The sequence below is a fragment of the Streptococcus sp. SK643 genome (assembly GCF_000259505.1).
Taxonomy (GTDB): domain Bacteria; phylum Bacillota; class Bacilli; order Lactobacillales; family Streptococcaceae; genus Streptococcus.
On the sequence record NZ_AJMM01000006.1, the window covers coordinates 114,741 to 169,182 of the forward strand.

The window sequence follows — 54,442 nt, forward strand, 5'->3', positions numbered from 1 at the left end:
GGGAGGATAGCATGGGTAGATTTTTAGACTTTGTCTTTAATCGTTTCTTTTTAGGGATGATTGCGACAGCCTTCTTTTGGCTATTAACATTGGCAGGAGGGATTATCCTTGGTCTAGCGCCGGCTAGTGCCACCTTGATGAGCTTGTATGCAGAACATGGCTATAACTATCGTGAATATAGTTTGAAGGAGGCTTGGTCTCTTTACAAGCAAAGTTTTGTCTCAAGCAACCTGATTTTTTATAGTTTTCTAAGTCTGGCTATGGTCTTAGTTTATGGTTTGTATCTCTTAGTTCAATTGCCTCATCAGAGTATTATTCATCTTGCTGTTACCTTTTTGAATCTCCTTCTAGTAGCCCTGCTCTTTTTAGCGTATACGGTATCTTTAAAGCTTCAGGTTTTTTTTGATTTATCTTATCGGAATAGTCTCAAACTATCCTTGATTGGCATTTTTATGAGCCTACCAGCTGTAGCCAAGGCTCTACTTGGGACAGTCCTGCTGGTGGGAGTTGGTTACTATATGCCAGCCTTGTTCTTTTTTGTAGGAATTGGGATATGGCATTTCTTTATCAGTGATATGTTGGAGCCGGTCTATGAAAGTATCCATGAAAAATTGGCGACAAAATAGAATGAAGCAGTTTTGGCTCCATACGCTTTTGAGAACCTATAGTTTTGTAATGATCATTATTATTGCTAGTTTTGCAATTTTACTTTCATACGCGGACTTTGATTTACGTGAAAAGGAAGCTAAGAGAGTTGCCCAACGTGTTAGTACCCGAACAATCAGTGAGGTAGAATACTATTATCGAGAATCTGCAAAATTAGCAAAAGCATTAGTTGAAAATCAAGCTCGTATCGAAGGGATTTATAAGTATTTCAGTCTCAGCATACCAGATTATTTCTACTGGCAATTGGAGCGTAAAGCTTCTCCTTATATATCAGTCTCCATGTATGAAAATATCGATGATCTCTATGTTCGAAATGATTTTGTAACTGGCGTAGCAATAGTACTTCAAGATTATAAGGAAGTGTTTGTCTCTACGAGAGATAAACGCAGTGGAGAGAAAATCTTGGCTGAGCATTTCAAGCCAGTAGAAAATAGTTTTGCTATTCCAGTATCAGACCCTGTATCTGATAAATATTTGGGAGTTATCTATATATCTTTATCTGCGGATTTCTTACAGAGTGCAATTGATAATACTAGGGGCCATATTCCTATGGCTGTAATTGTAACCTCTCCTTTTGAGACAGAGATGTATCATATCGGGGAACAATTATCATCAGATAGCGAGGATTGGATAGTTGGTTTTACTTCTCATGCTTATAGAGTACAGGTAGCTGTTGCTAAGAATTATGTTCTTACTGGGACCTTGCCTAGCTCAGCCTTGATTATTGGTATAAGTCTCCTTTTTATTCTTATTTTATATATGACATTGAGACAGACATTTGCCAAGTATCAAAAGCAGGTAGTGGATTTAGTGGAATCCATTCAAGTCATTGCAAGAGGGGAAGAGGGGTTGCGGATTGATACGTTTGAAAAGGATCAAGAATTACTTCTCATAGCAGAGACGACTAATGATATGTTAGATCGCCTCGAGAAGAACATTCATGACATTTATCAGCTAGAGCTTAGTCAAAAAGATGCTAACATGCGAGCGTTACAGGCTCAAATCAATCCTCATTTTATGTATAACACCTTAGAATTTATCAGAATGTATGCGGTCATGGAAAGCCAAGACGAACTTGCAAATATTATTTATGAGTTCAGTAGTCTCTTGCGTAATAATATTTCAGATGAACGCGAGACCCTACTCCAACATGAATTGGAGTTTTGCCGTAAGTACAGTTATCTTTGTATGGTTCGTTATCCTAAATCGGTGGCTTATGGTTTCAAAGTTGCACCAGAGTTAGAAGATATGAAAATTCCTAAATTCACCTTGCAACCGCTTGTTGAAAATTATTTTGCCCATGGTATAGATCATAGACGGACAGATAATGTCATTAGCATTAAAGCTCTTAAACGAGATGGTTTTGTGGAGATTTTGGTAGTCGATAATGGGCGCGGGATGTCAGTAGAAAAATTAGCTAGTCTTCGGGAAAAATTGAGTCAAAGAAATTTTGAACATGAGCTTAGCTATAGTGAACAAAGACAGTCTATTGGGATTATCAACGTACATGAGAGATTTGTTCTATACTTCGGGGATCGCTACTCTATCAGTTTAGATTCAGCAGAACAAGAAGGTGTTTGTTATCGTATTACAATTCAAGATGAATAGAAAGGGAGAAAATGTATAAAGTATTATTAGTAGATGATGAGTACATGGTGACAGAAGGTCTAAAACGTTTGATTCCCTTTGATAAGTGGGATATGGAAGTTGTCGCGACAGCTAATCACGCAGATGATGCTATTGATTATGTCAAGGAACATCCTGTGGATATTGTTGTATCTGATGTCAATATGCCAGATAAAACAGGGCTTGAGATGATTACAGAAATGAAAGAGATTCTACCAGATACTGCCTATATTTTATTATCGGGTTATCAGGAATTTGAGTATGTCAAGAAAGCCATGAATCTCAATGTTGTTGATTACCTTGTCAAGCCTGTGGACAAAATAGAACTAGAAAATTTACTAGAGAAAATTGCTACTAAACTTGGTGAGAGAGCCTTACAAACAAAAACTCTTAGTCAAGATCTAGATGAGGCAGGCTTCATTAGTCATTTGCTTGGGAAAGAGCATTGGTGGATAGGACTCACTAAGGAGAAGAAGGGGAATTTCACTATTCCTTATTATGTCTTAGGGCAAGATTGGCAGATTTTTATCTCGGATCAGCCTTTAGATGGATTAGTGGTCACGCCATTTGAAACACCTTACCAAGAAAATTTTGAGCGCTGGAAATTGAACGCTGAAAAAGCCCTCTTTTATGGTTCTGTTAATTTTCAACAGTCAGAAAGCCTCTTTGCTTATTATGAGCCTATTTATCGCGTTATCATTCAAGGGAACATCAATCAAATTATTGAAGAGTTGAACCTCTTGGAAAAAGTGGTTCTTGAAAATACTCCTCGTGTCCCAATCACTAAACAACTCTTTATTCAGTTTGTCATGGACGTTTTCCATTTGTTTGAACATTTGAAGGCAGATGATATGACGGAGATTATCAAGACCATTCATGCCATTCCTTCATTTGATGGACTAGTTCCCTATATCAAGGAAACCCTGACTCGCTTCTTCGGGCAATATCGTATGAATGAAAATGTGGTTAGTGTTCTGGAAGTCATAGGTCGTGATTATCAAAAAGAGCTATCCCTTAAAGATATTAGTAAGGATCTCTTTATCAATCCTGTTTATTTAGGACAATTAATTAAACGTGAAACCAATTCTACCTTTGCTGAATTGCTCAACAAACAACGCATTAAGGCAGCCCAACAGCTATTGCTTTCAACTAGTGATAGTATAGAAGATATTTGTTATGCCGTTGGTTACAGCAATGTTGGATATTTCTATAAAGTATTCCGAAAATTGTGCGGGAAATCGCCAAAAGCCTACCGAAAACAGGTAGAAACTATATTGTAATCTTTGTATTCCCGTATAAATAATGCTATAATATCATTAATAATATTAGGAGGTTCTACTATGAAAAAGAAACCGATTTACCTTTGGGTCTTGCTGATTTTTTCAGCTCTCCTTTCAGCTAACTCCTTGGTTGGAATTTTTAGTCCCTTGCCTAGTAAAGATAATCTACGTGCTCGTCTAGCAAATAGTGGGAAGCTTACTGCTTCGCAATTGGAAGATATGGTCAACTACACTTATAAAGTGATAGAATCTTCTCACTCTATAATTAATATTACCTTGATTGTTTTATCAGCTATTTTAGTTCTAGTAGCTATTGTTCTCCTTGTTCGTAAGAATTTGCAATATGCAACCTTTACTTATATTGGCTATGTTTTGTTAGCCATTATTGGTTTGATTTATAGTTATGTGAATCTACAAGACGCTATGCAGGTGGTTCATGATGAGACGATGCGTTTGACAATGAGTGTTGGTTCAAAAGCTATCAACATTATCTATATCGTCATCAATGTTCTTTTCCTAGCTTTGGTCTTTTATAAGATGTGGCGGCAGCAAAAAGCTTTGTTGGAAGAAGAGGAAGAAGTCGTTTAAGAGTTGACAAAAAATAACTATCAAGTTACAATCTTGGTAGTTATTTTTCGATTATCAAATGAAATGATGGAGGTGAAGATGAAAACAATTTCTTTGGTTTATATTAGTCTAAGTGGGAACACTGAAAGTTTTGTGACACGTTTAAAAGACTATCTCTTGTCCCAGTATGAGGGGATTGAAGTTCAAAAAATTCATATCAAGGATTTGGTTAAGGAGGGGAAAGCCTTCTTTGAAATGGATCATTCCTATGTTGTATTTTTACCAACCTACTTAGAGGGAGGAAATGGTGTGGACAACGGAGATGTTGAGATTTTGACGACCCCAGTGGGTGATTTTATTGCCTATGGAGATAATGCGAGCAAGTGCTTTGGGGTAGTAGGTTCAGGGAACCGTAACTTTAATAACCAATATTGCCTGACAGCCAAGCAATATAGTGAGCGTTTTGGTTTTCCTGTATTGGCAGACTTTGAAATGCGAGGCATGCTGGGAGATATCAAACATGTCGCAGCTATCATTGCAAACTTATATGAATTAGAAAGTTAAGCTTAGGCTTAGCTTTTTTATTATCTTAGGCAGTTTTATCAGAACTCTTACTTTTTATGCTCCAAGAGTTGATTGATATGGTCTACTTTTTTTGATGCTCTTTTATAGGAAATAGTCCAAATGATGAGGTAGACAATCGCAAACTCGATAATGAGCTGGAGGTAGGAATTCCAGTGGAAGGGGAACCAACCTGCCAGAGTTGCTAGTGGGACAAAGCCAGTCAGCATGAGGAAGAAATGAGTCAGAGTCGCACGGAGCAAGCTCCAGTCACGGCTGAATAATCTCTTTCCAAAGTTGAAGAGAATACCGATAGCTGCCCAAATAAGTGTGCAGTAGAGCAAGACCAAGGCACCGTGAACCTGATGTTGAGTCATTACTTGACCGACGAGGGAATCAGGGCTCAGTGGAGCATAGGTATTGGGGGAATACATAAGTGAAAAGATGATAGAGAGGATGAGTCCGATGAGAACACCAACGGCTGCATCGTGAAATACTTGTTTTTTCATAGTTCTAATTTCTCCTTGATGGTTTTTAGGTAACGGCGTGAAGAGTAGGTGAAGCTTTCATTTTTTAGAAAGATTTCTACCATACCGTTGGGCGTGAGCTTGAGATGAGAGATGGAGTCGATATTGACGATTTCAGATTGGGAAATTTGGATAAAAGTTGTTGGCAGAATTTCAAGTAACTGATAGAGCCGCAAATCAATGCTGTAGGTCTGACTCGCCGTTTCTGCTAGAACCTTTCGATTCTCGATATAGAAGCGTTGTATCTTACCAATTTTAACTAGATAGACCTGATCATCAATCTTTCCTTTGATTGTTTCTTTTTGGTCAAGATTTTCTGCGAACTCGATGACTTTCTGGACTTTATCTGTCGGCTGAGGTGCTTGAACAATCAGCTTTTCCTCTTCGTAAGTTTCACTAATCTGTAGTTCTACTTTCATAAATTTCTCTCCTTGTTTTTCATACAAAATTGTGATCACTTCTTGTACACCTTTATTAAACACTATTTTTCAGCCCCTTGCAAGGGACTTTGTCTATGTGGAGGGATTTGTATCCTATGTGGTGCTTGCTTTTCTGTCCTATCTGAAATATGGTATAATAGCACTAATCAATTTCTAGGAAAACAGATACAGAAAGGGGCTGAAAGATGTCTCATATTATTGAATTGCCAGAGATTCTGGCAAACCAAATTGCGGCTGGAGAGGTTATCGAGCGTCCAGCTAGCGTTGTTAAGGAGCTGGTAGAAAATGCCATTGATGCTGGCTCTAGTCAGATTATCATCGAGATTGAAGAGTCTGGTCTCAAGAAGATTCAAATCACAGATAATGGTCACGGAATTGCCCACGATGAGGTAGAATTGGCCCTGCGTCGTCATGCGACCAGTAAGATAAAAAATCAAGCAGACCTCTTTCGAATTCGGACGCTTGGTTTTCGTGGTGAAGCTCTACCTTCTATAGCGTCTGTTAGTGTCTTAACTCTGTTGACTGCGGTGGATGGTGCAAGTCACGGGACCAAGCTAGTCGCGCGTGGGGGAGAAGTTGAAGAAGTCATTCCAGCTACTAGTCCTGTAGGAACCAAGGTTTGTGTGGAGGATCTCTTTTTCAACACGCCTGCCCGCCTCAAGTATATGAAGAGCCAGCAAGCAGAGTTGTCTCATATCATTGATATTGTCAACCGTCTGGGCTTGGCCCATCCTGAGATTTCCTTCAGCTTGATTAGTGATGGTAAGGAAATGACGCGGACAGCTGGGACTGGTCAACTACGCCAAGCTATCGCAGGGATTTACGGTTTAGCGAGTGCCAAGAAGATGATTGAAATTGAAAATTCTGACCTTGATTTCGAAATTTCTGGCTTTGTGTCCTTGCCTGAGTTAACTAGAGCCAACCGCAACTATATCAGTCTCTTCATCAATGGCCGTTATATCAAGAACTTTTTACTCAATCGTGCTATTTTAGATGGTTACGGAAGTAAGCTCATGGTGGGACGCTTTCCGTTGGCTGTCATTCATATCCATATTGACCCTTATCTAGCGGATGTCAATGTGCATCCAACCAAGCAAGAGGTGCGGATTTCTAAGGAAAAAGAACTGATGGCATTGGTCTCTGAAGCTATTGCAAATAGTCTCAAGGCACAAACCTTGATTCCAGATGCCTTGGAAAATCTTGCCAAATCTACCGTGCGTAATCGTCAAAAGGTAGAGCAAACCATTCTCCCCCTTAAAGAAAATACGCTTTACTATGAAAAAACAGAAGTAACTAGACCTAGTCAAGCTGAGGTGGCTGATTATCAGGTAGAATTGACTGATGCAGGACAAGACTTAACTTTGTTTGCTAAGGAAACCTTGGACCAATTGACCAAGCCAGCAAAACTGCATTTTGCAGAGAGAAAGCCAGCCAGCTATGACCAGCTAGACCATCCAGAGCTAGATTTAGCCAGTCTGGACAAGGCCTATGATAAGCTAGAGCGAGAAGAATCATCAAGCTTCCCAGAGTTGGAATTTTTCGGGCAAATGCATGGAACCTATCTCTTTGCCCAAGGGCGAGATGGACTCTACATCATAGACCAACACGCAGCTCAGGAACGGGTTAAGTACGAGGAGTACCGTGAAAGCATTGGCAATGTTGACCAGAGTCAGCAGCAACTCCTAGTGCCCTATATCTTTGAATTTCCAGCGGATGATGCTCTTCGTCTCAAGGAAAGAATGGCACTTTTGGAGGAAGTGGGCGTCTTTCTAGCAGAGTATGGAGAAAATCAATTCATCCTTCGGGAACATCCGATTTGGATGGCAGAGGAGGAAATCGAATCAGGCATCTATGAAATGTGCGACATGCTCCTCTTGACCAAGGAAGTTTCTATCAAGAAATACCGAGCAGAGCTGGCTATCATGATGTCCTGCAAGCGATCTATCAAGGCTAATCATCGTATCGATGACCATTCAGCCAGACAGCTCCTTTATCAGCTCTCTCAATGTGACAATCCCTATAACTGTCCCCACGGACGTCCTGTTTTGGTGCATTTTACCAAGTCGGATATGGAAAAGATGTTCCGACGTATTCAGGAAAATCACACCAGTCTCCGTGAGTTGGGGAAATATTAAACTAAAAGGAAAATTATGTACGAATATTTAAAAGGAATCATTACCAAAATCACTGCTAAATACATTGTTCTTGAAGTCAACGGTATCGGTTATATTTTGCATGTGGCCAATCCCTATGCCTACTCAGGACAGGTCAATCAAGAAGCTCAAATTTATGTGCATCAGGTTGTACGTGAGGACGCTCATTTGCTTTATGGATTTCGCTCAGAAGACGAGAAAAAGCTCTTTCTCAGTCTGATTTCGGTCTCTGGGATTGGTCCTGTATCAGCTCTGGCTATCATCGCTGCCGATGACAATGCTGGCTTGGTTCAAGCAATTGAAACTAAGAACATCACCTACTTGACCAAATTCCCTAAAATTGGCAAGAAAACAGCCCAGCAGATGGTGCTGGACTTGGAAGGCAAGGTAGTAGTTGCAGGAGATGACCTTCCTGCTAAGGTAGCAGTGCAAGCTAGCGCTGAAAACCAAGAATTGGAAGAAGCCATGGAAGCCATGTTGGCTCTGGGCTACAAGGCAACAGAGCTCAAGAAAATCAAGAAATTCTTTGAAGGAACGACAGATACAGCTGAGAACTATATCAAGTCTGCCCTCAAAATGTTGGTCAAATAGGAGCAGAGCATGACAAAACGTTGTTCGTGGGTCAAGATGACCAATCCGCTCTACATTGCCTATCATGATGAGGAATGGGGTCAGCCCCTCCATGATGACCAAGCATTGTTTGAGTTGTTGTGTATGGAAACCTATCAGGCAGGCCTGTCTTGGGAAACGGTGCTCAACAAACGACATGCTTTCCGAGAAGCCTTTCATGGCTATCAAATTCAAGCGGTCGCAGAGATGACTGATACCGAATTGGAAAACTTGCTGGAGAATCCAGCCATCATCCGAAATAGAGCCAAGATTTTTGCTACACGCGCTAACGCCCAAGCATTTTTACGACTACAGGAAGAATATGGCTCTTTTGATGCCTATCTTTGGTCCTTTGTTGAGGGGAAAACGATCGTTAACGATGTTCCCGATTACCGCCAAGCCCCAGCTAAAACACCTCTGTCTGAGAAGTTAGCCAAAGATCTCAAAAAACGAGGCTTCAAGTTCACAGGCCCAGTCGCCGTCTTGTCTTTTCTACAGGCTGCAGGGCTAGTTGATGACCATGAGAATGATTGTGAGTGGAAAAGCGGTCGTTAGTATGTACAGGTAACTAGCATATCTGAGAATATAGAAAAAAGCTGAGAAATTTTTCCCAGCTTTTTATATATACTATTAGATTTGTTAGAGTGAAGTCAAAAAAGTGATTCCACCTAAAATAACACCAGCTGAATTTGGAATGATTAGTATCCAATCCTTCTTAGGTTCCTTTGTCCATCCATAAATAACCCAGATTAAGCAAGATATAGCAGCTGATAAAGGTTGAAATGGTTGAGCTTTATTTCCCTGTAAATTAGCGATAATTTGAGGTATGTAGGCAATAAATACTATAATTCCAATAAAGGCACCAATAGAACCTACGATTCGATTAATTTTTTGTTTTGTCATATACACCTCCTTCAAAAGGATATCATAGAAATTAGCGAAATGCAATAAATTCAGATACAAATTGTAACGAAAACGAATACAAAAGCACAAAAATAGAGAAACTATTTATTTTTTGTTATAGTCAAAGCGAATGATTTGCTCCTTTGCATCTACATAGGCGTGAACTCCGAAGGGTACAATTGCTCTTGGAGTTGCGTGGCCGACATTTAGATTATAGATAATCGGGATATTGCTGTCAATAATATCCAATAGTGCCTCTTTATAGTCGTCATAGAAAGTTTCATCCATAGGTTTTCCGACCAAGAGTCCACTGATGACCTCGAATATACCAGTGTCTTTTAAAGTCCGCAACATATTTTTGAAGTCTTCCAGCTCAGGCTTTTCTTCGCTTGTTTCTAGCAAGAGGATTTTTCCTTCCCAGTCTGACAAGTCAGGGAAAAGTTTGTATTTTTGGCAGAGCTCCGTGCTATCTGCGTATCGAGAGTTGTCAAAGATATCGTAGAGGGATTCGAGGCAACCACCGAGGATTTTTCCCTCGAACTGGGCATTTCCCCGCAACAGCTCGAAACCAGTATTTGCATGACTGACACGAGGTGTCCCCAGAGCCTTGGGACTGAAGTCAGTCCTTTCATCATACCAAACGTCACTAGGGCGGATTTCTGAGATTCTTCCCGTCTCAATCAATTCTTTAAAGTAGTGGAGGCTATAGGTCAGCACTTCCTTGTCCAATTCACAAATGTCTGCTAGGAAGGATTGACCATAAAAAGTTTTGATTCCTAGTTTATGCAACATGAGATGGTTCATGGTTGTATCCGAGAAGCCAAGAAAAATTTTTTGTTTGATAACCTTTTGTAGTTGGTCATTTTCAAAAAGATAAGGTAGTAAGCGATAGGTATCGTCTCCACCGATGGCGCATAGGATCATGTCGATGCTATCATCAGAAAAGGCATGAATCAAATCCTCTGCACGAGCTTCAGGATGGTCCTTGATAAAGTCTAATCCTTTTAGCGAATGAGGCAAAAAGGTAGGATTGAGTCCCAGGTTCTTGAGACGTTGGACACCCAAGTCCACTTCGTGTTTGACAAAGTCCTCTCCGATAATGCCACTAGATAAACTAACAACACCAATAGTAGAAACCATATTTCTTCCTCCTAGAAATTGATTGAGCCTATTTTATCATAAAAGATGGGAGAAAACTATAGGGAAAAGGGTAGAGGGAAGCTTGTAGGCAAGCAAGTGAAAAAGCAACCGCTGGTGCAGTTGCTTTTCGTTTTCTAATCAGTAATCTCGCTAGATATGAGTTACTTGGTCAACTCTTGATTATAGGAGAGAGCCAAATCAATCCAGTAAGGCAATTCTTTTTGGCCTTCTATATCTAAGTCTATATACCCATGATAAAGGCGCCCCCTCATCAATGTAGTATGAGCTCCTGTTCGGGGTAGAACTTGCTTCTCCATTTCCTTGCCAATTCTGACCATAACCAGTTCATCCTTTCTGGAACTGACAGTAAGGACCATTTTACCACGAATCATAAAGGCCAGGCCACCAAACAGCTTCTTTTCTTCTAGCTCTTCTTCGAAAATTTGGGGAGGAAGTTTGAGCGCTAGAATTTTTCGAATCTGCTGAGCTAAAGATTGACTATATGCCATAGCTCTTTCCTTTTCTTAGTAACGTGTTGGTCCTGCACTTGCGCTACGGATATTCAAGCGTTTCTTGAGATAGAAGCGAAGGGCTAGGAGGGCTGCTCCGATAATAGCTAGTGGTAATGGAGCAAGTACTGGGTTAAGGCTAGCTGGTAGGAAGCTTGTTGCAAAGAAGACAAGCAGCCAAAGGAACATAGAAGCTAGGATAACCAGTACAGATTTCCAGAAAGGTGGACGTTGGCTGCGGTCCATATCTGGTCCATAGTATTGGTAAACAAAGTAGTACATCAAGTAGAAGGCAAATCCACCAACCAGTCCAACTAATAGGAGAGTGACAAATCCATAGCCGAAAGCTTGATCTGCCGCAAAGAAGGTTGTGAGGGCGCTGACAAGGGCAAAGAGGCTAGTGATGAAAAGAGCTGAGTCCATAATCATGAGTTTCGGATCATCATTTTCTTTTGGATGCTCTTTTTCATATTGCTCCTTAACAGTGAAGCTATGAGCCCAGTGAGTGGGTGCACCATAGAGGGAACGAGCAGTCGTACCCTTGGCTTGCTCTTCAAGGATTTGGGGAATAACTTCCTCAAAAATAGCCTTGATTTCAGCGTCTGTTTTCCCATCTTTGATGAATTGTTGGGTAGCGATGTGGACAAACTCTTGGTTTTTCTTGGTTAATTTTTGTAGATCAATCTGAGACATAGGAACTCCTCTTAGAACCATTTTTTATGGATGAGATAGAGAGTGAGCGAGACACTCATAGCAAAAGCGATAAAGACGATTAACCAGAAGGCATTCGGCTCGCCGTTTAGGGGGATTTCATTATCCTTAAAGTTCATCCCGTAGGCAGAAAAGACCATGGTTGGGATGGACATGACGATGGTCACAAGGGCCAAGGTTTTCATGATGTTGTTCTGGTTGTTGGAAATGATAGAGGCGAAGGTCTCTGTCATAGAATGCAAGACGTTTCCATAAATGTCTGCCATCTCGATGGCCTGTTGGGTTTCAATCAGGGTGTCTTCAAGCAGGTCTTCGTCTTCAAGGTATTTCTTGATATTGCTGGTTGAGCTGGTTAATTTCTTAATCACGCGCTCATTTGTTTTGAGGGAGGCCTTGAAATAGACGATGGTTTTTTCCAATTCCATGAGCTCAATCAATTCTTCATTACGAGTTGATTGATGCAGTTGACTTTCGATTTGTTCACTCTTACGGTCAATCGAACGAAGGGCTGTTAGGTAAAGTTCTGCATTGCGATAGAGAATCTGGAAGATAAAACGTGAGCGCATGAAGGTATAGAAATTACGCAAGCGACGGTTGATAAAGACATCGAGGACCGGTAATGGTTCCAAACAAGTAGTGATAATGGTTTCCTCAGTGATGATAATACCAAGCGGGATGGTGACGTAGTAGGTGCGGTTATTTCTTTCTTCTGTGACCGGCACGTCCACGATGATCAAAGTATACTCATCTTCGATGGTAATACGAGACATTTCTTCCGCATCGAGTGGTGCACGAAGGTCGGCAATATCAATATCGAAGGCGTTAGCGATTTCGAGTGATTCATTTTGAGTCGGATTGACGAGATTGATCCAAGTACCCGGTTCAAGCGTATCGATCTCTTTAAATTCAGTTGTTGTAGAGAGAAAAACTTGTTTCATATCCCTTATCCTTTCTCATTTTTCAGATTTTTTCACACCGTACTATTATACTATAAATTCAGCCTTTTGGGTAATAGAATCTCACTTTTTTTGGTATAATGGTAAGCAATAATGGACTAGAAAGAACAAAGATGCAAGATAAAATTGTCATTCATGGGGCGCGTGCCCATAATTTAAAAAATATTGACGTGGAAATTCCACGAGACAAGTTGGTTGTCGTGACCGGCTTGTCAGGTTCAGGGAAATCCAGTCTGGCCTTTGATACCCTCTATGCGGAGGGTCAACGTCGCTATGTGGAGAGTTTGTCAGCCTACGCTCGTCAATTCTTGGGGAATATGGAGAAGCCTGATGTAGATGCTATTGATGGTCTCAGCCCCGCTATTTCCATCGACCAGAAAACGACTAGTAAAAATCCTCGCTCGACGGTGGGAACAACGACTGAAATCAATGACTATCTGCGTCTCCTCTACGCACGTGTGGGGACGCCTTACTGTATTAACGGGCATGGAGCTATCAAGGCTTCTTCTGTGGAGCAAATCGTGGATAAGGTTTTAGAATTGCCTGAACGCCAGCGCTTGCAGATCTTGGCCCCTGTCATCCGCAAGAAAAAAGGCCAACATAAGAGTGTTATTGAGAAGGTTCAGAAAGATGGGTATGTTCGTGTCCGTGTGGATGGTGAAGTCTATGATGTAACCGAAGTGCCAGAGTTGTCTAAGAGTAAGCAACACAATATCGATGTCGTGGTTGACCGTATTGTCATCAAGGAGGGTATCCGTAGTCGTCTCTTTGATTCCATTGAGGCTGCCCTTCGTATTGCAGAAGGTTATGTCATTATCGACACTATGGACGACTCTGAGTTGTTGTTCTCTGAGCATTATGCCTGTCCAGTTTGTGGCTTTACTGTTCCAGAGTTAGAGCCGCGTCTCTTCTCCTTCAATGCTCCTTTTGGTTCTTGTAGTGAGTGTGATGGCTTGGGCATCAAGCTGGAGGTGGATACTGATTTGGTAGTACCAGATGCCAGCAAAACCTTACGTGAGGGAGCCTTGGCTCCTTGGAATCCTATCTCATCCAACTACTATCCAAATATGCTAGAGCAGGCTATGATAGCCTTTGGAGTGGATATGGATAAGTCTTTTGAGGACTTGTCAGAAGAAGATAAGAACTTGATTCTCTATGGCTCAGATGGTAAGGAATTCCATTTCCACTATGAGAATGAATTTGGTGGTGTGCGCGATATCGACATTCCTTTTGAGGGAGTTGTCAATAATATCAAGCGTCGCTATCACGAGACAAACAGCGATTATACACGCACTCAGATGCGCCTCTACATGAATGAGCTGACCTGCGGAACCTGTCACGGCTATCGCCTCAATGACCAGGCCTTGTCTGTCCGTGTTGGTGGCGAGCAAGGGCCACATATCGGAGAAATTTCAGACCTATCTATCGCTGACCACTTGGACTTGGTGAGCCAGTTAACCTTGTCTGAAAATGAAGCGATCATTGCTCGTCCCATTCTCAAGGAAATCAAGGACCGTTTGACCTTCCTTAATAACGTGGGCCTCAACTATCTGACTCTGTCACGTTCAGCAGGAACCCTTTCAGGTGGGGAAAGTCAGCGTATTCGCTTGGCAACCCAGATTGGTTCCAATCTATCAGGCGTCCTCTATATCCTAGATGAGCCGTCAATTGGTCTTCACCAGAGGGACAATGATCGTCTGATTGCTAGTCTCAAAAAGATGCGTGATTTGGGTAATACTCTCATAGTCGTGGAACACGATGAAGATACCATGCGTGAGGCTGATTATCTGATTGACGTTGGTCCTGGTGCGGGTGTTTTTGGTGGGGAGATTGTTGCTGCAGGTACGCCCAAACAGGTGGCTCGCAACAGTAAGTCTATCACAGGCCAGTACTTATCAGGCAAACGTGCCATTCCAGTACCAGACGAGCGCCGTGTAGGAAATGGTCGTTTTATCGAAGTGACAGGAGCGCGTGAGAACAACCTGCAAAATGTCACAGCTCGCTTCCCACTAGGAAAATTCATCGCGGTGACTGGTGTATCAGGTTCAGGGAAATCGACCCTCATTAACAGCATCCTCAAAAAAGCCATTGCCCAGAAGCTTAACCGCAATTCAGATAAGCCTGGGAAATTTAAAACCATTACAGGGATTGAGTATGTAGACCGTTTGATTGACATTGACCAGAGCCCAATCGGACGAACGCCGAGGTCTAACCCAGCTACCTATACAGGAGTTTTTGACGATATACGTGACCTTTTTGCTCAGACAAATGAAGCCAAGATTCGAGGCTACAAGAAGGGGCGTTTTAGTTTCAACGTTAAGGGAGGTCGTTGTGAAGCCTGCTCAGGTGACGGGATTATCAAGATTGAGATGCACTTCCTGCCAGACGTTTACGTAGCTTGTGAAGTCTGCCACGGAACTCGCTACAACAGTGAAACCCTAGAAGTTCACTACAAGGAAAAGAATATCTCACAAGTCTTGGATATGACTGTCAACGATGCGGTGGAATTCTTCCAACACATTCCGAAAATTCAACGTAAACTTCAGACTATCAAGGATGTGGGGCTGGGCTATGTAACGTTAGGGCAACCAGCTACGACCCTCTCTGGGGGAGAAGCCCAGCGTATGAAGTTGGCTAGCGAACTCCACAAACGCTCGACAGGAAAATCTTTCTACATTCTAGATGAGCCGACGACAGGGCTTCACACCGAGGATATCGCTCGCTTGCTTAAGGTATTGGCGCGCTTTGTTGACGATGGGAATACAGTCCTCGTCATTGAGCACAATCTGGATGTCATCAAGACAGCAGACCATATTATTGATTTGGGACCTGAGGGCGGTGTCGGTGGTGGAACCATCATCGCAACAGGCACTCCAGAAGAAGTAGCAACTAATGAAGCTAGCTACACAGGACACTATTTGAAAGGAAAATTAAAACATGAATAAACGTGTACAAGCATTTCTAGCTAAAATGCAAGAAAAAGAACTAGATGGAATTATTATCAACAACCTTAAAAACGTCTATTATTTGACTGGTTTTTGGGGTTCAAATGGAACAGTTTTTATCAGTCGTGACCGTCAGGTCTTGGTGACAGATTCTCGCTATATCATTGCAGCTAAGCAAGAAACTAGTGGGTTTGAGATTGTGGCTGACCGCGATGAATTGGCTGTCATTTCCGGAATTGTTAAGGACATGGGCTTGTCTCGAATCGGTTTTGAAGATGAGATTTCAGTATCTTATTACCACCGTATGCAGGCAGCTTTTGCAGGTTTGGACTTGCTTCCACAAACACAGTTTGTTGAAGACCTTCGCATGATTAAAGATGAGGCGGAGATTGCGGCGATTCGCAAGGCTTGTTCTATCTCAGACCAAGCTTTCCGTGATGCGCTTAACTTTATCAAACCAGGAAAAACTGAAATTGGAATTGCCAACTTTCTTGACTTTCGTATGCGTGAGTTGGGAGCTTCAGGTCTATCATTTGATACTATTTTAGCAAGTGGCATTAACTCTTCGAAACCTCATGCCCACCCTATGCATAAACCAGTAGAACTAGGAGAGGCTATCACCATGGACTTTGGATGCCTCTACGACCACTATGTTAGCGATATGACTCGTACCATCTATTTAGGCCATGTCAGCGATGAGCAGGCAGAGATTTACCATACGGTTCTCAAAGCAAATCAAGCTCTTATTGACCAAGCTAAGGCAGGTCTAGGCTTCCGTGATTTTGACAAGATTCCTCGTGATATCATTGTGGAGGCTGGCTATGGCGATTACTTCACCCATGGTATTGGTCATGGTATTGGTCTTGATATCCATGAAGAACCTTACTTTAGCCAAACATCTATTGAGACAATTAAGGCAGGGATGACCTTGACAGACGAACCTGGTATCTATATCGAAGGTAAATATGGAGTTCGTATCGAGGATGATATTCTTATTACAGAGACCGGTTGCGAATTATTAACTCTTGCTCCGAAAGAGTTGATAGTCATTTAATGATTTGTCAAGGAAAAAGTGTAAAAAAGACGGGAAAAGTTAAAAAAATTTAAAAATAGGTCGCAAGTCGGATGTTTTTTATGGTATAATAGACTAAACTGATAGTAACATGTAGCGAAAGGGGTAGGTACATGATCAAAATTTATACAGTCTCAAGTTGTACTAGCTGTAAAAAAGCAAAAACCTGGCTCAATGCCCACCAGTTAAGTTATAAAGAACAAAATCTTGGTAAAGAAGGAATTACGAGAGAAGAATTACTAGATATTCTTACAAAAACAGATAATGGAATCGCTAGCATCGTATCATCAAAAAATCGCTATGCTAAAGCCCTTGGAGTTGATATTGAAGATTTGAGTGTTAACGAAGTACTTAATTTAATCATGGAAACACCACGGATTTTAAAAAGTCCGATTCTTGTTGATGAGAAACGTCTACAAGTAGGTTATAAAGAAGATGATATTCGTGCCTTCTTACCACGCTCTGTCCGTAATGTAGAAAATGCAGAAGCACGTTTGCGTGCAGCTCTATAAACATCAAGGCTGGGAGTGATTCCTAGCCTTGTTCTATTTTAATTTCAAAAGGAAGAAAGTAATAATGAAAAAAATAATGCTTGCTAGTCTAGCTCTTCTATTTATTCTCGTTGGATGTGGGCAGAAAAAGGAGACAGGGACAGCCACAAAAACAGAAAAAGATGCTCTTCAGTCAGTCTTACCAGTTATAGAAAATGCTGAGAAGAATACAGTTGTTACCAAAACATTAGTCTTTCCTAAATCAGAGGATGGTAGTCAACAAACACAAACTATCACATATAAAGATAAGGCTTTTTTAACTTTGACTATTCAACAAAAGCGTCCAGTTTCAGATGAACTAAAGGCTTATATAAACCAACATGGTGTAGAGGAAACTCAAAAAGCCCTTCTTGAAGCAGAAGAGAAGGATGCATCCATTGTAGAGGCTCGTAAACTAACAGGTTTCAAGTTGGAAACCAAGTTATTAAGCGAGACAGAGGTACAGACGACAACTAGTTATGATTTCCAAGTTCTAGATGTAAAGAAAGCCTCCCAGTTAGAGTTTCTTAAAAATATAGGTTTAGAAAATCTGATCAAAAATGAACCTGCTAAATATATTTCAGATAGATTGGCAAATGGAGCAACAGAAAGTTAGGAAATCCAAATAAATAGGCTGACTTATTTGTAGAACGTAAGGAATTATGCTATAATAGTAATATTCTAGAGAAAGAGGGTGTTAGAATGGGATTTACTGAAGAAACAGTACGTTTTAAATTAGACGATTCTAATAAAAAAGAAATCAGTGAAACTTTAACAGATGTCTATGCTTCTTTAAGTGATAAGGGCTATAACCCAATTAATCAAATCGTAGGATACGTATTGAGTGGAGACCCTGCCTACGTTCCTCGTTATAATAATGCGCGAAATCAAATCCGTAAGTATGAGCGTGACGAAATTGTTGAGGAATTGGTTCGTTACTACCTCAAAGGACAAGGAGTCGATCTGTAACCTATGAGAATTATGGGATTGGACGTCGGTTCAAAAACGGTGGGAGTAGCGATTAGCGATCCGCTAGGATTTACAGCTCAAGGACTTGAAATCATTCAAATAAATGAAGAACAAGGTCAGTTTGGCTTTGATCGTATTAAGGAATTGGTTGATAGCTATAAGGTTGATCGTTTTGTAGTGGGCTTGCCTAAAAACATGAATAATACAAGTGGGCCGCGCGTTGAAGCAAGTCAAGCTTACGGGGCTAAGTTAGAAGAGCTTTTTGGGTTACCAGTAGACTACCAAGATGAGCGCTTAACTACAGTTGCTGCAGAACGTATGTTGATTGAACAAGCAGACATTAGCCGTAACAAGCGCAAGAAAGTTATTGATAAGTTAGCTGCTCAGCTGATTTTACAAAATTATTTAGATAGAAAATTTTAATACATTAATACAAAGGAGAGGCTATGTCACACGATCATAACCATGACCACGAAGAACGTGAACTTATTACACTAGTAGATGAACAAGGAAATGAAACTTTGTTTGAAATTCTTTTGACGATTGATGGAAAAGAAGAATTTGGTAAAAACTATGTTCTTCTGGTACCAGTTAATGCAGAAGAAGATGAAGACGGACAAGTTGAAATTCAAGCATACTCATTCATCGAAAACGAAGATGGAACAGAGGGCGAATTACAACCAATCCCAGAAGACTCAGAAGACGAATGGAATATGATTGAAGAAGTCTTCAACAGTTTTATGGAGGAGTAAAAACATCCAGTGGATGTTTTTAGCCCAGCTTTTTAAAATAAAAAAGAGCTGGTAAGTATGGGGGACATTTTTACCCCAGCTCCTAGAAATTAGAAGAGTTGGAATTTAAATCTAGCTAGGTTCTAGCTAAGTAAGTAAGAGGTTGGGACAAAAATCCCGACCTCGCTTTTTATTATCAATGAGGCTTTGACGTGGTAGCTGATTGGACTTTTGTTCGTTTTTAGACATCAAAAAACTCTTTGGGCGAAAAATATCATGTTCTATCTGCAACCTTTAACTATTGATTAGATTGTTTAAGTATCGTGGAGTCAAGACTGCGAAATCGAGACTTTCTCTATTGATTTATGTTCTACGGCCTTTTTTATTAAGGAGATATGTATGTTTGAAGTTGAAGAATGGCTACATAGTCGGATTGGATTAAATTTTAGATCAGGCTTGGATCGAATGCAACATGCAGTTGATTTATTGGGCAATCCTGAAAAATCCTACCCTATTATTCACGTGACAGGAACGAATGGGAAAGGATCGACCATTGCTTTTATGAGAGAGTTGTTTATGAGTCATGGTAAAAAAGTCGGTACATTTACCTCTCCTCATATCGTTAGTATCCATGACCGGATCTGTCTCAATGGGCAACCTATATCTGATGCAGATTTTATTCGTTTGGCAGACCAGGTCAAAGAGATGGAACAGATACTTCTGAAAACCCATGATCAATTGTCCTTTTTTGAGTTACTAACCTTGATTGCTCTTCTTTATTTCCGAGAGCAAGAGGTGGATCTGGTTTTGCTAGAAGTGGGAATTGGTGGTGTACTTGATACTACTAACGTGGTAACAGGAGAGATTGCAGTCATTACTTCAATTGGTTTAGATCACCAAGAAACTCTAGGAGATAATCTGGCATCAATTGCAGAGCAGAAGGCTGGGATTTTTAAAGCGGGTAGGAAAGCTGTAATTGCAAAATTGAGTTCAGAAGCTCAGCTTGTTTGTCAAAAAACTGCAGAGACTAAAGATGTCGAACTTTACCAGGTTGGACATGATTTTTCAATTTTGAATGGTAATTTTTCAAGTTCTTTGCTAAATCTTTCGCAGCTGAAAATAGGCTTAGAAGGTGCCTATCAGCAGGAAAATGCGGCCTTAGCCATAGAAACCTTTTTACTTTTTATGATAGCAAGGAATGAAGAAATTGATGAGTGTAGTTTGAGAAAAGCCTTGGAGCAGACACACTGGGCTGGCCGTTTAGAGCGGATTCGACCTCAAATATACCTAGATGGAGCTCATAATCTTCCTGCTTTGACCCGTCTCGTCGAGTTTGTTAGAGAAAAAAAGCAGGAAGGTTATCAGCCGCAAATCCTATTTGGAGCATTGAAACGCAAAGATTATCAGGGGATGCTAGACTATTTGAGTGATCAGTTACCACAAGTACAAGTCAAGGTAACTGGATTTGACTATCAAGGTTCCTTAGAAGACCAAGATGTGATAGGCTACGATTTGATTCCTTCTTATCGTGATTTTATTAGGAAATTTGAAGAACAGACTCCTAAGCAAGATTTGCTTTTTATAACGGGTTCTCTCTATTTTATCTCAGAAGTCCGGAGTTACTTGCTCGACAGTCAGCATAGCAATTAAATTCTATTTTTAGTCTATCGTATGTAAGAACCTATTTGTTAGAGAAAAAATTTCTCACTAAATTTACAGTAGAACACCAACATCTTTAAACTTAAAATAGTTAGCCTTGCTATCGAATAAATAGTAAGACTTAATGTTTAACAAGATTATTTGCAGAACTGATGAAATGACTACTAACCAAATGATTATTGGAGCTAGAAATAAGCATTTTTTGAGTTCTCTGTTTTATCCGAATACAAAGAGGAGGCTGAACATATCAGTCTCTTTTGATTTATTCATAAAAATAATAGAAATACTTGCCTTCTATCGAGTAGCTGGGTTATACTAGTATTAATTACTTTTTTGGAACAGTAAGTAAAGAAGGAGGAGATATGAAGTATAGGAAATTTCAACTATTGATGTCCAAGTATGGTTTTAGTATTTCAATTATGCTACTTGAACTTTCTTTGGTGTTTGGTCTCTTTCTTTATTTGGGACGAATAGCTCCTATATTATGGGTGTTTTTATTGATTTTCATGACAATAGCGACTGTTGTATCCATTGTCAATCGCTCAATGACACCTGATAGTAAAGTGATGTGGCTGGTGGTTACCTTTGTTCCTGTTATTGGCCCTTTGCTCTATCTGATGTTTGGTGAAAGGCGATTGTCCAAAAAAGAAATCAAGCAGTTGGACAAACTTGGTTCCATGCATTTTCGGGAGGATAACAGTAAAGCAATTCGACAGAAATTGAAGGAAGATGATAAGGCGGCTTACGGAGTTATCAAATCGTTGTTGAGTATGGATAGCAATGCCGATGTTTACGACCGAACGGATTCGAATTTTTTTTCTTCAGGTGAAAGCATGTGGCAACATATGCTGGAAGACCTCAAGAAAGCTGAAAAGTTTATCTTTCTAGAGTATTATATTGTAGAAGAAGGTCTGATGTGGAATAGCATACTAGATATACTAGAGCAAAAGGCGGCTCAGGGTGTAGAGGTCAAGATGCTCTATGATGATATCGGCTGTATGGCGACTTTACCTGGCGACTATACTATTCAGCTTCGTAGTCGAGGAATTGAAGCCCATAAGTTTAACAAGGTGATCCCTCGTTTGACGGTAGCTTATAATAATCGGGACCATCGTAAAATCCTTGTGATAGATGGTCAGGTGGCCTATACAGGAGGGATTAACTTAGCCGATGAGTACATCAACCATGTAGAACGCTTTGGCTATTGGAAGGATAGTGGTATTCGCTTAAATGGTCTTGGTGTCAAGGCTTTAACCCGTCTCTTTTTGACGACTTGGTACATCAATCGTGGGGAAATCAGCGATTTTGACCAGTATCACTTGGAAAATCAGCCTTGTTCTAGCCAAGGACTCTGCATTCCTTACGGTAGTGGACCCAAGCCTATCTTCCGTACCCAGGTAGGGAAAAAGGTTTATCAAAGTTTGATTAATCAGGCTACCGATTCTATTTATATAACGACACCTTACTTGATCATTGACTATGATTTTGCAGAGAGTATTAAAAACGCGGCCATGAGGGGTGTTGATGTCCGCATCGTGACTCCTTTTATTCCTGATAAAAAATTGATTCAGCTAATCACAAGAGGGGCCTATCCGGATTTGTTATCAGCAGGGGTAAGGATTTTTGAGTATAGTCCAGGCTTCATTCACAGTAAACAAATCTTAGTGGATAAGGATTTTGCTGCAGTTGGGACCATTAACTTAGATTATAGAAGTTTACTTCATCACTATGAAAATGCAGTTTTGTTGTATAAGGCGGAATCAATCACAGAGATTCAAGAAGATTTTGAGGAGATTTTTTCCAGATCACAAGAAATTTTCCCTCAAACGATAAAAAATAGTTGGTATCAAAAATTGATTAAAGAAATCGCACAGTTGCTCGCGCCTATTTTGTAGCTTCTTGAATAGGTATTTATATAAGAAATCTAGGGCTTAGGACATAACTAAGGTCCTATTTTTCTTGTCTTTTACGAATATAATAAGATAGAGGGGGAACTATGTTAACTCAGAAAGAATTAAACTTCATCATTGCATTTAAACAAACACAATTTCACCGATTTAGGGAAATCGAAACTTTTGCCAAACTATGTAAAAAATTATCCAAACAGAAATCACAGACTGACAATTCCAAGTCTTTTTGATATACTAATACAGACTAATTGAATAGGAGTAATGATATGACTGTATATGGAAGAATAGAGAAAGTATCTGAAACAATGCAGAGTAATCAAAGGGAAAATGAATTGTTTAGGAGTGATGATCCAAATTTGGGAAAAGAGGAGCAGGTAACAGTGTCAGCTGTCAAACTCATTATTGGAAGTACGATTGCTACGATTTTTTCTGTAGTGCTTCCTTTTCTTTTGGATATGTTGACTTCATCACAGGCCCAAGATTTTTATATCGGATGGGCTCTTTATCAAGGAGGTCAATTTCAGAGTAACTATTATGCTAGTCAAGGCTTTCTTTATTATATCTTCCTTTACATTACGCAAGGGAGTATCTTATTTGCTATAGTAGAGTGGCTAGCTCTGTTAGTAAGTGGTTATTTTCTCTATCGTTCAACAGACTATTTGACGGGGCAAAACAAACAAGCTGACCAGTTGTTAACCATATTTTACCTTTTGGTTTCTGGGCTTGGCTTTGGTGGAGGGTATGCTAATATCTTAGCTCTTCCATTCTTGCTTGGGGGATTTTTACTGGTAGCAAGTTATTTATCAAATCCCAACCACGATAAAGGCTTTTTGCGTCTAGGAATCTTATTTGGGATCTCATTTTTTATAGAACCCCTAACAACATTCTTATTTATTCTAGTAGTAACAATAGGTTTGCTTATTTTTAATATTGATAAGGAGCGCTTTATAAATGGAGTCTATCAATTTTTTGCATCAGCATTAGGATTCTCTCTTATTTTTTATCCATTGGCTTACTATGTTCTTGTCTCGGGTGGTGCTGAGGAAGCACTAAGTGGGATCATGTATCCTATTGCTTCTATCCGTATCTTTGCTAATCCTCAGTTACTGGAAAATGCGCTGTTTTATGGATTAATTGCTTTAGGATTAGGTGGTTTTTTATTTATTTTCCTAATTTTAACACAATCAAGAATTTCTAGGTTATATGCTCTTTCTATACCGGCTAGCTTTGGTTTTTTACTATCTTTAGTATTAACTATTTTAAGCCAAGAACCTTTCCATGGGTCACGTCTGTTAGTCTCTCTCCCGTTTTTACTCCTTCTCTTGATAGCTAGTATTCAAGGAAAACATTCAGGACGAGGTAGCAGAAGAAGGGAGGAAACTCCTTCTTTAGGGGAAAGATTCATGAAGGGGAATCTCTACCTCCCAGTTTTGGTAATTGCTTATCTCCTTGTCTTTCCTTTTGTAGATCGTTTTCTTTTACATCCAGATACCTTTAGACAAGAGAGTCAAGTAGTAGAAATCATCAAACGAGAAACAAGTGAAAAGGATCAAATATATATTTGGGATCAGTTTGTTCAAGGATATAAAGACAGTCACAGACTAGCAGGTTCAATGTTCCCTTCGCCAGTTCTATATACGACTACTGCAGAGAATAAGAATGTCCTGATAAATGACCTAAAAGAGAATCAACCAAAGATGATTGTTGTCAATAACAAGGTCTCTCTTTGGTCTGAAGTGGCAGATCTTTTGAAGGAACATTATCAAGTAAAAAAGACAGATTTAACGAATTTTAAAGTTTATACATTAAAATAAAAAATCAATATCTTGTGTAATTTTAAAAATTTTAGGATTTTTAACACAAGATATTGATTTTTCTTTTTAGAGTGGTATAATACTTTCTAGAAACAACAATTTAGAAAAGAGAATGTATATGATTGCATTTGAAGAAAAAAGCACCCCCTTGCCAACCCTATTTGTTGAAAAGCGTGATGGCAGACGAGTGGTGTTTGATGTGGATAAGATTAACAAGGCACTCCACAAGGCAGCAGACAAGGTTATGGATGTGACTCCCTTGGTTGAAAGACGTCTAAATTCTTTGGTTGAGAGAATCGTCACAGAGATTCATAGTCGCTTTCCTCAAGGTGTAAAGATTTATGAGATTCAAAATATTGTAGAACATGAACTTCTTGAGGCCAAAGAATATGCCCTTGCCGAGGAGTATATCACTTATCGGACACAGAGGGATTTTGAGCGCTCAAAAGCGACAGATATTAACTTTAGTATTCATAAACTTCTCGATAAAGACCAGGCAGTAGTTAATGAAAATGCTAATAAAGATAGTGACGTCTTTAATACCCAGCGCGATTTGACGGCAGGCATTGTTGGGAAATCAATTGGACTTCAAATGCTTCCAAAGCATGTGGCCAATGCCCATCAAAAAGGGGAAATTCACTATCATGACTTGGATTACAGCCCTTATACGCCAATGACTAACTGCTGTTTGATTGATTTTAAGGGCATGTTGGAAAATGGTTTTAAGATTGGGAATGCTGAGGTGGAGTGTCCCAAGTCTATCCAGACTGCGACTGCTCAGATTTCACAAATCATTGCTAACGTTGCGTCTAGTCAGTATGGAGGATGTTCAGCTGACCGTATCGATGAAGTCTTGGCGCCTTACGCAGAGAAAAATTATCAAAAACACCTTAAAGATGCCGAGGAATGGGTTTTACCTGAAAAACGAGAAGATTACGCTTGGAAGAAAACTCAAAAGGACATCTATGATGCCATGCAATCTCTTGAGTATGAAATCAATACTCTCTTCACTTCAAATGGACAAACGCCTTTTACTTCGCTTGGTTTTGGTTTAGGGACCAGTCGTTTTGAACGGGAAATTCAAGAGGCTATTTTAAACATTCGCATCAAGGGTCTTGGTTCGGAACATCGGACAGCTATCTTTCCCAAGCTCATTTTTACACTGAAAAAAGGACTCAACTTAGAAGAAGGTTCTCCTAACTACGATATCAAAGTGTTGGCACTTGAGTGTGCAACCAAGCGTATGTATCCAGATATCTTGTCTTATGATAAGATTGTCGAATTAACGGGTTCCTTCAAGATTCCTATGGGATGTCGTTCTTTTCTTCAGGGATGGAAAGATGAAAATGGCGTAGAAGTCAATTCAGGTCGCATGAACCTGGGAGTTGTGACGGTCAATCTCCCTCGGATTGCCCTCGAGTCAGAAGGGGATATGAATAAGTTCTGGGAAATTTTCAATGAGCGCATGAATATCGCAGAAGATGCTCTGGTCTACCGTATTGAGCGTACAAAGGAAGCTACACCAGCTAACGCACCAATCCTCTACCAATACGGTGCTTTTGGACGTCGACTTGGTAAGGAAGAAAGTGTTGATGAACTTTTCAAGAATCGCCGTGCAACGATTTCACTAGGCTATATCGGGCTCTATGAAGTAGCAACAGTATTCTTTGGAAATAGCTGGGAAAGTAACCCAGAAGCAAAGGAATTCACGCTAGACATCATTCGCGATATGAAACGTCGTGTAGAAGAGTGGTCAGACCAATATGGCTATCATTTCTCTATCTACTCAACACCGTCTGAAAGTTTGACAGACCGCTTTTGTCGTCTAGATACAGAGAAGTTTGGCTCTATTCCTGATATTACAGATAAGGAATACTATACTAACTCTTTCCACTACGATGTTCGTAAAAATCCAACACCGTTTGAAAAATTAGACTTTGAGAAAGTCTATCCAGAAGCAGGTGCGTCGGGTGGCTTCATCCATTACTGTGAGTATCCAGTTCTGCAACAAAATCCAAAGGCCTTGGAAGCTGTCTGGGATTATGCTTATGACCGTGTTGGCTATCTTGGGACCAACACTCCAATAGACCGTTGCTACAAGTGTGACTTTGAAGGGGATTTTGAACCAACTGAGAGAGGATTTGCTTGTCCAAACTGTGGCAATAGCGACCCTAAAACAGTAGACGTTGTTAAACGGACTTGTGGCTATTTAGGCAATCCTCAAGCGAGACCTATGGTCAACGGCCGTCACAAGGAAATCGCAGCGCGTGTCAAACACATGAACGGTTCTACTATTAAAACGGTAGGACATGAAGTAAGAAATTAGAAAGAGATAGCATGGGAAAATATCAATTAGACGATAAGGGGCGCGCACAAGTGACCCGTTATCACGAGAAACACTCTAAAGGTGGAGCAGGTAAGAAAGAACGCTTGCTCAATCTCAGAGAACAATTTTTAAACAAGAAAAAACAAAAATAAAAGTAAGAGTCAGCTCTCGCTTTTCTCATAGCGGGAGGTAAGGATGGAACTACGCAGGCCAACATTGGCGGATAGAGAAACAGTTTTAGAGATGATGGCAGAGTTTGAAAAGATCCAATCAGCCCATGGTGGAATATTTTGGGATGCTGAGAATTTTTCCTATGAAGAGTGGTTGGAAAGTAATCGGGATAAAGAAATGGGGATTAATTTGCATGAAAATCGTGTTCCTTCTATACAATTTGTATCATTTAATGATATAGGTCGTGCTCTAGGGTTTTTAAACTTGCGATTGAGACTGAATGAGGGGGTCCTGAATTATGTTGGCCATATTGGCTACTCCATCCGTCCTTCTGAAAGAGGCAAATGTTATGCGAAAGAAACTCTACGTCAGGGCTTGCAAGTTGCTAAGGAAAAGAACATCAAGAGAACTCTTGTCACCTGTAGCGTGAATAATCCTGCTAGCAGAGCAGTCATTCTAGCAAATGGTGGGCTCCTTGAGGATGTTCGTAATGTTGTGGAGCGTTATTGGATAGAGGTAGCGAATGAATAATCCAAAACCACAAGAATGGAAAAGCGAAGAGCTCAGCCAAGGACGTATTATTGATTACAAGGCGTTTAACTTTGTAGATGGAGAGGGTGTTCGCAACTCCCTCTATGTATCAGGTTGCATGTTTCACTGTGAGGGGTGTTATAATGTAGCGACTTGGTCTTTCAATGCAGGAATTCCCTACACAACAGAGCTGGAGGAACAGATTATGGCTGATCTTGCCCAGCCCTATGTTCAAGGCTTGACCTTATTAGGAGGGGAACCGTTTCTCAATACTGGAATTCTCTTACCCCTCGTCAAACGTATCCGTAAGGAATTACCAGACAAAGACATTTGGTCTTGGACCGGTTATACCTGGGAAGAAATGATGCTAGAGACTCCAGATAAACTAGAGCTCTTATCACTGATTGATATTCTGGTCGATGGACGCTACGATCGTACCAAGCGAAATCTCATGCTTCAGTTTAGAGGTTCGTCCAACCAACGCATCATTGATGTGAAAAAATCACTCCAAAGTGGTCAAGTAGTCATTTGGGATAAGCTAAATGATGGTATAGAAAGTTATGAGCAGGTGAAAAGAGAGTGAACTTTTACTATACAAACTAGTAAACAAAAGCCATCAGAAGTAGGAAAACATTTTCATTAGAAAAAAACAAAAAATATTTACAAATCCCTTGCAATGGCAGGGGATTTGTGTTATTCTACTATGGTGCTGTAAATTACAGCCTTAGCTTTGATGCAAGAGGTTGCGACACGCTCGGTTGCATTGCCACGTAACTACGCGTCGGTTTTCTTGTGGAGCTAGCCTATTATCTTAAATAGACGAAAAAGGAGAAAAAGATGGCAAACAAAAAAATCCGTATCCGTTTGAAAGCTTACGAACACCGTACGCTTGACACAGCGGCTGCTAAAATCGTAGAATCAGCTACTCGTACAGGTGCAGAAGTTGCAGGTCCAATCCCACTTCCAACTGAACGTAGCCTCTATACAATTATTCGTGCGACTCATAAATATAAAGATTCTCGCGAACAATTTGAAATGCGTACACACAAACGTTTGATCGACATCATCAACCCAACTCAAAAAACAGTTGACGCTTTGATGAAATTGGATCTTCCAAGTGGTGTAAACGTAGAAATCAAACTTTAATCTAAAATATAAAAGAGCAGAGGCTAGTGTTTCAATCTAATTGAACACGGGCTAAACTCGGTGTGAAAAAGATAAACTTCCTAGTGTCTGCTAGACACTGCGTCAGTTTTCCATTTTCACTTTGAGTTTAACGCCCTTTGTATCTTAGACTTGAGCATAAAAAACGCTCGTTAAAAACTTTTTGAATAAAAATATAGAAAAGGAACTATTTTCTCATGACAAAAGGAATCTTAGGGAAAAAAGTGGGAATGACTCAAATCTTCACTGAAGCTGGCGAATTGATCCCTGTAACAGTTATTGAAGCAACTCCAAACGTTGTTCTTCAAGTTAAAACTGTTGAAACAGATGGATACAACGCTATCCAAGTTGGTTTCGACGATAAACGTGAAGTATTGAGCAACAAACCTGCTAAAGGACATGTAGCAAAAGCTAACACGGCTCCTAAGCGCTTCATTCGTGAATTCAAAAACGTTGAAGGCTTAGAAGTTGGTGCTGAAATCACAGTAGAAACATTTGCAGCTGGAGACGTTGTTGACGTAACTGGTACTTCTAAAGGTAAAGGTTTCCAAGGTGTTATTAAACGCCACGGACAATCACGTGGACCAATGGCTCACGGTTCTCGTTACCACCGTCGTCCAGGTTCTATGGGACCTGTTGCACCTAACCGCGTATTCAAAGGTAAAAACCTTGCAGGACGTATGGGTGGAGATCGCGTAACAATTCAAAACCTTGAAGTTGTACAAGTTGTTCCAGAAAAGAACGTTATCCTTATCAAAGGTAACGTACCAGGTGCTAAGAAATCTCTTATCACTATCAAATCAGCAGTTAAAGCTGGTAAATAATAAAGAAAGGGGAAATCAGTCACAATGGCAAACGTAACATTATTTGACCAAACTGGTAAAGAAGCTGGCCAAGTGGTTCTTAACGATGCAGTATTTGGTATCGAACCAAACGAATCAGTTGTGTTTGATGTCATCATCAGTCAACGCGCAAGTCTTCGTCAAGGAACACACGCGGTTAAAAACCGCTCTGCAGTATCAGGTGGTGGACGCAAACCATGGCGTCAAAAAGGAACTGGACGTGCTCGTCAAGGTTCTATCCGCTCACCACAATGGCGTGGTGGTGGTGTTGTCTTCGGACCAACTCCACGTTCATACGGCTACAAACTTCCACAAAAAGTTCGTCGCCTAGCTCTTAAATCAGTTTACTCTGAAAAAGTTGCTGAAAACAAATTCGTAGCTGTAGACGCTCTTTCATTTACAGCTCCAAAAACTGCTGAATTTGCTAAAGTTCTTGCAGCATTGAGCATCGAATCTAAAGTACTTGTTATCCTTGAAGAAGGAAATGAATTCGCAGCTCTTTCAGCTCGTAACCTTCCAAACGTGAAAGTTGCAACTGCTACAACTGCAAGTGTTCTTGACATCGCAAATAGCGACAAACTTCTTGTCACACAAGCAGCTATCTCTAAAATCGAGGAGGTTCTTGCATAATGAATTTGTATGATGTTATCAAAAAACCTGTAATCACTGAAAGCTCAATGGCTCAACTAGAAGCAGGTAAATATGTATTTGAAGTTGACACTCGTGCACACAAACTTTTGATTAAGCAAGCTGTTGAAGCTGCTTTCGAAGGTGTTAAAGTTGCCAACGTTAACACAATCAACGTAAAACCAAAAGCTAAACGTGTTGGACGTTACACTGGTTTTACTAACAAAACTAAAAAAGCTATCATCACACTTACAGCTGATTCTAAAGCAATCGAGTTGTTTGCTGCTGAAGCTGAATAATCTAAGGAGGAAATATCGTGGGAATTCGTGTTTATAAACCAACAACAAACGGTCGCCGTAATATGACTTCTTTGGATTTCGCTGAAATCACAACAAGCACTCCTGAAAAATCATTGCTTGTTGCATTGAAGAGCAAGGCTGGTCGTAACAACAACGGTCGTATCACTGTTCGTCACCAAGGTGGTGGACACAAACGTTTCTACCGTTTGGTTGATTTCAAACGTAACAAAGATAACGTTGAAGCAGTTGTTAAAACTATCGAGTACGATCCAAACCGTTCTGCAAACATCGCTCTTGTACACTACACTGACGGTGTGAAAGCATACATCATCGCTCCAAAAGGTCTTGAAGTAGGTCAACGTATCGTTTCAGGTCCAGAAGCAGATATTAAAGTCGGAAACGCTCTTCCACTTGCTAACATCCCAGTTGGTACATTGATCCACAACATCGAGTTGAAACCAGGTCGTGGTGGAGAATTGGTCCGTGCTGCTGGAGCTTCTGCTCAAGTATTGGGTTCTGAAGGTAAATACGTTCTTGTTCGTCTTCAATCAGGTGAAGTTCGTATGATTCTTGGAACTTGTCGTGCTACAGTTGGTGTTGTCGGAAACGAGCAACATGGACTTGTAAACCTCGGTAAAGCAGGACGTAGCCGTTGGAAAGGTATCCGCCCAACAGTTCGTGGTTCTGTAATGAACCCTAACGATCACCCACACGGTGGTGGTGAAGGTAAAGCACCAGTTGGTCGTAAAGCACCATCTACTCCATGGGGCAAACCTGCTCTTGGTCTTAAAACTCGTAACAAGAAAGCGAAATCTGACAAACTTATCGTTCGTCGTCGCAACGAGAAATAATAAGCTAGTAGCTTAGTCTACTAGATAATCCGCCAGCTCGGTAGCGCTATGAATGGGCGCAAGCCGCTGTGGTACAACATTTAAAGGAGAAAATATAAAAATGGGACGCAGTCTTAAAAAAGGACCTTTCGTCGATGAGCATTTAATGAAAAAAATTGAAGCTCAAGCTAACGACGAAAAGAAAAAAGTTATTAAAACTTGGTCACGTCGTTCAACGATCTTCCCAAGTTTCATTGGTTATACTATCGCAGTTTATGATGGACGTAAACATGTACCTGTTTACATCCAAGAAGACATGGTAGGTCACAAACTTGGTGAATTTGCACCAACTCGTACTTACAAAGGTCACGCTGCAGACGACAAGAAAACACGTAGAAAATAAGGAGAACATAAATGGCAGAAATTACTTCAGCTAAAGCAATGGCTCGTACAGTACGTGTTTCACCTCGTAAATCACGTCTTGTTCTTGATAACATCCGTGGTAAAAGCGTAGCCGATGCAATCGCAATCTTGACATTCACTCCAAACAAAGCTGCTGGAATCATCTTGAAAGTTTTGAACTCAGCTGTAGCTAACGCTGAAAATAACTTTGGTTTGGATAAAGCTAATTTGGTAGTATCTGAAGCATTCGCTAACGAAGGACCAACTATGAAACGTTTCCGTCCACGTGCGAAAGGTTCAGCTTCACCAATCAACAAACGTACAGCTCACATCACTGTAGCTGTTGCAGAAAAATAAGGAGGTAAAATCGTGGGTCAAAAAGTACATCCAATTGGTATGCGTGTCGGCATCATCCGTGATTGGGATGCCAAATGGTATGCTGAAAAAGAATACGCGGATTACCTTCATGAAGATCTTGCAATCCGTAAATTCGTTCAAAAAGAACTTGCTGACGCAGCAGTTTCAACTATCGAAATTGAGCGTGCAGTTAACAAAGTTAATGTTTCACTTCACACTGCTAAACCAGGTATGGTTATCGGTAAAGGTGGAGCTAACGTTGATGCACTCCGTGCCAAACTTAACAAAATGACTGGAAAACAAGTACACATCAACATCATCGAAATCAAACAACCTGATTTGGATGCTCACCTTGTAGGTGAAGGAATTGCTCGTCAATTAGAGCAACGTGTCGCTTTCCGTCGTGCACAAAAACAAGCAATCCAACGTGCAATGCGTGCTGGAGCTAAAGGAATCAAAACTCAAGTATCAGGTCGTTTGAACGGTGCAGATATCGCCCGTGCTGAAGGATACTCTGAAGGGACTGTTCCACTTCACACACTTCGTGCAGATATCGATTACGCTTGGGAAGAAGCAGACACTACATACGGTAAACTTGGTGTTAAAGTATGGATCTACCGTGGTGAGGTTCTTCCAGCTCGTAAAAACACAAAAGGAGGTAAATAACCAATGTTAGTACCTAAACGTGTTAAACACCGTCGTGAATTCCGTGGAAAAATGCGCGGTGAAGCAAAAGGTGGAAAAGAAGTAGCATTTGGTGAATACGGTCTTCAAGCTACAACTAGCCACTGGATCACTAACCGCCAAATCGAAGCTGCTCGTATCGCCATGACTCGTTACATGAAACGTGGTGGTAAAGTTTGGATTAAAATCTTCCCACACAAATCATACACTGCTAAAGCTATCGGTGTGCGTATGGGATCTGGTAAAGGGGCACCTGAAGGTTGGGTAGCACCAGTTAAACGTGGTAAAGTGATGTTCGAAATCGCAGGTGTATCTGAAGAGATTGCACGCGAAGCGCTTCGTCTTGCTAGCCACAAATTGCCAGTTAAATGTAAATTCGTAAAACGTGAAGCAGAATAAGGAGAAGGCATGAAACTTAATGAAGTAAAAGAATTTGTTAAAGAACTTCGTGGTCTTTCTCAAGAAGAACTCGCGAAGCGCGAAAACGAATTGAAAAAAGAATTGTTCGAACTTCGCTTCCAAGCTGCTACTGGTCAATTAGAACAGACAGCACGCTTGAAAGAAGTTAAAAAACAAATCGCTCGTATCAAAACAGTTCAATCTGAAGCGAAATAATAGACTAGGGAAGGAGAAATTTCAATGGAACGCAATAATCGTAAAGTTCTTGTTGGACGTGTTGTATCTGACAAAATGGACAAGACAATCACAGTTGTAGTTGAAACAAAACGTAACCACCCAGTCTATGGTAAACGTATTAACTACTCTAAAAAATACAAAGCTCATGATGAAAACAATGTTGCCAAAGAAGGTGATATCGTACGTATCATGGAAACTCGTCCGCTTTCAGCTACAAAACGTTTCCGTCTTGTAGAAGTTGTTGAAGAAGCGGTCATCATCTAATCAAACCTGAAAGGAGAAAACTGAAATGATTCAAACAGAAACTCGTTTGAAAGTCGCAGACAACAGCGGTGCTCGTGAAATCTTGACTATCAAAGTTCTTGGTGGTTCAGGACGTAAATTTGCAAACATCGGTGATATTATTGTGGCATCTGTAAAACAAGCTACTCCTGGTGGTGCGGTTAAAAAAGGTGACGTTGTTAAAGCAGTTATCGTTCGTACTAAATCAGGTGCTCGTCGTGCTGATGGTTCATACATCAAATTTGACGAAAACGCAGCAGTTATCATCCGTGAAGACAAAACTCCTCGCGGAACACGTATCTTTGGTCCAGTTGCACGTGAATTGCGTGAAGGTGGCTTCATGAAGATTGTGTCACTTGCTCCAGAAGTACTTTAATTATTAGAAACAAACTAGTCCCCTAGCTTCAAGCTAGGGTGCCCTTATGGGCGTAAGAAAAATCAAGGAGAAACCTAATGTTTGTAAAAAAAGGCGACAAAGTTCGCGTAATCGCTGGTAAAGATAAGGGAACAGAAGCTGTTGTCCTTACTGCCCTTCCAAAAGTAAACAAAGTTATCGTTGAAGGTGTTAACATCGTTAAGAAACACCAACGTCCAACTAACGAGCTTCCTCAAGGTGGTATCATCGAGAAAGAAGCAGCTATCCACGTATCAAACGTTCAAGTATTGGACAAGAATGGTGTAGCTGGTCGTGTTGGTTACAAATTTGTAGACGGTAAAAAAGTTCGCTACAACAAAAAATCAGGCGAAGTGCTTGATTAATCACGAAGGAAAGGAGAAGTATAATGGCAAATCGTTTAAAAGAAAAATATCTTAATGAAGTAGTACCTGCTTTGACAGAACAATTCAACTACTCATCAGTGATGGCTGTGCCTAAAGTAGATAAGATCGTTTTGAACATGGGTGTTGGTGAAGCTGTATCAAACGCTAAAAGTCTTGAAAAAGCTGCTGAAGAATTGGCACTTATCTCAGGTCAAAAACCACTTATCACTAAAGCTAAAAAATCAATCGCCGGCTTCCGTCTTCGTGAAGGTGTTGCGATCGGTGCAAAAGTTACCCTTCGTGGTGAACGTATGTACGAATTCTTGGATAAATTGGTTTCAGTTTCACTTCCACGTGTACGTGACTTCCACGGTGTTCCAACAAAATCATTTGACGGACGCGGAAACTACACACTTGGTGTGAAAGAACAATTAATCTTCCCAGAAATCAACTTCGATGACGTTGACAAAACTCGTGGTCTTGATATCGTTATCGTAACAACTGCTAACACTGACGAAGAGTCACGTGCATTGCTTACAGGCCTTGGAATGCCTTTTGCAAAATAATATAGGAGGTAAATCTAATGGCTAAAAAATCAATGATTGCTAAGAACAAACGTCCAGCGAAGTTCTCTACTCAAGCTTATACTCGTTGTGAAAGATGTGGTCGTCCACATTCAGTTTACCGCAAATTTAAACTTTGCCGTGTTTGCTTCCGTGAATTAGCATACAAAGGTCAAATCCCTGGTGTAACAAAAGCATCTTGGTAATTTAAGATATCAAGGGCGTCAAAACTCTAAGTGAAAATAGGAAACTTGACGAAGAAACTGAAGTTTCTAGGAAAGTTTATCTTTTTCACACAGAGTTTAGCCCGGGTTCACTTTGACTTGCCAATTTGAACACGAGCTACAGCTTTGGTAAAAAAGACCAATTTTCTTTGGAGCATCGCTCCTGCATTAAATTGTCCATTTTTGCTCTTGCTGTTACGCTCTTTGTATCATGTATTAACTAGCAAGTGCAACTTGCAAACTACTAGTAAGAGGAGAATAAAAAAATGGTTATGACTGACCCAATCGCAGACTTCCTAACTCGTATTCGTAACGCTAACCAAGCTAAACACGAAGTACTTGAAGTACCTGCATCAAACATCAAAAAAGGGATTGCTGAAATCCTTAAACGCGAAGGTTTTGTAAAAAACGTTGAAATCATCGAAGATGACAAACAAGGCATCATCCGTGTATTCCTTAAATACGGACCAAACGGTGAAAAAGTTATCACTAACTTGAAACGTGTTTCTAAACCAGGACTTCGTGTCTACAAAAAACGTGAAGACCTTCCAAAAGTTCTTAACGGACTTGGAATTGCTATCCTTTCAACTTCTGAAGGTTTGCTTACTGATAAAGAAGCACGCCAAAAGAATGTTGGTGGTGAGGTTATCGCTTACGTTTGGTAATATTTAGCTCCCAATTTCTTTGTGACTCTTCGTTATCGTCTCTTGCCTAACCCAAAGTTATGCCTGCTAGACGATGCCTAGACTCACTTTGAAATTGAAACCTAAATGTCCCTTCAAATCGAGAAATCGATTTAACCCCGTGAAAACTGGCCGTTTTGGCCTGACAATTTAACAGGAGAAAATAAACATGTCACGTATTGGTAATAAAGTTATCGTGTTGCCTGCTGGTGTTGAAATCACTAACAATGACAACGTAGTAACTGTAAAAGGACCTAAAGGAGAACTTACTCGTGAGTTCTCAAAAGATATTGAAATCCGTGTGGAAGGTACTGAAGTAACTCTTCACCGTCCAAACGATTCAAAAGAAATGAAAACTATCCACGGAACTACTCGTGCCCTTTTGAACAACATGGTTGTTGGTGTATCAGAAGGATTCAAGAAAGAACTTGAAATGCGCGGGGTTGGTTACCGTGCACAACTTCAAGGATCTAAACTTGTTTTGGCTGTTGGTAAATCTCATCCAGACGAAGTTGAAGCTCCAGAAGGAATTACTTTTGAACTTCCAAACCCAACAACAATCGTTGTTAGCGGAATTTCAAAAGAAGTGGTTGGTCAAACAGCTGCTTACGTACGTAGCCTTCGTTCACCAGAACCATATAAAGGTAAAGGTATCCGTTACGTTGGTGAATTCGTTCGCCGTAAAGAAGGTAAAACAGGTAAATAATGTTGAGTGGTTGATTCTCAACTACCAACCTATTTTCCAACTTTGTGCATAGCACACGATTTAAAACTAAAGAGGTGAAAACTGTGATTTCAAAACCAGATAAAAACAAACTCCGCCAAAAACGCCACCGTCGCGTTCGCGGAAAACTCTCTGGAACTGCTGATCGCCCACGTTTGAACGTATTCCGTTCTAATACAGGCATCTACGCTCAAGTGATTGATGACGTAGCGGGTGTAACGCTCGCAAGTGCTTCAACTCTTGACAAAGAAGTTTCAAAAGGAACTAAAACTGAACAAGCCGTTGCTGTAGGTAAACTCGTTGCAGAACGTGCAAACGCTAAAGGTATTTCAGAAGTGGTGTTCGACCGCGGTGGATATCTATATCACGGACGTGTGAAAGCTTTGGCTGATGCAGCTCGTGAAAACGGATTGAAATTCTAATAGGAGGACACTAGAAAATGGCATTTAAAGACAATGCAGTTGAATTAGAAGAACGCGTAGTTGCTGTCAACCGTGTTACAAAAGTTGTTAAAGGTGGACGTCGTCTTCGTTTCGCAGCTCTTGTTGTTGTTGGTGACCACAACGGTCGCGTAGGATTTGGTACTGGTAAAGCTCAAGAAGTTCCAGAAGCAATCCGTAAAGCAGTAGACGATGCTAAGAAAAACTTGATCGAAGTTCCTATGGTTGGAACAACAATTCCACACGAAGTTCTTTCAGAATTCGGTGGAGCTAAAGTATTGTTGAAACCTGCTGTAGAAGGTTCTGGAGTTGCCGCTGGTGGTGCAGTTCGTGCCGTTGTGGAATTGGCAGGTGTGGCAGATATTACATCTAAATCACTTGGTTCTAACACTCCAATCAACATTGTTCGTGCAACTGTTGAAGGTTTGAAACAATTGAAACGCGCTGAAGAAGTTGCTGCTCTTCGTGGTATTTCAGTTTCTGATTTGGCATAAGAAAGGGGATAAAATGGCTCAAATTAAAATTACTTTGACTAAGTCTCCAATCGGACGCATTCCATCACAACGTAAAACTGTTGTAGCACTTGGACTTGGCAAATTGAACAGCTCTGTTATTAAAGAAGATAACGCTGCTATCCGTGGTATGATCACTGCAGTATCTCACTTGGTAACAGTTGAAGAAGTAAACTAATGAATTTTTAGGGGATGTGCACTATACCATCCCCTAAAACTAGATATAGTCATCAATGATGACGTCGTATAGGCGAGTTGATGGGGGAGACAACCTTTTCTCCCTTATCGGCGCTAGCATTTTACAAAAGAGGAGAAAATAAAAATGAAACTTCATGAATTGAAACCTGCAGAAGGTTCTCGTAAAGTACGTAACCGCGTTGGTCGTGGTACTTCATCAGGTAACGGTAAAACATCTGGTCGTGGTCAAAAAGGTCAAAAAGCTCGTAGCGGTGGCGGAGTTCGCCTTGGTTTTGAAGGTGGACAAACTCCATTGTTCCGTCGTCTTCCAAAACGTGGATTCACTAACATCAACGCTAAAGAATACGCAATTGTGAACCTTGACCAATTGAACGTCTTTGAAGATGGTGCTGAAGTAACTCCAGTTGTTCTTATCGAAGCAGGAATTGTTAAAGCTGAGAAATCAGGTGTTAAAATTCTTGGTAACGGTGAGTTGACTAAGAAATTGACTGTGAAAGCAGCTAAATTCTCTAAATCAGCTGAAGAAGCTATCACTGCTAAAGGTGGTTCAGTAGAAGTCATCTAAGAGAGGTGACCTATGTTTTTTAAATTATTAAGAGAAGCGCTTAAGGTCAAGCAAGTTCGATCAAAAATCTTTTTTACGATTTTTATCGTTTTGGTTTTTCGTATTGGAACTAGTATCACAGTTCCATTTGTCAATGCTAATAGCTTGAACGCCTTAAGTGGCCTATCATTCTTAAACATGTTGAGTTTAGTGTCAGGTAACGCCTTAAAAAACTTTTCGGTTTTTGCACTTGGTGTGAGTCCTTACATTACAGCTTCCATCGTTGTCCAACTTTTACAAATGGATATTTTACCGAAATTTGTAGAGTGGGGTAAACAAGGGGAAGTAGGCCGAAGAAAATTAAACCAAGCCACACGATATATTGCTCTTGTTCTTGCTTTTGTACAATCTATCGGGATTACAGCTGGTTTTAATACCTTGGCTGGAGCTCAATTGTTAACAACTGCTCTTACTCCACAAGTCTTTATCATGATTGGTATCATTCTAACAGCTGGTAGCATGATTGTGACTTGGTTGGGTGAGCAAATTACAGATAAGGGATACGGTAACGGTGTTTCTATGATTATCTTTGCAGGGATTGTTGCTTCAATCCCGGAGATGATTCAGGGAATCTATGTTGACTATTTTGTCAACGTACCAAGTAGTCGTATCAATTCATCTATTATTTTTGTAATCATATTGATTATCACAGTTTTGTTGATCATTTACTTTACAACCTATGTTCAACAAGCTGAATATAAAATTCCAATCCAATATACAAAGGTTGCGCAAGGAGCACCCTCTAGTTCATACCTTCCTTTGAAGGTCAATCCAGCAGGTGTTATCCCGGTTATCTTTGCAAGTTCCATTACTGCAGCTCCTGCAGCTATCTTGCAGTTTTTAAGTGCTACAGGTAATGATTGGACTTGGGTGCGTACAGCACAAGAAATGCTTGCAACTACATCACCTACTGGTATTGCCATGTATGCTTTATTGATTATTCTCTTTACATTCTTCTATACATTTGTACAGATTAATCCTGAAAAAGCTGCAGAAAACCTACAAAAAAGTGGGGCCTACATCCATGGTGTTCGTCCTGGTAAAGGAACAGAAGAATATATGTCTAAACTTCTTCGTCGTCTCGCAACTGTAGGATCGCTCTTCCTAGGTGTGATTTCAATCTTACCGATTGTAGCAAAAGATATTTTTGGACTTTCAGAAGCAGTTGCTTTTGGAGGAACCAGTCTTTTGATCATTATTTCAACTGGTATTGAAGGAATCAAGCAATTAGAAGGTTACCTATTGAAACGCAAGTATGTTGGTTTCATGGATAGAACAGAATAAAAGTATTTACATTAGTAGTAAATACTGAGAGAGTGGAGACATAAACTTTAACATATGTGAGGGTTTAGTCTCCCCTCTTCTATTTTGTTTTTAAACAGGGGTGAAAAGACTTTTTACTTCTATTTAAAAATAAAATAAGGAGATCAAATCATGAATCTTTTGATTATGGGCTTACCTGGTGCAGGTAAGGGAACTCAAGCAGCAAAAATCGTAGAACAATTCCATGTTGCACATATTTCAACAGGTGATATGTTCCGCGCTGCAATGGCAAATCAAACTGAAATGGGTGTTCTTGCTAAGTCATATATTGACAAGGGTGAATTAGTTCCTGATGAAGTTACAAATGGAATCGTAAAAGAACGTCTTTCACAAGATGATATTAAAGAAACAGGATTCTTGTTGGATGGTTACCCACGTACAATTGAACAAGCTCATGCTTTGGATAAAACTTTGGCTGAACTTGGCATTGAACTAGAAGGTGTTATCAACATTGAAGTAAATCCAGATAGCCTCTTGGAACGTTTGAGTGGCCGTATCATCCACCGCGTAACTGGAGAAACTTTCCACAAGGTCTTTAACCCACCAGTTGAATATAAAGAGGAAGATTACTACCAACGTGAAGATGATAAACCTGAGACAGTAAAACGTCGTTTGGATGTTAATATTGCTCAAGGGGAACCAATCATTGCTCACTACCGTGCCAAAGATTTGGTTCATGACATCGAAGGTAATCAAGATATCAATGATGTCTTCTCAGATATCGAAAAAGTATTGACAAATTTGAAATAAAGCGTTTTTCACACTTGCAATAATCCGCTACAAATGTTATACTGAGATAGTCTGACTTATAATTGTTGTCTCTGTGTCTAGAGGCATCGAATCGAAATTTATGGAGGTGCTTTTGCGTGGCAAAAGACGATGTGATTGAAGTTGAAGGCAAAGTAGTTGATACAATGCCGAATGCAATGTTTACGGTTGAACTTGAAAATGGACATCAGATTTTAGCAACAGTTTCTGGTAAAATTCGTAAAAACTATATTCGTATTTTAGCGGGAGATCGTGTTACTGTCGAAATGAGTCCATATGACTTGACACGTGGACGTATCACTTACCGCTTTAAATAATCGAAAAACTTGGAGGGATAAGAAATGAAAGTAAGACCATCGGTCAAACCAATTTGCGAATACTGTAAAGTTATTCGTCGTAATGGTCGTGTTATGGTAATTTGCCCAGCAAATCCAAAACACAAACAACGTCAAGGATAAGATAGAAAGGAGAAAACATGGCTCGTATTGCTGGAGTTGACATTCCAAATGACAAACGCGTAGTAATCTCATTGACTTATGTTTATGGTATCGGACTTGCAACATCTAAGAAAATTTTGGCTGCTGCTGGAATCTCAGAAGATGTTCGTGTACGTGATCTTACATCAGATCAAGAAGATGCTATCCGTCGCGAAGTGGATGCAATCAAAGTTGAAGGTGACCTTCGTCGTGAAGTAAACTTGAACATCAAACGTTTGATGGAAATCGGTTCATACCGTGGTATCCGTCACCGTCGTGGACTTCCTGTCCGTGGACAAAACACTAAAAACAACGCTCGCACTCGTAAAGGTAAAGCTGTTGCGATTGCAGGTAAGAAAAAATAATATAGGAGGTAAAAGTCTTGGCTAAACCAACACGTAAACGTCGTGTGAAAAAGAATATCGAATCTGGTATTGCTCATATTCACGCTACATTTAATAACACTATTGTTATGATTACTGATGTGCATGGTAATGCAATTTCTTGGTCATCTGCTGGTGCTCTTGGTTTTAAAGGTTCTCGTAAATCTACACCATTCGCTGCTCAAATGGCTTCTGAAGCTGCTGCTAAATCTGCACAAGAACACGGTCTTAAATCAGTTGAAGTTACTGTAAAAGGTCCAGGTTCTGGTCGTGAGTCAGCTATTCGTGCGCTTGCTGCCGCTGGTCTTGAAGTAACAGCAATTCGTGATGTGACTCCAGTGCCACACAATGGTGCTCGTCCTCCAAAACGTCGCCGTGTATAATCATCGCATTACACTGCTTTTCGTTTAAGAGGGAGTAACTAAATGATCGAGTTTGAAAAACCAAATATAACAAAAATTGATGAAAATAAAGATTATGGCAAGTTTGTAGTCGAACCGCTAGAACGTGGTTACGGTACAACTCTTGGTAACTCTCTTCGTCGTGTACTTCTAGCTTCTTTACCAGGAGCTGCAGTGACATCTATCAATATTGAAGGTGTCTTGCATGAGTTTGACACAGTTCCAGGTGTTCGTGAAGACGTGATGCAAATCATTCTGAACATTAAAGGAATTGCAGTGAAATCGTACGTTGAAGACGAAAAAATCATCGAACTAGATGTCGAAGGACCTGCTGAAGTGACAGCTGGAGATATTTTGACAGATAGCGATATTGAAATTGTAAATCCAGATCATTATCTCTTTACAATCGGTGAAGGTTCTTCTCTAAAAGCGACAATGACTGTTAACAGTGGTCGTGGATATGTACCTGCTGATGAAAATAAAAAGGATAATGCACCAGTTGGAACACTTGCTGTAGATTCTATTTATACACCAGTTACAAAAGTCAACTATCAAGTTGAACCTGCTCGTGTAGGTAGCAATGATGGTTTCGACAAATTAACCCTTGAAATCTTAACTAATGGAACAATTATTCCAGAAGATGCTTTAGGGCTTTCAGCACGTATCTTGACTGAACATCTTGATTTGTTTACAAATCTAACTGAGATTGCTAAGTCAACTGAAGTGATGAAAGAAGCTGATACTGAATCTGACGACCGTATTTTGGATCGTACGATTGAGGAACTGGACTTGTCTGTGCGCTCATACAACTGTTTGAAACGTGCTGGTATCAATACTGTGCATGATTTGACAGAAAAATCTGAAGCAGAGATGATGAAAGTAAGAAATCTTGGACGCAAGAGTTTGGAAGAAGTGAAACTCAAACTCATTGATTTGGGTCTTGGATTAAAAGATAAATAAAGGAGGAATAAATGGCTTACCGTAAACTAGGACGCACTAGCTCACAACGTAAAGCAATGCTTCGCGATTTGACAACTGACCTTTTGATCAACGAATCAATCGTGACTACTGAAGCTCGTGCTAAAGAAATCCGTAAAACTGTTGAAAAAATGATTACTCTAGGTAAACGTGGTGATTTGCATGCACGTCGTCAAGCAGCTGCTTTCGTACGTAATGAAATCGCATCTGAAAACTATGATGAAGCTACTGATAAGTACACTTCTACTACAGCACTTCAAAAATTGTTCTCAGAAATCGCACCTCGTTATGCTGAGCGTAACGGTGGATACACTCGTATCCTTAAGACTGAACCACGTCGTGGTGATGCAGCGCCAATGGCGATTATTGAATTAGTATAAAATCATCAATTTTGTTGAGTGTTATGATGATGGAGTCTTGTGCTCTTAGTCTAGCTCTGGTCTACCGCTAGGGTTTCGGTCCTAGCGGGAACACTCATCATAAGTTGGTATGGTAGACGCTTGTTTACGAAATTGTTTTTTATGTAAGAACAACTTCGTAAGCAGGCGTTTTTTAGTATTTTACTTAGAAATATGCTATACTAAGGGATAGAAAATTGTAGAATGTTCAGTTTTTCTAGAAAATAAAAAAGTGGAGTTGAGTTATGAAAGCAATTATAACTGTTGTCGGAAAAGATAAATCTGGAATTGTTGCAGGAGTTTCAGGTAAAATTGCAGAATTGGGATTGAATATTGATGATATTTCACAAACTGTTTTGGATGAGTACTTTACAATGATGGCTGTTGTTTCTAGTGATGAGAAGCAAGATTTTACTTATCTTCGAAATCAATTTGAGTCTTTTGGCCAAACTTTAAATGTCAAAATCAATATTCAAAGTGCAGCGATTTTTGAAGCCATGTACAATATCTAGGAGGTCATCATGGATATTAGACAAGTTACTGAAACTATTTCCATGATAGAGGAGCAAAACTTCGATATCAGAACTATTACTATGGGGATTTCTCTTTTAGACTGTATTGATCCAGATATCAATCGTGCTGCGGAAAAGATTTACCAAAAGATCACAACTAAGGCAGCTAATCTGGTGGCTGTCGGAGATGAAATTGCAGCTGAGTTGGGAATTCCTATCGTTAATAAGCGTGTATCGGTGACTCCTATTTCTCTGATTGGAGCAGCGACAGATGCGACAGACTATGTTGTTCTGGCAAAAGCGCTTGATAAGGCTGCGAAAGAGATTGGTGTGGACTTTATTGGTGGTTTCTCTGCCTTGGTACAAAAAGGTTATCAAAAGGGAGATGAGATTCTAATAAATTCTATTCCTCGTGCTTTGGCTGAAACGGATAAGGTTTGCTCGTCAGTTAATATTGGCTCAACCAAGTCTGGTATTAATATGACGGCTGTGGCAGATATGGGACGAGTTATCAAGGAAACGGCTAATCTATCAGATATGGGAGCGGCCAAGTTGGTTGTATTCGCTAATGCTGTTGAGGACAATCCATTTATGGCGGGTGCCTTTCATGGTGTTGGGGAGGCAGATGTTATCATCAATGTCGGAGTTTCTGGTCCTGGTGTGGTGAAACGTGCCTTGGAAAAAGTTCGTGGACAGAGCTTTGATGTAGTAGCCGAAACAGTTAAGAAAACTGCCTTTAAAATTACTCGTATCGGTCAATTGGTTGGTCAGATGGCTAGTGAAAGACTGGGTGTGGAGTTTGGTATTGTGGACTTGAGTTTGGCTCCAACTCCTGCGGTTGGAGATTCTGTAGCACGTGTCCTAGAAGAAATGGGACTAGAGACAGTTGGTACGCATGGAACGACGGCTGCCTTGGCTCTCTTGAACGACCAAGTTAAGAAGGGCGGAGTTATGGCCTGCAACCAAGTTGGTGGTTTGTCTGGTGCCTTTATCCCTGTTTCAGAGGATGAGGGGATGATTGCTGCAGTGCAAAATGGTTCTCTTAATTTGGAAAAATTAGAAGCTATGACGGCTATCTGTTCTGTTGGTTTGGATATGATTGCCATTCCAGAGGATACACCTGCTGAAACCATTGCGGCTATGATTGCAGATGAAGCTGCAATTGGTGTCATTAACATGAAAACAACAGCTGTTCGTATCATTCCAAAAGGAAAAGAGGGCGATATGATTGAATTTGGTGGCCTATTAGGAACTGCACCCGTTATGAAGGTCAATGGGGCTTCGTCTGTCGATTTTATCTCTCGTGGAGGCCAAATCCCGGCTCCAATCCATAGTTTTAAAAATTAAGAAATATGAGAAATTTTAAGTTCAATTTAAGGATGACTGTGTATACTATAATCATTAAATAAAGACCTCCTAACTTTATTTAATAGAAATCCTAAACTTTTTCATAATAATCTCCTAGAGAAGCTACCAAAGAGGTAGCTTTTCTTTTGTAGCCATTGGTAGAAGTAGCATAACTCTAGAATACGAATATTTCTTTGAAGCATGATATAATAGAAATAGATGGAGGACGGAAAATGGTAAAAGTACGATTGTATTTGGTACGTCATGGTAAGACCATGTTTAACACAATTGGTCGAGCGCAAGGTTGGAGTGATACTCCTTTGACAGCAGAAGGTGAATTAGGAATCCACGAGTTAGGTATTGGATTGAGAGAGTCAGGCCTACAGTTTGAACGTGCTTATTCAAGTGACTCAGGTCGTACGATTCAGACTATGGGAATTATACTTGAAGAACTTAGATTGCAAGGAAAAATCCCTTATCGCATGGACAAGCGTATCCGTGAGTGGTGTTTTGGTAGTTTTGATGGAGCCTATGATGGGGACCTGTTTATGGGTGTCATCCCTCGTGTCTTTAAGGTAGATCATGTTCATCAATTATCCTATGCAGAGTTGGCAGAAGGCCTGGTAGAGGTTGACACTGCTGGTTGGGCAGAAGGCTGGGAAAAACTCAGTGGCCGAATTAAGGAAGGTTTTGAAACGATTGCTAAAGAAATGGAAGAGCAGGGTGGAGGCAACGCCCTTGTTGTCAGCCACGGAATGACCATTGGAACCATTGTTTATTTGATTAATGGCATGCATCCGCATGGTTTAGACAATGGTAGTGTAACTATCCTTGAATATGAAGATGGCCAGTTTACTGTTGAAATTGTAGGTGACCGTCGTTACCGAGAACTAGGACGGGAGAAGATGGAGGAAGCCTCTATTTAATCAGTCTAGGTTTACTTGTCATGAACTAAGAATTTGATAGGAATATCAGGATAAGAAAAAACAGCCGAAGGTAATCCTTTCGGCTGTTTTTGATGTGGAAAACTAAAGTGTAATACTGTTATTTTTAGAGATTTTCATAAATAAGAGCAAGGAAGCTACTGTTAGAACAGTGAGGATAGTTGACAAGGCTGCGGCAACACCGTAATTTCCTCTGAGAACCTCTGTATAAATAGCTACAGTCATTGTTCTTGTTTTGACATTGTAGAGGAGGATAGAAGTAGAGAGTTCTGAAATCATTGTAACCCAAGATAGGATAGCTCCAGAAATAATACCAGATAGCATCATTGGAGTTGTAACCTTGGCAAAGGTATTGAAACGGCTACTTCCTAAGCTTTCAGCAGCTTCTTCAATACTTGGTGCTATTTGTTGCAAACTAGTAACAGATGAGCGAATAGTATAAGGTAATCTTCTGACAGATAGAGACATAATCAAGATGAAAGCAGTTCCTGTAATCATAAGAAATCCACTTCCAAATAGACCAGTATTGAAGGAAGAAATGAAGGCAATCCCTAGAACGGTTCCTGGTACAATATAAGGGACCATACTGAGGCTGTCAATTAAGTTTGTAAACAAATTCCGTTTTCTAACGGCTAGGTAGGAGATAAATGTTGCGAATAGGACAACTAGGACTAAGGCAATCAAAGGGATACGAATGGTATTGAAAATAGCAGACCCCATACGATTGAAAGCTACCTTGTAACTGTTGAGAGAATAGCCTTTGACAAATACCATACCAGATGTTTTTAGGAAAGAAGTATAAATCAAGTAGACTTGAGGTAGAACAGAGAACAAGATAATTCCGTAGACTGTTGCATAAATGGCAGCCATTTTTCCTTTTGTAGTTTTTTTAGGCTCAATTGGATGGAGTGAATTCATGCTGAAACTGTAGCGGTTTGAGATGTATTTTTGGATAAGGAAAATCGCCAAGGCAATGATAATCGCCATAACTGCTAAAGCAGATGCAAAGGCAGAATTTCCTCCAACCTCGCTAATAAATTGGGTATAAATCAGGACAGGGAAAGTCCGATATCCTTCACCAATCAACATAGGCGTTCCAAAGTCTGAGAATGCTCTCATAAATACAAGCAAGGCAGCAGCTAGTAAGGTTGGAACTAGAAGAGGTAAAACAACCGTTACGATACGCTTAAATCCGAAGGACCCCATGCTTTCAGCGGCTTCAAGTAGAGAATTGTCAATACTTTTCATTGTCCCAGCAACGTATAGAAATACCAGTGGGAATAGTTGCAGTGTAAAGACAAGTACAATTCCTTTGAATCCATAAATATCGATAGCTGGAAGATGAAAGGTATTTGTCAGGAATTTAGTAATGACCCCATTTCGTCCCAGCAAGAGAATCCAGGAGTATGCTCCCACGAAAGGAGCTGACATGGAAGCAATGATAATCAATATTTGTAGAAATTTCTTTCCCTTGAACTCATACATAGAGAAGAGATAAGCTAATAAGGTTCCTACAACTAAGGAAGTGACAGTAGCGGTAATGGAAACCTTGAAACTGTTGACGAGTGTCTCAGAGTAGTAGGCTTTACTAAAGAAAGTGACAAAATTAGCTAGTGAAAATTGTCCTTCATGTATGAGTGCTTGCTTGAGCACGGTAACGATAGGATAAACGAGAAAGACAAGATAGGTAAGAAAGATGAAGAAAGAGGAGGCTGTCCAAATATTTAGTTTTTTACGTTCCATGGTTGACTCCTTTTATCAGGTTTTGGGAACCATCCGCAGAAAAGACGTTTAATTTTTGAGTATTGATTCGTAGACGAATACGATCGCCTTTTTGTAGATCTTCTTCAAAAGTTGATTCTTCGCTAACTTGAATTTTTGAGGCAAAACCTGTCTCAATGAAATACTCCGTATTTAGTCCAAGATAGACGCTATCGCTAATAGTTCCTTCAATATCTCCAGATTCATCTTTGATAAACTCTTCAGGACGAATACTTACATGAATAGCTTGTTCCTCAGTCTGGTCAAGGGCTGGCATTCGAAGGGCATAGCTATCTGAAAAGACGATATAAGCGCCATCGCTCCGTTTTTCGAGATTGGCAGGGATAATATTTGTGCGTCCGATAAAGGTTGCTACAAACTCATTAGCTGGTTTATGATAGAGTTCTTTTGGCCGACCGATTTGTTGGATGACTCCGTCTTTCATAACAGCAATTTGGTCTGAAATAGCCATCGCTTCTTCTTGGTCGTGGGTCACATAGACGGTTGTAATTCCCACTTCGTGTTGGATTTCTCGAATGGCTTGACGCATATCCAAGCGAAGTTTGGCATCCAGATTACTAAGTGGCTCGTCCATGAGGAGAACACTTGGATTAACCGCTAAGGCACGTGCCAAGGCGACACGTTGTTGTTGTCCACCACTGAGTTTATCAGGTTTTCGATCTGCATATTGAGCAATTTGCATGAGTTCAAGATATTTATTGGTCTGTTGAATCAATTCTTCTTTTGGAACCTTCTTTTGCTTAAGACCAAAAGCAACATTGTCTCGGACGGTTAAATGTGGAAAAATAGCGTAGTTTTGGAAAACCATTCCGATATTGCGTTTGCTGGGTTCCGTATTATTGATTTTTGTATCATCGAAGTAAAATTCTCCGCCTTCGATACTGTTGAAACCTGCAATCATGCGAAGAAGAGTCGTTTTTCCACACCCTGAAGGACCAAGGATGGTAAAGAGACTTCCTTTGGGAACTGTAATGTTTAAATTATCAATAACAGGGACATCGTGGTAGATTTTTTTGGCGTTAATAATTTTGATCTCACTCATAGTGAACCTCTTTTACTGTTTAGATTGGATATCTGTAAAAATGTCATTGTACTTTTTAAGAATAGTGGATTTATTTTTAATGACATAATCGGAATCTTCGGTGGCAATCTTGATTTCTGTCATAGCCTTCATATTTTTATTGGTTTTAGCATTTTTACGAATAGGTCTGATTGTAGTTTCAGTTCCTAGCTTATCTTGGATTTCTTGAGAAAGGATGAAATCGATAAATTTCTTAGCGTTTTCCATGTGTTTGGCGTTTTTGACGATGGCCGCGTTACCAGGTAAAAAGACGGTTCCTTCTTTTGGATAAATGACTTTTACATCAACTCCATCATTTAAGAGTTTTAAGGCAGGGTCTTCATAGGTGAGTCCAACAGCCATTTCCCCATCGGCGACAGCTTTGTAAACATTTGAGGAGCTAGATGCAATCTTTCCATCTACTAGGGTAAATAGATTTTTCACATAGGTCCAAGCTTGTTCATTTTCGTATCCACCTTGGTCTACAAGCATGTTTGTTAGTTGTGCAAAGGCGCTAGAAGCATTACTTGGATCAGCAGTAGCAATTTTTCCTTTTAATTTAGGATTGAGCAGATCATTGTATCCTTCAATTTTAATATCTTTTGTAAGGGCTGAATTGGCAATGATGACACTGACATCAAGTGTATAAGGAGTGTAGAATCCGGTTTTATTTTGATATTCAGGGATTATCTGGTCGTTCTCTTGAGAAATATAAGGTTCAAAAAGATTTTCGTTAGAAGAGAAGAGGGCGTAGGAGCCTCCGAAAATGACATCGGCTACAGGGGATTCTTTTTCAGCCTCAGCTTTTTTGAACAATTCACCAGTGCTGGCTTGTACTAAGTCAACCTTAATACCATATTTTTCTTCGAAGGCTGGGATTGTTTCTTCGATAAGGTCTTCAGGGTTAGGCGAGTAGACAACCAAAGTGTTATTCGAATCTGTTTCAGTGTTAGTTCCTGCTTCTGTTGTTGAAGAACATCCTGTTAAAGTAAGAAATATCCATCCACAAGAGAGAAAAAATAGTAGTTTTTTCATAATAATCTCCTTTTTCACGAACGTTTTAACTCCGCAACTTGCTTAATGTTTATAATTTGCAGAGTTCTATAGGATATAATAAAAACCTTAAAGAAATCTAAAATGGGGAATATGAGTCAAAGGCGCTAGGGAAAAAGATGGAAGAGACAAATAATCGATATAAGCTAATTTCAAGTGCTTGCTAATTTTTTATACTGCTAAATAATACTCTTCGAAAAGCTCTTAAAACCACGTCAGCTTCGCCTTGGATTATATATGTGACTGACTTTGTCAGTCTTATCTACAACCTCAAAGCAGTGCTTTGAGCAGCCTGCGTCTAGCTTTCTAGTTTGCTCTTTGATTTTCATTGAGTATAAGCTGGATTTGCGATTCAGTCTTTCTTGTCATCCAAGCCCAAAAGAACATTTCTCGTCTTTCAAATTCCCTCAAAAATGGTATAATAGTAACATCACAAAATTGGAGATAAACCATGAGTTTTTACAATCATAAAGAAATCGAGCCTAAGTGGCAGGGCTACTGGGCAGAACATCATACATTTAAGACAGGGACAGATGCATCAAAACCGAAGTTTTATGCTCTTGATATGTTCCCTTATCCATCTGGAGCGGGTCTGCACGTAGGACACCCAGAAGGTTATACTGCAACCGATATCCTCAGCCGTTACAAACGTGCGCAAGGCTACAATGTTCTTCACCCAATGGGTTGGGATGCTTTTGGTTTGCCTGCAGAGCAATATGCTATGGATACGGGGAATGACCCAGCAGAATTTACAGCGGAAAATATTGCCAACTTCAAACGACAAATCAATGCGCTTGGATTTTCTTATGACTGGAATCGTGAAGTCAATACAACAGATCCAAACTACTACAAGTGGACTCAATGGATTTTCACTAAGCTTTATGAAAAAAGCTTGGCCTATGAAGCGGAAGTGCCAGTAAACTGGGTTGAGGAATTGGGAACAGCCATCGCCAACGAAGAGGTCCTTCCTGATGGAACTTCTGAGCGTGGAGGCTATCCAGTTGTCCGCAAACCAATGCGCCAATGGATGCTCAAAATCACGGCCTACGCAGAGCGTTTGCTTAATGACTTGGATGATCTGGATTGGCCAGAGTCTATCAAGGACATGCAACGCAACTGGATTGGTAAATCAACTGGTGCAAATGTAACTTTCAAAGTAAAAGGAACAGACAAGGAATTTACAGTCTTTACCACTCGTCCGGACACCCTTTTCGGTGCGACTTTCACTGTTTTGGCTCCTGAGCATGAATTGGTAGATGCTATCACAAGTTCAGAGCAAGCAGAGGCAGTAGCAGACTACAAACACCAAGCTAGCCTCAAGTCTGACTTGGCTCGTACAGACCTTGCTAAAGAAAAAACAGGGGTTTGGACTGGTGCTTATGCCGTTAACCCTGTCAATGGTAAGGAAATTCCAATCTGGATTGCGGACTACGTTCTTGCTAGTTATGGAACAGGTGCCGTTATGGCTGTACCTGCCCATGACCAACGTGACTGGGAATTTGCCAAACAATTTGACCTTCCAATCGTCGAAGTCCTTGAAGGTGGAAACATTGAAGAAGCTGCCTACACAGAAGATGGTCTTCATGTCAATTCAGACTTCCTAGATGGATTGAACAAAGAAGAAGCGATTGCTAAGATTGTGGCTTGGCTGGAAGAAAAAGGCTGTGGACAAGAGAAGGTTACCTACCGTCTCCGCGATTGGCTCTTTAGCCGTCAACGTTACTGGGGTGAGCCAATCCCAATTATCCATTGGGAAGATGGGACTTCAACAGCTGTTCCTGAAAGTGAATTGCCACTTGTCTTGCCAGTAACCAAGGACATTCGCCCTTCAGGTACTGGTGAAAGTCCACTAGCTAACTTGACAGACTGGCTTGAAGTGACTCGTGAAGATGGTGTCAAAGGTCGTCGTGAAACCAACACCATGCCACAATGGGCAGGTTCAAGCTGGTACTACCTCCGCTATATTGACCCACACAATACTGAGAAATTGGCTGATGAGGACCTTCTAAAACAATGGTTGCCAGTAGATATCTACGTTGGTGGGGCAGAGCATGCGGTTCTTCACTTGCTTTACGCTCGTTTCTGGCATAAATTCCTCTTTGACCTCGGTGTTGTTCCAACTAAGGAACCATTCCAAAAACTCTTTAACCAAGGAATGATTTTGGGAACAAGTTACCGTGACCATCGTGGAGCACTTGTAGCAACTGACAAGGTTGAAAAACGTGACGGTTCTTTCTTCCATGTGGAAACAGGAGAGGAGTTGGAGCAAGCGCCAGCCAAGATGTCTAAATCTCTCAAGAACGTTGTTAACCCAGATGATGTTGTGGAACAATACGGTGCTGATACTCTTCGTGTCTATGAAATGTTTATGGGGCCACTTGATGCTTCAATCGCTTGGTCAGAAGAAGGTTTGGAAGGGAGCCGTAAGTTCCTTGACCGTGTTTACCGTTTGATTACAAGCAAAGAAATCCTTGCGGAAAATAATGGCGCTCTTGACAAGGTTTACAATGAAACGGTCAAAGCTGTCACAGAACAAATTGAATCATTGAAATTCAACACAGCTATTGCCCAACTTATGGTCTTTGTCAATGCTGCCAACAAGGAAGACAAACTTTATGTAGACTACGCCAAAGGCTTCGTTCAGTTGATTGCACCATTTGCACCTCACTTGGCAGAAGAACTCTGGCAAACTCTTGCAGCAACAGGTGAGTCAATCTCTTATGTGGCTTGGCCTACTTGGGACGAAAGTAAATTGGTTGAAGACGAAATTGAAATTGTTGTCCAAATCAAAGGAAAAGTCCGTGCCAAACTCATAGTTGCTAAAGACCTTTCACGTGAAGAATTACAAGAAATCGCTTTAGCGGATGAAAAAGTCAAAGCAGAAATTGACGGCAAGGAAATCGTAAAAGTGATTGCGGTACCGAATAAACTCGTTAATATTGTAACGAAGTAACCAATTTATTTGTTGGTTTCAAACTCAGACTGTCTGAGCTAACTAAACTCGTCAATATCGTTGTGAAATAAGATAGAAATCCTTCAGAGTAGAATTTGGGGGATTTTTTGAATGAAAAATATAATTCTGTTTCCAGCATCTTACCACTTAATATCTCATTTTAACCACTTATCTCAAAAGTCGATTTTTCTTTCATACTTTTTGTTAAACTAGTGAGATAAAAGGAGGGAAGAAATATGATTTTACAAGCTAAACATTTGAGTAAATGGTACGGCAATCATATGGCTGTTGACGATATTCAGTTAGAGTTTGAAAAAGGGAGTTTTAATGCTATTTTGGGTCCCAATGGTGCAGGAAAATCAACCACCATTTCCATGTTAATCGGTTTGAAAAAGCCTACAAAAGGTCAGATTCGATATGCGCCAAATACGAAAATCGGAGTTGTTTTTCAAGCTAGTGTACTAGATGAGATGTTGACGGTTAGGGAAAATCTCACGATTCGTGCTCAACAGTATAAGGGAATGGGAGCAAGTCGTGTGGATGATTTGATCCATCAACTGGGTTTGACTGTTTTCCAGAAGCAACTATATGGGACTTTGTCAGGTGGGCAAAAACGTAGGGTTGATATTGCGCGTGCTCTTCTTTCACAACCAGATATTCTTTTCTTAGATGAACCAACGACAGGTCTAGATATTCAGACTCGCAAAGCCATTTGGGATTTACTGTATCGGCTACAAAAGGATGAAGGGATGACTATTATCTTAACGACTCATTATCTGGATGAAGCGGATGAAGCGGATCAGATTTATATCGTTGATCATGGGAAAGTGATTGCGCAAGGTTCTGCGACGGCTATTAAAAGTCAGTATGCATCTAATATTCTAAAAATTCGTTTTAAAGAAATGAAGGATTTAGAAAAGTTGCTACAGACTGGAATGACAGTAAAGGAAGAAAATGAGCTGGAATATCTTTTTTATCCAAGGACATCACTGGAAGCTATTGAATATTTGGCAAAAGTACGAGAAGAAATTGATTCTTTTGAGTTTCGTCCAGGTACCATGGATGATGCCTTTATTGCACTTACAGGAAGAGAGGTTCGCTAATGTTAGCTTTATTGAAACGGAATTTTATCTTATATTTTCGTAATCGTTCAGGAGTATTTTTCTCATTATTGGGGGCATTGATTTCCTTCCTCCTTTATATCATTTTTTTGCAGAAGAACTTGACAGACGCTTGGTCCCAACTCCCTGATAATACGAACCTTTTAAATAACTGGCTGATGGGTGGGACCTTGGCTGTGACTGGGATTACAACCAGTTTTACGGCTCTTACACAAATGGTACAGGATCGTGAAAATCAAGTGGATCAAGATCTCTTCTTGACAGATTTAGGGATCTGGGGTTTACAGGTGTCCTATCTAATCAGTAGTATTACCATCTCTTTTGTCATGCAGGTGTTTATGTTTGCTGTTATGGGGCTTTATTTTAAAGAAAGTCCAGTTATCAGTCATTTACCGGAAATTGCTTTGATTATGTTGTTAAGTAGTCTGCCTTCAAGTTTGATAAATGTTCTATTGATTTACCGTTTTCAATCTGTAGATAGCCTTGGCAAACTGGCAACTATAGTGGGAACTGCTTCTGGATTTTTAGTAGGAACTTATGTCCCTATTGGAGTTTTACCTGATTTTGCACAGATCATCATGAAGTGTACCCCTGCAACTTATATTGCTTCTCTCTACCGACAAATTTTAATGAAAGAGCAATTAGAAATCACATTTACAGGAAATAGCAGCTTGTTAAAGGAATTTCAAGAAAAAATGGGGATCCAAATCAACTGGCAAGAGCTATTGACAAAGGAAGAGACATACTTTATAGTGGTTATTATTAGTCTTGTCGCTATTCTTCTTTGGCTTTTATTTGTTAAAGTGT

Annotated in this window: 67 protein-coding genes (1 of these 67 running past the window's edge); 57 read left to right on the forward strand and 10 right to left on the reverse strand. The window is 40.3% G+C overall.

Translation table 11 applies throughout. The features are described from left to right. Window positions 1-11: 11 nt before the first annotated feature. The 5 genes from HMPREF1117_RS03770 (at window position 12) to nrdI (ending at window position 4,703) form a co-directional block, all read left to right on the forward strand. A complete protein-coding gene (locus tag HMPREF1117_RS03770; protein WP_000532345.1) occupies window positions 12-626 on the forward strand; it encodes a YesL family protein in 615 nt (204 codons plus the stop codon). Next, a complete protein-coding gene (locus tag HMPREF1117_RS03775; protein WP_081480249.1) occupies window positions 604-2,274 on the forward strand; it encodes a sensor histidine kinase in 1,671 nt (556 codons plus the stop codon). The genes HMPREF1117_RS03770 and HMPREF1117_RS03775 overlap by 23 nt, the downstream gene beginning before the upstream one ends. Before the next feature lie 11 nt (window positions 2,275-2,285). Further along, window positions 2,286-3,572, forward strand: coding sequence for a response regulator transcription factor (locus HMPREF1117_RS03780; RefSeq protein ID WP_000278860.1), 1,287 nt, complete (start codon window positions 2,286-2,288; stop codon window positions 3,570-3,572). Window positions 3,573-3,632: 60 nt separating this feature from the next. Then, window positions 3,633-4,160, forward strand: coding sequence for an ABC transporter permease (locus HMPREF1117_RS03785; RefSeq protein ID WP_000729011.1), 528 nt, complete (start codon window positions 3,633-3,635; stop codon window positions 4,158-4,160). Between the two features lie 78 nt (window positions 4,161-4,238). After that, window positions 4,239-4,703 carry a class Ib ribonucleoside-diphosphate reductase assembly flavoprotein NrdI gene (nrdI, locus tag HMPREF1117_RS03790; RefSeq protein ID WP_000849608.1) on the forward strand — a complete coding sequence of 155 codons (465 nt, stop codon included), beginning with the start codon at window positions 4,239-4,241 and terminating at the stop codon, window positions 4,701-4,703. A 47-nt stretch (window positions 4,704-4,750) separates the two neighbouring features. Here the strand turns inward: nrdI and HMPREF1117_RS03795 are convergent, their stop codons facing one another. Both HMPREF1117_RS03795 and HMPREF1117_RS03800 read right to left on the reverse strand, forming a co-directional pair. Beyond that, the gene (locus HMPREF1117_RS03795) at window positions 4,751-5,209 is read right to left on the reverse strand and encodes a DUF3021 domain-containing protein (RefSeq protein WP_000745060.1); all 459 of its coding nucleotides are present in this window, start codon (window positions 5,207-5,209) and stop codon (window positions 4,751-4,753) included. Continuing rightward, window positions 5,206-5,646, reverse strand: coding sequence for a LytTR family DNA-binding domain-containing protein (locus tag HMPREF1117_RS03800; RefSeq protein WP_007556513.1), 441 nt, complete (start codon window positions 5,644-5,646; stop codon window positions 5,206-5,208). Before HMPREF1117_RS03800 ends, HMPREF1117_RS03795 begins: the two co-directional genes overlap by 4 nt. Window positions 5,647-5,852: 206 nt before the next feature. On the opposite strand from HMPREF1117_RS03800, the gene mutL reads away from it, so the two are divergent. The 3 genes from mutL to HMPREF1117_RS03815 are packed head-to-tail and all read left to right on the forward strand — an operon-like array spanning window position 5,853 to window position 8,984. Continuing rightward, a complete protein-coding gene (mutL, locus tag HMPREF1117_RS03805; protein ID WP_000018152.1) occupies window positions 5,853-7,802 on the forward strand; it encodes a DNA mismatch repair endonuclease MutL in 1,950 nt (649 codons plus the stop codon). Between the two features lie 15 nt (window positions 7,803-7,817). Further along, complete coding sequence (ruvA, locus tag HMPREF1117_RS03810; RefSeq protein WP_000273423.1) at window positions 7,818-8,411, forward strand: Holliday junction branch migration protein RuvA; 594 nt, start codon at window positions 7,818-7,820, stop codon at window positions 8,409-8,411. Between the two features lie 9 nt (window positions 8,412-8,420). Continuing rightward, window positions 8,421-8,984, forward strand: coding sequence for a DNA-3-methyladenine glycosylase I (locus HMPREF1117_RS03815; protein ID WP_000166577.1), 564 nt, complete (start codon window positions 8,421-8,423; stop codon window positions 8,982-8,984). Between the two features lie 84 nt (window positions 8,985-9,068). On the opposite strand, the gene HMPREF1117_RS03820 is transcribed toward HMPREF1117_RS03815, so the two are convergent. The 5 genes from HMPREF1117_RS03820 to HMPREF1117_RS03840 all read right to left on the reverse strand — a co-directional run bounded on the left by HMPREF1117_RS03820 (window position 9,069) and on the right by HMPREF1117_RS03840 (window position 12,630). After that, window positions 9,069-9,332, reverse strand: a complete 264-nt coding sequence (locus HMPREF1117_RS03820) for a SemiSWEET family transporter (protein WP_000166114.1) — start codon at window positions 9,330-9,332, stop codon at window positions 9,069-9,071. 105 nt (window positions 9,333-9,437) lie between these two features. Next, window positions 9,438-10,472, reverse strand: a complete 1,035-nt coding sequence (locus HMPREF1117_RS03825; RefSeq protein ID WP_000255140.1) for a S66 family peptidase — start codon at window positions 10,470-10,472, stop codon at window positions 9,438-9,440. A gap of 161 nt (window positions 10,473-10,633) precedes the next feature. Continuing rightward, a complete protein-coding gene (locus tag HMPREF1117_RS03830; protein WP_000331824.1) occupies window positions 10,634-10,981 on the reverse strand; it encodes a hypothetical protein in 348 nt (115 codons plus the stop codon). Between the two features lie 15 nt (window positions 10,982-10,996). Next, window positions 10,997-11,674: a DUF1129 domain-containing protein gene (locus HMPREF1117_RS03835; RefSeq protein WP_000078011.1), complete on the reverse strand. Its 678-nt coding sequence runs from the start codon at window positions 11,672-11,674 to the stop codon at window positions 10,997-10,999. Between the two features lie 11 nt (window positions 11,675-11,685). After that, a complete protein-coding gene (locus HMPREF1117_RS03840; RefSeq protein WP_000815623.1) occupies window positions 11,686-12,630 on the reverse strand; it encodes a magnesium transporter CorA family protein in 945 nt (314 codons plus the stop codon). A gap of 131 nt (window positions 12,631-12,761) precedes the next feature. Between HMPREF1117_RS03840 and uvrA the strand changes: the two genes are divergently transcribed. The 46 genes from uvrA (at window position 12,762) to HMPREF1117_RS04075 (ending at window position 45,648) form a co-directional block, all read left to right on the forward strand. Then, complete coding sequence (gene uvrA, locus HMPREF1117_RS03845; protein WP_001152867.1) at window positions 12,762-15,593, forward strand: excinuclease ABC subunit UvrA; 2,832 nt, start codon at window positions 12,762-12,764, stop codon at window positions 15,591-15,593. Beyond that, complete coding sequence (locus HMPREF1117_RS03850) at window positions 15,586-16,647, forward strand: M24 family metallopeptidase (RefSeq protein ID WP_001042862.1); 1,062 nt, start codon at window positions 15,586-15,588, stop codon at window positions 16,645-16,647. The genes uvrA and HMPREF1117_RS03850 overlap by 8 nt, the downstream gene beginning before the upstream one ends. A 131-nt stretch (window positions 16,648-16,778) precedes the next feature. Further along, the gene (spx, locus tag HMPREF1117_RS03855) at window positions 16,779-17,177 is read left to right on the forward strand and encodes a transcriptional regulator Spx (protein ID WP_000591165.1); all 399 of its coding nucleotides are present in this window, start codon (window positions 16,779-16,781) and stop codon (window positions 17,175-17,177) included. A 64-nt stretch (window positions 17,178-17,241) separates the two neighbouring features. Continuing rightward, window positions 17,242-17,811 carry an SP0191 family lipoprotein gene (locus tag HMPREF1117_RS03860; RefSeq protein WP_000723315.1) on the forward strand — a complete coding sequence of 190 codons (570 nt, stop codon included), beginning with the start codon at window positions 17,242-17,244 and terminating at the stop codon, window positions 17,809-17,811. A gap of 86 nt (window positions 17,812-17,897) precedes the next feature. Continuing rightward, window positions 17,898-18,164: an IreB family regulatory phosphoprotein gene (locus tag HMPREF1117_RS03865; RefSeq protein WP_000507061.1), complete on the forward strand. Its 267-nt coding sequence runs from the start codon at window positions 17,898-17,900 to the stop codon at window positions 18,162-18,164. Between the two features lie 3 nt (window positions 18,165-18,167). After that, window positions 18,168-18,587 (forward strand): Holliday junction resolvase RuvX, encoded by a 420-nt coding sequence (gene ruvX, locus HMPREF1117_RS03870; protein ID WP_007556352.1) that lies wholly within the window; start codon window positions 18,168-18,170, stop codon window positions 18,585-18,587. A gap of 23 nt (window positions 18,588-18,610) precedes the next feature. Then, the gene (locus tag HMPREF1117_RS03875; protein ID WP_000017620.1) at window positions 18,611-18,916 is read left to right on the forward strand and encodes a DUF1292 domain-containing protein; all 306 of its coding nucleotides are present in this window, start codon (window positions 18,611-18,613) and stop codon (window positions 18,914-18,916) included. A 378-nt stretch (window positions 18,917-19,294) separates the two neighbouring features. Beyond that, window positions 19,295-20,545 (forward strand): bifunctional folylpolyglutamate synthase/dihydrofolate synthase, encoded by a 1,251-nt coding sequence (locus tag HMPREF1117_RS03880; RefSeq protein WP_000464296.1) that lies wholly within the window; start codon window positions 19,295-19,297, stop codon window positions 20,543-20,545. Between the two features lie 371 nt (window positions 20,546-20,916). Then, complete coding sequence (gene cls / locus HMPREF1117_RS03885) at window positions 20,917-22,449, forward strand: cardiolipin synthase (RefSeq protein ID WP_000877320.1); 1,533 nt, start codon at window positions 20,917-20,919, stop codon at window positions 22,447-22,449. A gap of 281 nt (window positions 22,450-22,730) precedes the next feature. Beyond that, a complete protein-coding gene (locus tag HMPREF1117_RS03895) occupies window positions 22,731-24,278 on the forward strand; it encodes a hypothetical protein (RefSeq protein ID WP_000219449.1) in 1,548 nt (515 codons plus the stop codon). A gap of 118 nt (window positions 24,279-24,396) precedes the next feature. Further along, on the forward strand, window positions 24,397-26,604 hold the full coding sequence (nrdD, locus tag HMPREF1117_RS03900; protein ID WP_000559958.1) for an anaerobic ribonucleoside-triphosphate reductase: 2,208 nt from the start codon (window positions 24,397-24,399) through the stop codon (window positions 26,602-26,604). A gap of 11 nt (window positions 26,605-26,615) precedes the next feature. Continuing rightward, window positions 26,616-26,756, forward strand: a complete 141-nt coding sequence (locus tag HMPREF1117_RS03905) for a hypothetical protein (protein WP_000521617.1) — start codon at window positions 26,616-26,618, stop codon at window positions 26,754-26,756. A gap of 43 nt (window positions 26,757-26,799) precedes the next feature. Further along, entirely contained in the window at window positions 26,800-27,306 is a 507-nt protein-coding gene (locus HMPREF1117_RS03910; RefSeq protein WP_000423435.1) for a GNAT family N-acetyltransferase, read from the forward strand. After that, window positions 27,299-27,889, forward strand: a complete 591-nt coding sequence (nrdG, locus tag HMPREF1117_RS03915) for an anaerobic ribonucleoside-triphosphate reductase activating protein (protein WP_001064223.1) — start codon at window positions 27,299-27,301, stop codon at window positions 27,887-27,889. Before HMPREF1117_RS03910 ends, nrdG begins: the two co-directional genes overlap by 8 nt. 254 nt (window positions 27,890-28,143) lie before the next feature. After that, complete coding sequence (rpsJ, locus tag HMPREF1117_RS03920; protein ID WP_001284511.1) at window positions 28,144-28,452, forward strand: 30S ribosomal protein S10; 309 nt, start codon at window positions 28,144-28,146, stop codon at window positions 28,450-28,452. A 215-nt stretch (window positions 28,453-28,667) separates the two neighbouring features. Then, the gene (rplC, locus tag HMPREF1117_RS03925) at window positions 28,668-29,294 is read left to right on the forward strand and encodes a 50S ribosomal protein L3 (protein ID WP_000160197.1); all 627 of its coding nucleotides are present in this window, start codon (window positions 28,668-28,670) and stop codon (window positions 29,292-29,294) included. 24 nt (window positions 29,295-29,318) lie between these two features. Further along, window positions 29,319-29,942: a 50S ribosomal protein L4 gene (rplD, locus tag HMPREF1117_RS03930; protein WP_000024538.1), complete on the forward strand. Its 624-nt coding sequence runs from the start codon at window positions 29,319-29,321 to the stop codon at window positions 29,940-29,942. Next, window positions 29,942-30,238, forward strand: coding sequence for a 50S ribosomal protein L23 (locus HMPREF1117_RS03935; protein ID WP_001055347.1), 297 nt, complete (start codon window positions 29,942-29,944; stop codon window positions 30,236-30,238). Before rplD ends, HMPREF1117_RS03935 begins: the two co-directional genes overlap by 1 nt. 17 nt (window positions 30,239-30,255) lie before the next feature. Further along, a complete protein-coding gene (gene rplB, locus HMPREF1117_RS03940) occupies window positions 30,256-31,089 on the forward strand; it encodes a 50S ribosomal protein L2 (RefSeq protein WP_000512911.1) in 834 nt (277 codons plus the stop codon). A 100-nt stretch (window positions 31,090-31,189) separates the two neighbouring features. Next, entirely contained in the window at window positions 31,190-31,471 is a 282-nt protein-coding gene (gene rpsS, locus HMPREF1117_RS03945) for a 30S ribosomal protein S19 (protein ID WP_000533763.1), read from the forward strand. 11 nt (window positions 31,472-31,482) lie between these two features. Continuing rightward, window positions 31,483-31,827, forward strand: a complete 345-nt coding sequence (gene rplV / locus HMPREF1117_RS03950; protein WP_000818138.1) for a 50S ribosomal protein L22 — start codon at window positions 31,483-31,485, stop codon at window positions 31,825-31,827. A 12-nt stretch (window positions 31,828-31,839) separates the two neighbouring features. Next, window positions 31,840-32,493, forward strand: coding sequence for a 30S ribosomal protein S3 (rpsC, locus tag HMPREF1117_RS03955; protein WP_000529938.1), 654 nt, complete (start codon window positions 31,840-31,842; stop codon window positions 32,491-32,493). A gap of 3 nt (window positions 32,494-32,496) precedes the next feature. After that, window positions 32,497-32,910, forward strand: coding sequence for a 50S ribosomal protein L16 (rplP, locus tag HMPREF1117_RS03960; protein WP_000960946.1), 414 nt, complete (start codon window positions 32,497-32,499; stop codon window positions 32,908-32,910). 9 nt (window positions 32,911-32,919) lie between these two features. Then, window positions 32,920-33,126, forward strand: a complete 207-nt coding sequence (rpmC, locus tag HMPREF1117_RS03965) for a 50S ribosomal protein L29 (protein WP_000772918.1) — start codon at window positions 32,920-32,922, stop codon at window positions 33,124-33,126. A 24-nt stretch (window positions 33,127-33,150) separates the two neighbouring features. Further along, a complete protein-coding gene (gene rpsQ, locus HMPREF1117_RS03970) occupies window positions 33,151-33,411 on the forward strand; it encodes a 30S ribosomal protein S17 (RefSeq protein WP_000440801.1) in 261 nt (86 codons plus the stop codon). A gap of 25 nt (window positions 33,412-33,436) precedes the next feature. Continuing rightward, window positions 33,437-33,805, forward strand: coding sequence for a 50S ribosomal protein L14 (gene rplN / locus HMPREF1117_RS03975; protein WP_000616543.1), 369 nt, complete (start codon window positions 33,437-33,439; stop codon window positions 33,803-33,805). A gap of 77 nt (window positions 33,806-33,882) precedes the next feature. Beyond that, window positions 33,883-34,188, forward strand: a complete 306-nt coding sequence (gene rplX, locus HMPREF1117_RS03980; RefSeq protein ID WP_000497691.1) for a 50S ribosomal protein L24 — start codon at window positions 33,883-33,885, stop codon at window positions 34,186-34,188. A gap of 23 nt (window positions 34,189-34,211) precedes the next feature. Next, window positions 34,212-34,754 carry a 50S ribosomal protein L5 gene (gene rplE, locus HMPREF1117_RS03985; RefSeq protein WP_000013542.1) on the forward strand — a complete coding sequence of 181 codons (543 nt, stop codon included), beginning with the start codon at window positions 34,212-34,214 and terminating at the stop codon, window positions 34,752-34,754. A 17-nt stretch (window positions 34,755-34,771) separates the two neighbouring features. Next, window positions 34,772-34,957: a type Z 30S ribosomal protein S14 gene (locus tag HMPREF1117_RS03990; RefSeq protein WP_001085699.1), complete on the forward strand. Its 186-nt coding sequence runs from the start codon at window positions 34,772-34,774 to the stop codon at window positions 34,955-34,957. A 284-nt stretch (window positions 34,958-35,241) separates the two neighbouring features. Beyond that, window positions 35,242-35,640, forward strand: coding sequence for a 30S ribosomal protein S8 (gene rpsH / locus HMPREF1117_RS03995; RefSeq protein WP_000245504.1), 399 nt, complete (start codon window positions 35,242-35,244; stop codon window positions 35,638-35,640). A gap of 187 nt (window positions 35,641-35,827) precedes the next feature. After that, entirely contained in the window at window positions 35,828-36,364 is a 537-nt protein-coding gene (gene rplF, locus HMPREF1117_RS04000) for a 50S ribosomal protein L6 (RefSeq protein WP_000086626.1), read from the forward strand. An 83-nt stretch (window positions 36,365-36,447) separates the two neighbouring features. After that, window positions 36,448-36,804: a 50S ribosomal protein L18 gene (gene rplR, locus HMPREF1117_RS04005; RefSeq protein WP_000624044.1), complete on the forward strand. Its 357-nt coding sequence runs from the start codon at window positions 36,448-36,450 to the stop codon at window positions 36,802-36,804. A 17-nt stretch (window positions 36,805-36,821) separates the two neighbouring features. Then, window positions 36,822-37,316 carry a 30S ribosomal protein S5 gene (gene rpsE / locus HMPREF1117_RS04010; RefSeq protein WP_000874202.1) on the forward strand — a complete coding sequence of 165 codons (495 nt, stop codon included), beginning with the start codon at window positions 36,822-36,824 and terminating at the stop codon, window positions 37,314-37,316. A 13-nt stretch (window positions 37,317-37,329) separates the two neighbouring features. Continuing rightward, window positions 37,330-37,512 carry a 50S ribosomal protein L30 gene (gene rpmD, locus HMPREF1117_RS04015; protein WP_000057241.1) on the forward strand — a complete coding sequence of 61 codons (183 nt, stop codon included), beginning with the start codon at window positions 37,330-37,332 and terminating at the stop codon, window positions 37,510-37,512. A gap of 144 nt (window positions 37,513-37,656) precedes the next feature. Next, window positions 37,657-38,097 (forward strand): 50S ribosomal protein L15, encoded by a 441-nt coding sequence (rplO, locus tag HMPREF1117_RS04020; RefSeq protein ID WP_000766089.1) that lies wholly within the window; start codon window positions 37,657-37,659, stop codon window positions 38,095-38,097. Between the two features lie 12 nt (window positions 38,098-38,109). After that, window positions 38,110-39,420 carry a preprotein translocase subunit SecY gene (secY, locus tag HMPREF1117_RS04025; protein WP_000465392.1) on the forward strand — a complete coding sequence of 437 codons (1,311 nt, stop codon included), beginning with the start codon at window positions 38,110-38,112 and terminating at the stop codon, window positions 39,418-39,420. A gap of 150 nt (window positions 39,421-39,570) precedes the next feature. Then, a complete protein-coding gene (locus tag HMPREF1117_RS04030) occupies window positions 39,571-40,209 on the forward strand; it encodes an adenylate kinase (RefSeq protein ID WP_001050440.1) in 639 nt (212 codons plus the stop codon). Window positions 40,210-40,325: 116 nt separating this feature from the next. Further along, on the forward strand, window positions 40,326-40,544 hold the full coding sequence (gene infA / locus HMPREF1117_RS04035; RefSeq protein WP_001029883.1) for a translation initiation factor IF-1: 219 nt from the start codon (window positions 40,326-40,328) through the stop codon (window positions 40,542-40,544). 24 nt (window positions 40,545-40,568) lie between these two features. Continuing rightward, window positions 40,569-40,685: a 50S ribosomal protein L36 gene (gene rpmJ / locus HMPREF1117_RS04040; RefSeq protein WP_001808836.1), complete on the forward strand. Its 117-nt coding sequence runs from the start codon at window positions 40,569-40,571 to the stop codon at window positions 40,683-40,685. Between the two features lie 17 nt (window positions 40,686-40,702). Continuing rightward, the gene (gene rpsM / locus HMPREF1117_RS04045; RefSeq protein ID WP_000090781.1) at window positions 40,703-41,068 is read left to right on the forward strand and encodes a 30S ribosomal protein S13; all 366 of its coding nucleotides are present in this window, start codon (window positions 40,703-40,705) and stop codon (window positions 41,066-41,068) included. A 17-nt stretch (window positions 41,069-41,085) separates the two neighbouring features. After that, the gene (gene rpsK, locus HMPREF1117_RS04050) at window positions 41,086-41,469 is read left to right on the forward strand and encodes a 30S ribosomal protein S11 (protein WP_001118386.1); all 384 of its coding nucleotides are present in this window, start codon (window positions 41,086-41,088) and stop codon (window positions 41,467-41,469) included. A gap of 42 nt (window positions 41,470-41,511) precedes the next feature. Then, on the forward strand, window positions 41,512-42,447 hold the full coding sequence (locus HMPREF1117_RS04055) for a DNA-directed RNA polymerase subunit alpha (protein WP_000568999.1): 936 nt from the start codon (window positions 41,512-41,514) through the stop codon (window positions 42,445-42,447). Window positions 42,448-42,458: 11 nt separating this feature from the next. Then, on the forward strand, window positions 42,459-42,845 hold the full coding sequence (rplQ, locus tag HMPREF1117_RS04060; RefSeq protein ID WP_000331493.1) for a 50S ribosomal protein L17: 387 nt from the start codon (window positions 42,459-42,461) through the stop codon (window positions 42,843-42,845). A 263-nt stretch (window positions 42,846-43,108) separates the two neighbouring features. After that, the gene (locus tag HMPREF1117_RS04065; protein WP_000644128.1) at window positions 43,109-43,375 is read left to right on the forward strand and encodes an ACT domain-containing protein; all 267 of its coding nucleotides are present in this window, start codon (window positions 43,109-43,111) and stop codon (window positions 43,373-43,375) included. 9 nt (window positions 43,376-43,384) lie between these two features. Next, the gene (locus tag HMPREF1117_RS04070; RefSeq protein ID WP_000354927.1) at window positions 43,385-44,722 is read left to right on the forward strand and encodes a PFL family protein; all 1,338 of its coding nucleotides are present in this window, start codon (window positions 43,385-43,387) and stop codon (window positions 44,720-44,722) included. A gap of 233 nt (window positions 44,723-44,955) precedes the next feature. Next, a complete protein-coding gene (locus HMPREF1117_RS04075; protein ID WP_000241533.1) occupies window positions 44,956-45,648 on the forward strand; it encodes a histidine phosphatase family protein in 693 nt (230 codons plus the stop codon). Between the two features lie 102 nt (window positions 45,649-45,750). On the opposite strand, the gene HMPREF1117_RS04080 is transcribed toward HMPREF1117_RS04075, so the two are convergent. From HMPREF1117_RS04080 to HMPREF1117_RS04090, 3 genes are read right to left on the reverse strand one after another with little or no spacing between them, the layout of a single operon-like run. Continuing rightward, window positions 45,751-47,409 carry an ABC transporter permease gene (locus tag HMPREF1117_RS04080; protein ID WP_000440020.1) on the reverse strand — a complete coding sequence of 553 codons (1,659 nt, stop codon included), beginning with the start codon at window positions 47,407-47,409 and terminating at the stop codon, window positions 45,751-45,753. Then, a complete protein-coding gene (locus tag HMPREF1117_RS04085; RefSeq protein ID WP_001289682.1) occupies window positions 47,399-48,490 on the reverse strand; it encodes an ABC transporter ATP-binding protein in 1,092 nt (363 codons plus the stop codon). The genes HMPREF1117_RS04080 and HMPREF1117_RS04085 overlap by 11 nt, the downstream gene beginning before the upstream one ends. A gap of 12 nt (window positions 48,491-48,502) precedes the next feature. After that, window positions 48,503-49,543 carry an ABC transporter substrate-binding protein gene (locus HMPREF1117_RS04090; RefSeq protein ID WP_000734579.1) on the reverse strand — a complete coding sequence of 347 codons (1,041 nt, stop codon included), beginning with the start codon at window positions 49,541-49,543 and terminating at the stop codon, window positions 48,503-48,505. A gap of 469 nt (window positions 49,544-50,012) precedes the next feature. Here HMPREF1117_RS04090 and leuS point away from each other — a divergent pair, with 469 nt between their 5' ends. The 3 genes from leuS to HMPREF1117_RS04105 all read left to right on the forward strand — a co-directional run. After that, window positions 50,013-52,514, forward strand: a complete 2,502-nt coding sequence (gene leuS, locus HMPREF1117_RS04095) for a leucine--tRNA ligase (protein ID WP_000011777.1) — start codon at window positions 50,013-50,015, stop codon at window positions 52,512-52,514. A 236-nt stretch (window positions 52,515-52,750) separates the two neighbouring features. After that, window positions 52,751-53,617, forward strand: coding sequence for an ABC transporter ATP-binding protein (locus HMPREF1117_RS04100; protein WP_000602872.1), 867 nt, complete (start codon window positions 52,751-52,753; stop codon window positions 53,615-53,617). Next, a protein-coding gene (locus tag HMPREF1117_RS04105; RefSeq protein ID WP_000880488.1) for an ABC transporter permease crosses the window boundary here: on the forward strand, window positions 53,617-54,442 show its 5' portion. It continues 17 nt past the right edge of the window; 826 of the gene's 843 nt are visible here — the first part of the coding sequence; it begins with the start codon at window positions 53,617-53,619; its stop codon lies off the right edge, out of view. Before HMPREF1117_RS04100 ends, HMPREF1117_RS04105 begins: the two co-directional genes overlap by 1 nt.

What these genes read in the sequence shown, in the direction of transcription:
- HMPREF1117_RS03770 (WP_000532345.1), top strand. Translation starts at nt 12, where the DNA reads ATGGGTAGATTTTTAGACTTTGTCTTTAATCGTTTCTTTTTAGGGATG.
- HMPREF1117_RS03775 (WP_081480249.1), top strand. Translation starts at nt 604, where the DNA reads ATGAAAAATTGGCGACAAAATAGAATGAAGCAGTTTTGGCTCCATACG.
- HMPREF1117_RS03780 (WP_000278860.1), top strand. Translation starts at nt 2,286, where the DNA reads ATGTATAAAGTATTATTAGTAGATGATGAGTACATGGTGACAGAAGGT.
- HMPREF1117_RS03785 (WP_000729011.1), top strand. Translation starts at nt 3,633, where the DNA reads ATGAAAAAGAAACCGATTTACCTTTGGGTCTTGCTGATTTTTTCAGCT.
- nrdI (WP_000849608.1), top strand. Translation starts at nt 4,239, where the DNA reads ATGAAAACAATTTCTTTGGTTTATATTAGTCTAAGTGGGAACACTGAA.
- HMPREF1117_RS03795 (WP_000745060.1), bottom strand. Translation starts at nt 5,209, where the DNA reads ATGAAAAAACAAGTATTTCACGATGCAGCCGTTGGTGTTCTCATCGGA.
- HMPREF1117_RS03800 (WP_007556513.1), bottom strand. Translation starts at nt 5,646, where the DNA reads ATGAAAGTAGAACTACAGATTAGTGAAACTTACGAAGAGGAAAAGCTG.
- mutL (WP_000018152.1), top strand. Translation starts at nt 5,853, where the DNA reads ATGTCTCATATTATTGAATTGCCAGAGATTCTGGCAAACCAAATTGCG.
- ruvA (WP_000273423.1), top strand. Translation starts at nt 7,818, where the DNA reads ATGTACGAATATTTAAAAGGAATCATTACCAAAATCACTGCTAAATAC.
- HMPREF1117_RS03815 (WP_000166577.1), top strand. Translation starts at nt 8,421, where the DNA reads ATGACAAAACGTTGTTCGTGGGTCAAGATGACCAATCCGCTCTACATT.
- HMPREF1117_RS03820 (WP_000166114.1), bottom strand. Translation starts at nt 9,332, where the DNA reads ATGACAAAACAAAAAATTAATCGAATCGTAGGTTCTATTGGTGCCTTT.
- HMPREF1117_RS03825 (WP_000255140.1), bottom strand. Translation starts at nt 10,472, where the DNA reads ATGGTTTCTACTATTGGTGTTGTTAGTTTATCTAGTGGCATTATCGGA.
- HMPREF1117_RS03830 (WP_000331824.1), bottom strand. Translation starts at nt 10,981, where the DNA reads ATGGCATATAGTCAATCTTTAGCTCAGCAGATTCGAAAAATTCTAGCG.
- HMPREF1117_RS03835 (WP_000078011.1), bottom strand. Translation starts at nt 11,674, where the DNA reads ATGTCTCAGATTGATCTACAAAAATTAACCAAGAAAAACCAAGAGTTT.
- HMPREF1117_RS03840 (WP_000815623.1), bottom strand. Translation starts at nt 12,630, where the DNA reads ATGAAACAAGTTTTTCTCTCTACAACAACTGAATTTAAAGAGATCGAT.
- uvrA (WP_001152867.1), top strand. Translation starts at nt 12,762, where the DNA reads ATGCAAGATAAAATTGTCATTCATGGGGCGCGTGCCCATAATTTAAAA.
- HMPREF1117_RS03850 (WP_001042862.1), top strand. Translation starts at nt 15,586, where the DNA reads ATGAATAAACGTGTACAAGCATTTCTAGCTAAAATGCAAGAAAAAGAA.
- spx (WP_000591165.1), top strand. Translation starts at nt 16,779, where the DNA reads ATGATCAAAATTTATACAGTCTCAAGTTGTACTAGCTGTAAAAAAGCA.
- HMPREF1117_RS03860 (WP_000723315.1), top strand. Translation starts at nt 17,242, where the DNA reads ATGAAAAAAATAATGCTTGCTAGTCTAGCTCTTCTATTTATTCTCGTT.
- HMPREF1117_RS03865 (WP_000507061.1), top strand. Translation starts at nt 17,898, where the DNA reads ATGGGATTTACTGAAGAAACAGTACGTTTTAAATTAGACGATTCTAAT.
- ruvX (WP_007556352.1), top strand. Translation starts at nt 18,168, where the DNA reads ATGAGAATTATGGGATTGGACGTCGGTTCAAAAACGGTGGGAGTAGCG.
- HMPREF1117_RS03875 (WP_000017620.1), top strand. Translation starts at nt 18,611, where the DNA reads ATGTCACACGATCATAACCATGACCACGAAGAACGTGAACTTATTACA.
- HMPREF1117_RS03880 (WP_000464296.1), top strand. Translation starts at nt 19,295, where the DNA reads ATGTTTGAAGTTGAAGAATGGCTACATAGTCGGATTGGATTAAATTTT.
- cls (WP_000877320.1), top strand. Translation starts at nt 20,917, where the DNA reads ATGAAGTATAGGAAATTTCAACTATTGATGTCCAAGTATGGTTTTAGT.
- HMPREF1117_RS03895 (WP_000219449.1), top strand. Translation starts at nt 22,731, where the DNA reads ATGACTGTATATGGAAGAATAGAGAAAGTATCTGAAACAATGCAGAGT.
- nrdD (WP_000559958.1), top strand. Translation starts at nt 24,397, where the DNA reads ATGATTGCATTTGAAGAAAAAAGCACCCCCTTGCCAACCCTATTTGTT.
- HMPREF1117_RS03905 (WP_000521617.1), top strand. Translation starts at nt 26,616, where the DNA reads ATGGGAAAATATCAATTAGACGATAAGGGGCGCGCACAAGTGACCCGT.
- HMPREF1117_RS03910 (WP_000423435.1), top strand. Translation starts at nt 26,800, where the DNA reads ATGGAACTACGCAGGCCAACATTGGCGGATAGAGAAACAGTTTTAGAG.
- nrdG (WP_001064223.1), top strand. Translation starts at nt 27,299, where the DNA reads ATGAATAATCCAAAACCACAAGAATGGAAAAGCGAAGAGCTCAGCCAA.
- rpsJ (WP_001284511.1), top strand. Translation starts at nt 28,144, where the DNA reads ATGGCAAACAAAAAAATCCGTATCCGTTTGAAAGCTTACGAACACCGT.
- rplC (WP_000160197.1), top strand. Translation starts at nt 28,668, where the DNA reads ATGACAAAAGGAATCTTAGGGAAAAAAGTGGGAATGACTCAAATCTTC.
- rplD (WP_000024538.1), top strand. Translation starts at nt 29,319, where the DNA reads ATGGCAAACGTAACATTATTTGACCAAACTGGTAAAGAAGCTGGCCAA.
- HMPREF1117_RS03935 (WP_001055347.1), top strand. Translation starts at nt 29,942, where the DNA reads ATGAATTTGTATGATGTTATCAAAAAACCTGTAATCACTGAAAGCTCA.
- rpsS (WP_000533763.1), top strand. Translation starts at nt 31,190, where the DNA reads ATGGGACGCAGTCTTAAAAAAGGACCTTTCGTCGATGAGCATTTAATG.
- rplV (WP_000818138.1), top strand. Translation starts at nt 31,483, where the DNA reads ATGGCAGAAATTACTTCAGCTAAAGCAATGGCTCGTACAGTACGTGTT.
- rplP (WP_000960946.1), top strand. Translation starts at nt 32,497, where the DNA reads ATGTTAGTACCTAAACGTGTTAAACACCGTCGTGAATTCCGTGGAAAA.
- rpmC (WP_000772918.1), top strand. Translation starts at nt 32,920, where the DNA reads ATGAAACTTAATGAAGTAAAAGAATTTGTTAAAGAACTTCGTGGTCTT.
- rpsQ (WP_000440801.1), top strand. Translation starts at nt 33,151, where the DNA reads ATGGAACGCAATAATCGTAAAGTTCTTGTTGGACGTGTTGTATCTGAC.
- rplN (WP_000616543.1), top strand. Translation starts at nt 33,437, where the DNA reads ATGATTCAAACAGAAACTCGTTTGAAAGTCGCAGACAACAGCGGTGCT.
- rplX (WP_000497691.1), top strand. Translation starts at nt 33,883, where the DNA reads ATGTTTGTAAAAAAAGGCGACAAAGTTCGCGTAATCGCTGGTAAAGAT.
- rplE (WP_000013542.1), top strand. Translation starts at nt 34,212, where the DNA reads ATGGCAAATCGTTTAAAAGAAAAATATCTTAATGAAGTAGTACCTGCT.
- HMPREF1117_RS03990 (WP_001085699.1), top strand. Translation starts at nt 34,772, where the DNA reads ATGGCTAAAAAATCAATGATTGCTAAGAACAAACGTCCAGCGAAGTTC.
- rpsH (WP_000245504.1), top strand. Translation starts at nt 35,242, where the DNA reads ATGGTTATGACTGACCCAATCGCAGACTTCCTAACTCGTATTCGTAAC.
- rplF (WP_000086626.1), top strand. Translation starts at nt 35,828, where the DNA reads ATGTCACGTATTGGTAATAAAGTTATCGTGTTGCCTGCTGGTGTTGAA.
- rpsE (WP_000874202.1), top strand. Translation starts at nt 36,822, where the DNA reads ATGGCATTTAAAGACAATGCAGTTGAATTAGAAGAACGCGTAGTTGCT.
- rpmD (WP_000057241.1), top strand. Translation starts at nt 37,330, where the DNA reads ATGGCTCAAATTAAAATTACTTTGACTAAGTCTCCAATCGGACGCATT.
- rplO (WP_000766089.1), top strand. Translation starts at nt 37,657, where the DNA reads ATGAAACTTCATGAATTGAAACCTGCAGAAGGTTCTCGTAAAGTACGT.
- secY (WP_000465392.1), top strand. Translation starts at nt 38,110, where the DNA reads ATGTTTTTTAAATTATTAAGAGAAGCGCTTAAGGTCAAGCAAGTTCGA.
- HMPREF1117_RS04030 (WP_001050440.1), top strand. Translation starts at nt 39,571, where the DNA reads ATGAATCTTTTGATTATGGGCTTACCTGGTGCAGGTAAGGGAACTCAA.
- rpmJ (WP_001808836.1), top strand. Translation starts at nt 40,569, where the DNA reads ATGAAAGTAAGACCATCGGTCAAACCAATTTGCGAATACTGTAAAGTT.
- rpsM (WP_000090781.1), top strand. Translation starts at nt 40,703, where the DNA reads ATGGCTCGTATTGCTGGAGTTGACATTCCAAATGACAAACGCGTAGTA.
- HMPREF1117_RS04055 (WP_000568999.1), top strand. Translation starts at nt 41,512, where the DNA reads ATGATCGAGTTTGAAAAACCAAATATAACAAAAATTGATGAAAATAAA.
- rplQ (WP_000331493.1), top strand. Translation starts at nt 42,459, where the DNA reads ATGGCTTACCGTAAACTAGGACGCACTAGCTCACAACGTAAAGCAATG.
- HMPREF1117_RS04065 (WP_000644128.1), top strand. Translation starts at nt 43,109, where the DNA reads ATGAAAGCAATTATAACTGTTGTCGGAAAAGATAAATCTGGAATTGTT.
- HMPREF1117_RS04070 (WP_000354927.1), top strand. Translation starts at nt 43,385, where the DNA reads ATGGATATTAGACAAGTTACTGAAACTATTTCCATGATAGAGGAGCAA.
- HMPREF1117_RS04075 (WP_000241533.1), top strand. Translation starts at nt 44,956, where the DNA reads ATGGTAAAAGTACGATTGTATTTGGTACGTCATGGTAAGACCATGTTT.
- HMPREF1117_RS04080 (WP_000440020.1), bottom strand. Translation starts at nt 47,409, where the DNA reads ATGGAACGTAAAAAACTAAATATTTGGACAGCCTCCTCTTTCTTCATC.
- HMPREF1117_RS04085 (WP_001289682.1), bottom strand. Translation starts at nt 48,490, where the DNA reads ATGAGTGAGATCAAAATTATTAACGCCAAAAAAATCTACCACGATGTC.
- HMPREF1117_RS04090 (WP_000734579.1), bottom strand. Translation starts at nt 49,543, where the DNA reads ATGAAAAAACTACTATTTTTTCTCTCTTGTGGATGGATATTTCTTACT.
- leuS (WP_000011777.1), top strand. Translation starts at nt 50,013, where the DNA reads ATGAGTTTTTACAATCATAAAGAAATCGAGCCTAAGTGGCAGGGCTAC.
- HMPREF1117_RS04100 (WP_000602872.1), top strand. Translation starts at nt 52,751, where the DNA reads ATGATTTTACAAGCTAAACATTTGAGTAAATGGTACGGCAATCATATG.